The sequence below is a fragment of the Bifidobacterium sp. SO1 genome, assembly GCF_018555335.1.
Lineage (GTDB): Bacteria > Actinomycetota > Actinomycetes > Actinomycetales > Bifidobacteriaceae > Bifidobacterium > Bifidobacterium simiiventris.
Genome location: NZ_JAFEJR010000012.1, coordinates 57,672 through 103,770 on the forward strand (window position 1 = coordinate 57,672; position 46,099 = coordinate 103,770).

The window sequence follows — 46,099 nt, forward strand, 5'->3', positions numbered from 1 at the left end:
CGCTGCACCAGTAGACGATCCAACCGGCTTTGGCGACCTTCATCCAGTCGCCCGGAGTGTTCGTGAACACGATCCCCTTGTTGCCGGTCGGCACGGGGTTTGATGCGAGGAACATGGTCTGCACGGTGAAATCGTCGGCTGTGGGCAGTGTCCACATGCGTGCGGGAACCTTTGCTTTGAGTACGTCGAGGAAGCCGCTGGAGCCTATAATGACCGTTTTCATGCTCCGGCTCGATTCCCGGCTGTCAAAACCACCCATTTTCCGATGATTTTCACCGAAACACCGCCTTTTCTTAAACAATCCACTCAGATAGTTGTTGAGTTGGTTTGGTTGTCTATGGTTCTTCGTCTTTTGTTGTCCTATCGGACTAGCTTACGTGAGTGTTTCGTGTTTTACATGAACGGGAATGAATTTTACATGTATGTCGGGAGTGTGTTCGAGTGGGCGTCGGCCTTGTATTAGGGTGGATCGGTTTTTGTTTTCTTCTTTTTTAGATGGCTGGTTGTCTTCTTCTTTCCGGTGTTTGTTGCTGTTGAAAATTGGTTTGGCTTTGTTCCATGTTCTCTTGTCGAAAAGAGCTGAGGAGGATTGCGATGACGCTTTTCTGTGACTGATGTTCTTTCTGGTTTTTTACTTGCGCTGATTGACTGGTCTTGCTTGATGTATTGGCGTTATTGACTTCGCCGGGGTTTCCTTTACCGATCGTCGCGAGGCGAAGGTGAGCGGGCAACCCATCAGTGGAACTGATGCAGCGGCGCTTGTATGCGAATGGTTTTGTCCGAGGACGCGCGTGCCGTCGGTTCGATCGCATACGAGGAAACGGGCGGCGGGCGTAGCGAAAACTTTGCGGACGTTTTTCCCATTCCGTTCGAGGCCATCATGGTTTCGCCCTTTACCATCGGTTACAGCATTTCGAAATGTACAGGAATGCCCGAGCAATGGAAGGAGCGCCCAATGTCGATTTGGGACAACAACGGATTCAACGGTGGAGCGTTCGGTACGCCGCAGCCGGAGACGAACAACGAGCCGATCCCGTTCACGCAGCCGGTCGAGGAGCCGCAGGTTCCGGAACCGTCCGAACCAGCCGAGCCGATCGAGCCGACCATCGAACCGGAGGACGCCGCGAACGAGGAACATGTAGAACCAGCTCCGGTCGAAGAAAAGAAGACGAAGCGCGGCGGCGGACGTGGCCGCAAGAGCAAGGACGGCTTCCCGCATTTGGATGCGACTGTCGTCGCCAAGGTTCAGGAGATGCTTGACGTGCTTGCCGACCATAACACGGCCGAAGCTGTCAAGGTTCTGGTCGGTGCGAAGAGCGATGAGCCGGCCAAGCTCGTTGACGAATTGACCGATGAGCGGAACCGGAAGAAGGTCGCCGACTTCGTGAAGATGGTTGACGAGTTCGCGTATGTCGACGCTTCGGATATGACCGCACAGCTGGTCATGGCGTTCATGACGGACAAGGATTTCGCGCAGGTGTTGTTCGCCGTGTTGAACGCGATGGCTCCGGATCGTGGGTTCGGTTCCCCGAGCAAGGATGTCATGAAGAACGCGAAGGCCATCAGCGGCAAGTGGGGTGACGGCGTCGACCTGTCGATGCTGGACAAGCTCAAGGTCTGACTAAAACCATGACCTGACGGATGGGGCGGGGAATGAGATTCTGTGATCGGAGTCCGTTTCCCGCCCCTACTGTTTGCGTCGGAGGATGACGGTGTGGTTGTCTTCCAACAGTACGTTCAACGGTTTGACGGTCAGATACTCGTTTTTGAGTGCGAACTTCCAAACGTCCTGTGCCCCGTTGATGATCGACAGTCCACGGGTGAGCAGTCCACGGCTCAAAGTCGATTTCGAGGATGCGGGCAGCAGGCTGCGCAGGTCGTCAAGAGTGATCGCGAGGATGCGGTTCTCCGGACAGTACAATGCCGCGATCATGAGTAGATCCAGTTGCACCGCGCCTCGGATTCTCGTGATCGCGGCGACCGGTATCTCACGCGGATGATCCAACAGTCGACGTTCGTATTCTTCCGTCAGGGTGAGATGCGTGCCGAAGAAACCTGATTCTATCGTTGCTTCCTCGAATGGTTGAACCGGTTCACCGTTCATGTCCGGGAATGGTTTGGCTGCGAACCGTTTCAATGATTCCGTGAACGATGCGACTCCTCTACCGCCGGTGCAGGTGTTCATTCGTTTGAGTATCTTGCGCGAGTCGTCGCCGATGATCAATTTTCTGGTGATGGGATAGTAATCACGCGAGCGGGTCGCTAATAATGTGGAGAACAGGATTTGTGTGATGCGAGCTCCGACCCCGTAGGGTTCCGATGGGTCCATGTTCTTGGAATACGGTGCGCTCATCGGATAGGTGGCGCTTGTCGCATAACAGACCGTCTGCCTCGGCAGTACGTAGAGTTCCATCTGCGGTATGGCTCTCATGACGGTGCTCTCCCTCAATCGTTCCGATCGTTTCCGGCCGTGGACGTGGCCGTTTTGCTCTCATTTTATGAGGGAATTTTCGAATCGCCAAATGTCTTTTTCGTTGCCGGTTCTACCGTTCCGGTTCCGAATCCGCCGACGATCCTTTGTCGGCGTCCGGCTTGTTGGAGAACTCTTTGATCTGACTCTGCCGCATCAGTCGAAGACGGTAGGTGAACTGATGGTACACCTTCTTCGGTATCTGCTCGTACGGTCGGGCAGCTTCGAGATAGGCGATGCAACGAGGATCGGAAAAAATGATCTCCGACAAGGATGGCATGTTTTCGTCCCGCATTTTCTCCGGTTTCCCGTCGCTCATCTGCTTTGTCCTCTTTCCTCATTGGTCTTCGGCCGGAGGATAATCTGTTGACTGCCGGTCGAACCATCCGTCTAATGTTGTTGCGTTTCCGATTCGATCAGCTCGGTCAGCGCGGCTCGCGTCCGATTCTGATCCTGTTCCATTAACCCGAGCCAGAACTTGCATGCTCCGGCCCAGTTCAATTGAGTCAACTGGTCAAGCATGTCGAACGTGGCGCGATTACCCAACGGAGTCACCGCATCCATGCCGCCGATCGGCGCGAACCGGTCGCCTCTTTTGATGGCACGGTCTACGTACCAGAGCGCCTTGTTCAGATCCTCGACGGGGTTCCATTTCATTCGATGACGGAACACGTAGCGGATCGCGTTGCTCAGACAACACTGGTAGCGTTCCGTCAATTCGATGCATTCGAACGGACCCTGTTCGTAGTGACGTGGATTGTTCACCATATCCACGTCATCGGATGCATGGTCAACCGCAAGAAGTATCCGTCTCGCTCGTTGAATGTCCTCATGTGACGCGGAGATCATGAGTTGTTCTGCAAGGTCACCACGATCCCATCCGAACCGTCTCGCCTTCCGCAACATTTCAATGTCACTGTCGGACAATCCTTGCGGATCGGCCATCGCGTTTGCGAGCATCAACTGGAACAGACGACGCTCCTGAACCGCCAGACCTGAAACGCTCATGATCGTTTCTGCTTTCTCAACTCCTGCTCCAATTGGGTCAGATCCGGATACCAGATCGGCAGATAGTCGGACGCCTCCATGATCCATCCATTCGAACAGATCCGCTCCAAGCGTTGCAACGGCCCGCTCGAGTTGAAGGTTTGCTTAGTGCCGCTACACGACCGGACGGCTTTCACCGCCCGGTCGATCGCCGTCTTTGAAGAAAGCTTCCCAGCTTGTTTCGCCTTGGCGATCTTCTGCAATTGCGCGTGCAGAACCGCAATGTTCTTCAACTGCTCCTTGTTCGGACGGAAGACCATCCAATCCTGCTGACGTTCCTTTTTCTCAGTCAATGCTCACCCGTCTCGTATTCAAAAAGAAGATCATCTCTCGTCTACGGTCTCCCGATCAGGGAAGCGGTACAAGAACCGGCATCGGCTTGTTCCATGCGGCGCGACGCTCGCGCTCGGCGATGCACTTCTCCCTCAGCTTCGGGTCTGGGAACACGTCGTTTCTGGCCTGCGGTGGTTCGCCGTCGATGTCGCCGTGGTTCCATCGCAGGATCGCACGTTCGGAGATGATTCCGTTGATCAGATTATCGAAGCCTTGCATCCACCGGTATACATAGTCGGCGTTCGGTAGTTCTCCCGTGCCGATCGCCAGACTGAGACGGTTCTTCGATTCCAACGCTTCGTTCCACGCCCAATCCAGATGCTTGAGTCTTTTCTCCAGTCTGGCAACGTCCGGGTCGGTTTTCGGATATGCACTGTTGAGTTTGATTGGTTCGAGACGAAGACTGCCGTCGCCCCATTTGGATGCCTGCATGACGGGATTCTGAATATTGTCCATTAGTTGTTCTGCTCGTCCTTTGCGTCTGTGGTTTCGGAGACGAAGTGCATGAGCAAAAGGCTGGAGCTGGCGGCGAACGCGATGCTGGTCAATGCGATCAGAAGAGGCGATGTCGCGCCCCACATGGTCGCCCCGGTGAACAACGCCGTCATGGCTAGTATCAGGTTGATGGTTTGCTCCGTTGTCTTGTTCATGGTTCTCTCCGATTTATTTTATGTGGACATTTCCAGTATAACTACTTTATGGACAGACATGCAAACGTCATTTCGACAATTATCCGACCGTGAGTTGGTTCGACTTATACATGCAATCGTTATGTTATACTGATGCAGTCCACAGAAAAACGAGGATGGGAAGCAGCCGAATGCCGCTCGATCATCAGAGAACGCGCCCCGCCGAAACAGTCAGGGCGAAGTTCTCAATCGCCGACTAAGGAGAAAAGAAAGATGACCGTCATATACATCTTCCTAGGCATCCTGCTGCTCTCAGTCCTCTTCATCCTCGTCTGGAGCCTGTGCCGGATCTCGGCCATAAGGGATGAACGTGAGGCACGCGAATTCCCTGAATACGTGGATCCGTCATACGTGCCGGACAAGGATTCGACCATGGAAACAGGAGAACAACAACAATGAGTCGTCGGTACGATGACATTCCCGATCCGGACAAGATCACAAGAGGGCCCTTCACATTCCAACTGGAGGACGGTTACATCTATGTCTCGTTCAATCCCATGCCCGACAATCCGGACTGTACGGATAGAAGCCTGACCAAAGAGAACATCAGGAAGCTGAAGCAGTTCTGTACTATCGCACTTGCTGAGAGGAAGGATCAGGAGACTGTCTCATGCTGTGATCAGCGGCTCGTTTTCCCGGATGCTTCCGATAACTTCCCTATCCCCGACCTGAATCTGACCGAGGTTCCGGCACCGGCAACGCGCGTGGACAAGCCCACGGGTGAGACTAAGCCGCCGGTTCGGGACGGGCTTCATGAGATCGCGGAACAGATGAGAATCAGCAACCTGCTGCAGTTGCTTGTCTCAAGACCCTCCGTCTTCGATTTTGACCGGCTGACCGACGCGTTGGATAATAAGCGGACCCGAACCGCGTTGGGTTTGGAAGAATACAAGGAGGAGACCCGATGAAGTTAAGCGACCAAGCGGTCAAACAATTGGAAGCGTCCAAGGCGATCGTCAGCGTCAACGATGATCGAACCCGGATCGTCTACACCGACGAGTTCAAGAAGGACTTCGTGGAACGGTATCGGCGGGGCGAAAAGCCTGTCGCGATCTTCCGCTCCTACGGGTTGGAACCGCATCTCATTGGCTACAAGAGAATCGAACGTTGCACCGCACGATGGGTGGAACAAGTAACCGGAATGAAGGCGTCCGCAATTGGAAAATGACAAGGAACTGTTGAACCGTCCGCATGACGAGTTCGCCGAACGAGCCGTGCTCGGCAGTATGATCACCAGTCCGACAGCGTTGGATGATGCGATGCGTCATCTGGACGTGGAGGACTTCTACAAGCCGGAGCATCAGATCATCTACGAGGAGATCGTCAAACTCGCCGCCGACAACCAGCCGGTGAGCAGCACGATCCTCGCGACCAGACTCCAACAGCAGAACAAGCTCGGCAATCTCGGCGGCGTCGACTATCTTCTCAAACTCGTGGAGGCGGCACCCACTTCAAGCAACGTCTCCTACTTCACCGATATCGTCAAGCAGCGTGCCACGCAGCGGCATATCATCAACGTCGGCATGAAGATCACCCAAATGGGGTACAGCAGCGACGTTGACATCGACAGCATCATCACCGCCGCATTGGATGAGGCGTTCACGATCGGCGAGGACGACACGCACAATGATTACCGTCTCGCATACGATGTCGCCGCAGACATGCTCAAGCACATCGATGACGTGCAGCACGGCAACGTGGAGAAGGGCGTGCCTACCGGATTCCGGGAGATCGATGACGTGACCAACGGTTTGCAACCCGGCCAGATGATCGTCGTCGCCGCCCGCCCGGCGATGGGCAAGTCCACGCTCGGCATGGACTTCGCACGATCCGCAGCATTGCACAACAACATGACCACCATCATCTTCAGTCTTGAGATGAGCGGCGACGAACTGATGCAGCGCGTGTTCAGCGCGGAGACGAACATTCCGTTGACGGCATTCCGCAACCCGGATGCGATCACGCCGGAACGGTGGGACACGTTGAACGCCCAGTGGGAGAAGCTGAAGAACGCTCCACTATATATTGACGACAGCCCGAACATGAAGATGGCGGACATCCGGTTCAAATGCAAGCAGTTGAAGAAGGCGCATGATCTCAAGCTCGTCGTCATCGACTATTTGCAATTGATGAGTTCCGGCAAGAGCGTGGAGAACCGTCAGCAGGAGGTCAGCACGTTCAGCCGTAGCATCAAGATGCTCGCCAAGGAGTTGCAGGTGCCGGTCGTCGTGTTGAGCCAGTTGAACCGTGGAGTGGAGATGCGCGCGGACAAGGTGCCGCAGATCAGCGATCTGCGTGAATCCGGTTCGATCGAACAGGACGCCGACGTGATCATGCTGATCCACCGTCCCGACGCCTACGATAAGGAGGATCGTCCCGGCGAGGCCGACATCATTCTCGGCAAGCATCGCAACGGTCCGACCGGCACGTATACGCTCGCTTTCCTCGGCCAGACATCGCAGTTCAAGGACATGCCCAAGGATTATGCGGCCAACATGATCTGACAACCGAAACATTTCTTGTTATACTGAACTAGTCCACATAAACAGTTGGGGAGGCTTGCCTGTTGACCAGCATTCGACAGTACGCGCACGAATACAAGCTCAGCGACCAAACCGTCGAACAGGTGATCAGACACGTGAAAGCCGAAACGACCGGAACATACGATTGTTCCGTCACGGTCGGCCATCGCACGTATCGGACAAGACTCCGCCACCGGACCGCAGACACGACCATTCGTGAAATCCTATACCGGATCAGAGAGGATCAGCCATGCTCGCAGCTTACATCATCTCGCTCATTCTGCTGACCATAGGCGTCCTGCTTCTTCTCTACATCGTGTCCCAGTCCGGACCAAAGCAAAGGAACAACACATGCCACGACGCAAACCGGAACGATATACTCCCCGTCCATTGAAGGCCGACGCGACGTTCAACCGCAAGTGCGGGCGCACCACGTTCAAGTCTCCGATCGACGCGCAGATCGCCTTGGGCAAGATGCCCGAAGGCAAGGTTGCACGCAAATGCCCGAACTGCGGCGGCTATCACATCGTCAACGTCGGTGAACATCTGGAAAGCCGTAAGGCGAATGGCGGCGGGAAGAACCGTCACAGGAACCGTAAGGAAGGGAAGTGAGCTTCATGCCGTTCATGGGCTACCCGCGATACCACGCGGGCGAACAGGATTCCGGCAACACCCTCGATCTGACGGCGGTCGCCAAACTGGACGGCGAGGATGATCTGAAACGATTGGGCTTCACGTTGATCCAATCATGCCGGCATTTCTACGGTGACATGCTCGACCGTCATTACGGTCGGACGAAACTGTCCTCATGGCAGCGCGAGGATGGCCCCGTCACCGTTCATGCGGATGTCTGGCAGGTGTATGAGCCGTTCGATGTTCGCGAGAAGCGCGTCATGTTTTATACGCAGGAACAGGCCGTGTTCTTGGCTCAGCTTTCTGTGCCAATGGATCAGATGCCGAACATCACCAAGGTGATCGCGAACGGACATCGTGATGAGTATGAGCCGATAGAACCGAACACGGTCGATCTACGCCAGTTGCGGCATAATCCGATCTCGGAGAAGATGCATGGGTTCGGGTTGATGGAGCGTGATTCGGACAAGTCGCATCGGCTCCCGTTGCTCTGGCAGATTCCGTACGACGACACCGGTGATGACCCGTGGCTTCCTGATAAGCCGAGGCTTATCGCCCGTGTCGATCCGGAGCAGGAGACCATCGAGTTCGAGAGCAAGGTCACCGGCGTGAAGAAGACGGTGACGTTCGACGAGTTTCTGGCGCTTGACCGCATCGATTATGGGTGGAAGTGATTCCGGGTCTTCGCTGATTCTTAGGGTTTGACTGGTGGTGCTGGTCAAGCCCTTTCTTGTTTGTTAGGGTGATTTCAAAATAGGAGGAAATGATGGAAGAGGATCTGGATCGGCTCCTCGAGTGGAAGCTGGATGAGCTGGAGAAGGTCATGCCCAGTCGGGACGATCGGCATTTTCCTCGTGAGGAGCGTCGGTATGCGTTGGAACAGGCCGCCGCTCTGGAGGCTACCGTTGAGGGGAAGATGGATACGATTCGCGACATCACTCCGTTGGAGTTGTACCAGTTGAGCATGTTCTAGTTCCCGGCACCGCTGGTTGTCGATGACCGTGCCCACAACTCCATTATTTTATGTTATACTGTTCGTGTCCGCATAAAACGATTGGGAAGACCAACACATGACCACAAGCCTCTACGTCGGCGACCTCCACGCAAAACCAGACCTACTCCCGTTGATCAGCGCGGCCGCCGACCGACACCACGCCGACCGGATCATCCTCCTCGGCGACATATGCGACGACTGGAACCTATCCAACAACATGCAAACCGCATGGGTCGAATGGTTCACCGACTGGTATCGACACGAAACACTCGAACGGGAAATCATTCCCCTGCTCGGCAACCACGACATCCCCTACTGGCTGGGCGTCGGCTCCACGTTCGACATGCTCAACAGCAGTGTCGGATTCCCCGGTTACAAGCCCGGTGCGAAACGCCGCGTCCACGAGCTGATCCACATGCTCCCGTTCAGACTCGTATGGTCGGACGGGTATTCGATCGCCACGCATGCTGGTCTCACTTGGGATTGGCTCATCGCCAACATTCCCAACGCCGGCAAGCTCACGCCCGTCCAAATCGCCGAACAGTTGAACGGTCATATGAACGCGCACCGGCTCGCCAGCCTCTACTACGACATCGGGCCGGCGCGAGGCGGCGACAGTCGCACCCCGAGCCTCTTGTGGGCGGATCGCAGCGAACTCGTGGCCGACAACGATTACTGTCTCACGCAGATCGTCGGCCATACTCCCGTCCCGTCCGTCACCCGTGAACTCGGCAACCTGTGGTTCTGCGACACGTTCAGCACCGACTCCAACGGCAAGCCGATCGGAGACCAGACGATGCTGCTCGTCACCGACGCCAAGCCGACGCCCAGTTTCGACATCATTCCCCTCTATCAGAACGACGATAAGGAATAAACCATCTTATGAACGACCATCAGACCGAAACGGTCAACCTGATCAACGACGTCATTTTCGACACGAACCGTCGCGACTCCTATCAGATCGAAGCCGTCGACAACCTGCTTGACCGTATCAGCGACAACATCAGACACCACAACACGTTCGACCCGGACGTGATCCGAAACGTACCCATCCCCACAGCAGGTTTCGGCCGCGAAGGCTACGACCGTGATCAGGTTGATGAGTTTCTTGACCGGCTTGCCATGCGATTGGAGGAGTCGCGTTGATGGGTGATTCAATCAGACTGTATCTGATCGCCCGTGACGTGATGCATGACATTCCTCCATTGCCGGGCACCGTCGCCTATGCGGAACCCAAGCGGCGGAACGGCCGGCTCGACATCGCCGTCAACGCCAATGATCGGGGTCTCGAATTGACGGGACTGCTCCGCAAGGCGGATTTGCAGGATGTCCACAGCGGGAGTGTTCCGGTGTTCATGCCCCGCTATGAGCTGATCGAATCGGAGACGCCTCCGGATCACGAGTGTGCGTTCTTCACGTTGACGGTTACGCCGTTCAGCGACGGTTCGGACCCGGATGATTATTACATGTTGGAGAAGAGTTTCCCGGAGTGGTTGAGCGTCGGTTCGGTCAGGGCGGTGTATCAGGTGCTTCGCGCCTTGGCGAGGGTGGAAGATGAGTGACGGACTGGCGATCACGCGACGCGCGGGTTGGACGACGATACCGGATGAATCCGCGTTCGGTTCGATTGGTTTTCGGTTTTCCCGGCGTGATCTGATCGTCCTGCGCCGTCCGGTCGGCCCCTTGTCGTGGGATATCCTGCTGATCATCGAGGTGAATGTCGTCACCGGCGCTTGGGGATACGTTGTCTTGGATGAGAATACTGGCGAACCGTATGACTACGAGCTGGCGATTCCGGCGATCTGCTCCCGGTTTACCGGCGAGGTGGATGAGGCGTTCGCCGAGCTACGTGAATATGGGTTCATCGGCGTCGGTCTGGTTTGAGTTTTGTTTCCCGCCCTTCATTTTTATGTTATACTGTCAACGTCCACATAAAATAGTTGAAGGAACATCATGAACCGACCCGACGCACTCTCCCGCGCATACGCAGCAATCCTTCCCCAGCTCAAAACCCTCGGATACCGGCCAGACCTCAGATCCTGCAACGAATACGAGTCCGCCCGGTTCATGATCACCGTCAGCCGCCAACCCACCACCTACGTCAGCCCCAACGGCGACTGGGAGCGAGAAGACGGGCACATCGGCAACACCCCGTTGGAACTCGAAAGCCTGTTCATGGCCGAACACTACCGTGACATGCTCAAACACCGCGACACCAACGATCTCAAAGGCATCGCCGCCGACATCCTCCTCGACCAAGGCGTGATCCTCGGCTCCATCCTCTCCGCCAGCATGTACCGCAACGGGTTGAACGTGGAATACCGTCCCCGCACCGGTTGCCCGGAAACCGTTCGCATCACCGGTTTGGTGAAGAAGCATGAGAAGGCGATCAATAATATCGGCAAGCAGTTGGAGTTGAACATGGACAACGGGGACATGTCCGCCTATCAGAAGCAGACGATCCGCCGCATCATGCGCATCAACTAGAGGAAGAAAAGACTGAAAATGAATTGGCTTGATTTCGTGATCGACCTGCTGGGGCTGATCGTCGCCGGGACCGGGTTCGTCATCGCACGCAGACCATCGGTCAGATGGCTCATGCTGTCGCTCGGCATCCTATGGATGGTATTGACGTTGGTGGAAACCGGTGCGGCTCTGATGACCGGGGTCGGCTCCCCGATCCGGCCGCTCCAATACGCCACCGTCGCCGGACTGGCGGTCACGCTGCTGATCCAAAGTGTGCTGATCCGTTTGGATCACGGGCGACGTTCCTACCGTGATGATCTCGCCTGTGACATCGCCAACCTCGCATTAACCCATATCGCCACCGAACACTATCGGAGGATGATCAGGGGAAGCATTCGCTTGGGCATGTCGACCGCACTGGATGACGAGGCGTATGGGATCGTCAGCCGTCATATGGGCGAATCGAAGAAAACTGAATCGTCGGAGGAACGGCCATGACTCGTAGATATTTGACCTTACGTGATGAACCGCATACCGTACTGGTGTTCGACGACAAGAAGACCCGCGACCGGTACTGGGCCAGTCACGATAAAACAGCGTGGTGGGTCGCCCCGATCGTTGCCCGTGAGACGATGATCCGGGCGACCGGACTGCCATTGCATGCTCCGATAGGCGAGGTCGTCGAACGGTATCTGACATTGCATCCCGACCATGATCGGCGCGAACACAAGCCGGAGGACAATGAAAGGATGCCAGCATGACGTTACCGAAACCCGGTCCGAACATGACATTGACCCGGGATCACGACTCCTTCAATCTGGGCGATGCCAACGTGCACGTGACCGCCGAGACGCTGATCGAGGATGGGACGATTTTCATCCACCTGCTCACCGTCAACGACAGGGGGATGCGCCGCGAATGGAAGATCAAGGTGAATGGCGATTTTATTTCGGTCGGCTCCGACAGGGACAACGGACGACCGGAACAACCAGATGGCTTCCATCCCGAATGTGACAATCTCGACCTCATCTAAAGAAAGGAATCATATGGGCACCCCGATTTACGTGGAAACCGGCCAACTGGTCGACGCCTCCTTCGCCCCGCATACGACCGTCACCTACCAGTTGAACGAGAACGCAGCCGTCGGCACTCGCACCATCATCATCCCCGACGGGTTCACCCCCGAAGAGACGAAACGAATCACGAGAGCGATCGGCCGTGAGTTCGCTGACTCAGAACCAGTCGTGGAACCGAACGAAGCGGTCATGCGGAAAACGGCACAGGCATTGTACGAGCACATGTCAGATTCGGATACGCCGTGGAGCAAACTCCCCTCGTATGATCAACAGTTCTGGATGGAATCAGTGCGCACCGTATGGGAAACGATGCGATGATGGTCGACTATTCGCCGTGGGTGCAGTCTCACCCCTCCCCGATCCTGCCGATCTTCTGCATTGTCATAGGATTCGCGGCCGGCATAGCAGGGGCGGTGATTGCCGCCATCGGCAATGATCCGTCCGTGGACGACTCGGAGCCGGTCGTGAACGTCGTCAAATCCAGCATTATCATCGTCGTTCTCACCGTGCTCGGTTTTGGCCTGATCGGATACGGCATATGGACGCTCAAAAAGAATGCGGATTATCCGAAGACGTTCACCTCGGAAACCGAGAAAAGGTTCGGCATCGAACATTTGCGCTGCGACGGCCGGGAATGCGACGCCCACGGTCTGCCAATGGACGGCGAGCGCGCGTCATGGTTGAAGAGCAATCGGTATGAGACGGGAACGTTTATCGTGGACGGCAACAAGGTCGGTTTGGCAGGATCGAACGGAGAACTTCTCTCTCCGAACGGCAATCGTTAGGAGGCATCATGGAACATTCGCTGGGATTCCGGGACCGACTGGCATGGTCCCTTCTCCGGTTCATCACCCGTCATATCGCATCCACTGAGATGCGAACCTATATGAGGCCGGCACTAACCAAAGCGTTCAACCAGTTTTTGGATCATCCCATATTCGTATACTCTTCCGATCATGGCAATGAGGACACTCGAGTTGTCTTCGAAGCCGGCGGATTCGATCTAACCGCCAGAATCAAACCATTTGGACTGGAAGAAATGACCAGACTCGGCTTCGCCCATGAAACGACCGAAACCTTGGAATTAGGAAGAGCTGTTTCCGTCTATCATTGCAGGCGTCGCCCATCGGTTAAATGCAAGGTTTTCGCTCAATGCTTCGACTTCGCATGGTGCGTCACGGAATTCTACTTCTCCCCAACCGAAGAAAACAGCAGAGGGGGCATCTCGATCAACAGGATTGAGATCAAAACCATCAAATGCGTACTCACCGACGGCGAGCGCCTGTACGGTTGCGAGTCGCCAGATAATGTGGTTGATTTGCGTCCGTTCCGGTATGATGTTTGTGCCAAGTTTTTGGAATTGGGGTTTTTCCATTACACGGACTACATGTTCTGGCTTTACGACCGCCGGGACGAGCTGTCTGGTAGGTCCATGCGGGATGCAAAGCCCCGCATTATTGGTAACGCATGGCCTGATGGGACGGTTCGACTGTTGACCGCGAACGGTAGGGAACGGGTTCTTTCTCAAAAAGATTTCATGGCCTTGGGACGGAAATGGGATGATCGGCTCATTGCCGACGATGATCCGGGAAAGGAAGATTGATGGATTCCAGTGAACTGAAGCAGCTGCTCAAAGATATGAGCTTGTTCGACAGTGTGAGCGCCGGCGACAACGATCGGAGTGCGATCGGAACCATTCGCGTTGACGGGACCGTACTGCTTCGCGTTCGCGTGGAGGCGGGGATTATTCTCGACGTGCGTGGTGAGCATTCCACGTTCCGTGATTGGGAGGAATGGGATCGTAGACGTATCCTCGCCCATTCCGCTGCGATCGATGACATGGAATGGTTGTGTCATGTGATTTTGGACATGGTGATCAACATGGAGCGACTGCTTGCCTTCCGACGGATCACCGATCAGACGATCCGATTCGTGGAGAACATGACTGATTGGACGTGGGATGCGACCGACACCGGATTGACGCTCTCCAATCAAGATCAGGTGATCCTGCTGGACGTACTGGACAACATGCTGATCATCCACCGTCCGGAACCAACACCCGTCTCGTTTGACCAGCCGCATCATCAGCCCGACATGAGAATGGTGCTTCAACTGCTCAAGGAAACCATGACAGAGGAGCCTGTCAGATGACGACCCAGGCGGAAACATTGGCGCTCGCGAACGCGTGGATGCGCGGCGACAATCAGACGATGCGCAGCGTGTTCCTCCGGATAGCGTCGAATGCGAGGGAGAAGAACAACGGGAAGGATAACGCGTATTCGGTGAAGCTCTCCCAAGCGAGCCGTATAAGCAACGAGGAATTAGCGAAGGCCAACACGTTCATCTCGCAGTACACGGATGATCGGGAAGGCGAACACGGTCACGAACTGACCCTCCCGCCCGATATCCAGACCGGTATTGATCGTTTTCTCGCAGAACGGGAGCATATGGATGCGCTCGCCGCACACGGACTGTCACCGGCATCAAAGATACTGTTGACCGGTCGGCCGGGTACGGGCAAGACCAGTCTTGCCGCGTTGGTCGCCCGTCGTTCTGGGTTGCCGTTGCGTACCGTCCGCTTGGATCGACTGTTGAACGGTTTGCTGGGTAAAACCCTTGAAAACATTGGTGTCCTGTTCGATCAGATGCAACGCACCCCCATGCGTCCTGTTCTTGGACGAGGCCGATTCGCTCCTGTGTTCTCGACGCGGCCGGGATGACGTAAGCGAGATGCGTCGCTCCACGAATCTCCTGTTGCAGCGGATCGACGATTGGAATCCGATGGGTATTCTCATTGCCGCGTCGAACATGCCGGAACTGTTGGACCCGGCCATGTTCCGTCGTTTCGACCTGCGGATCAGCATGCCCGACCGGACGGGTGAACTCGCCGAGAAAATCATCATGCGCCGACTGTCGGAGATCGACATGCAACTCGACGGCAAGTATTCGAGAACACGTACGAATGGGAAGGCCGCCTCACACCCGCACCGATCGTCCAAACCGTCGATAACCGCGCAAGGGAAACGATCATCAACGGAAGCAGTGTGATCGAGTGGACGAACTCGGCAAACGGTTGAAGCGACTGGCTGTTTGATCATGGGAACATTAGGGTGGGGGCAATACAGGATGCCTCTGCCCCACTTAATGCACTCACGCCGGTCAACTGAGTAGGTGCTCCTGATGTTGCGTCATCAAGAGCACCCATTGGTTTGAAAGGCGAAGCCAAGGCTTCTCAACCTTCCATCATGAGTCCAACGAAACGACCGTCAGACGGTCGTCTCGAAGTTAGACAAACCCACAATGGACAGACACCAGTCTAACAATCGATCAGCCGAGGACACTCCAATCCGATCAGACCGTTCCCGTCTGACATTCCAGCCCCTCATCCACTACCTAAACAACAGAAAACGCATCAACCTTCGAAAGGCAAACACATGACCCGACCATTCCCCGCCACTCTTCCCGACCTGACCACATTCCGCACCATCACCGGCTACTTCTACGCGTACGACGCGGACATCCACATCAGCGACGAGCAGGAAACCGCACAACTCACCGCCAGCCAATCAACCGACCCAACGACCCCCGGCCTCCAGATCGGCATCCACGTATCCGACGAAACCAAACAACACAAGACCAAACGAGACCAGTTGCGCTCGCAGATTCGACTGTTGAAGGACATGCTGCCAACATGCGACGATCAGGATTATCACTCGTTCGACCGGTACGGGTTCACGGACTCCGACACGCTGCCGGACGGCGCACTGTATATCGCCCAGTTCTGCATGGACATGGTTTTCACGGCGGCTCGCGGGCCGATCATCATGCGGCGCATCATCTTCAATGAACAGCTTCCGGAGATCGTTTTCGCCAGCATCAACAAGTATCTCAATACGTTCGGCCCATACGTGAATCACATGTTCGACCTGCTTGATTCGATGGAACCGGACAATGAAACCGTTTCACCGTCGGTTGCGCTCGCCACGTTCAACACGTTCGAATCAAAGGAAGAACTCGACATGGCGCTGTCCGACGAACAGGCTGATCCGATGTTTGAACTGCGGATGGCGCATAAAACCGATGGGACGATTGCGGTCACCTACGATTGGCATCGCTACGAAGACGAAAAGGACGATACCTTCCACATGCGAATAGGCTACGACTTCTGCCGCATGTACTGCAACGCGCTACCGGAAGAACCGGTTGGCTCCAAAACGAATCCGCCGTCGTTCGCCAGTTTCGCCACGGATGAGATTCCCGACAAGGCGACGCCGATCGCCTTGCTGATCTGCGATAATTCCGGCAATCCGCCGATGCTGCGTTGCTTCATGCGGATGCCGGACGATCAAGTGGACGAGGATACGTTGACGTTGTTGGGCAACGCGTTGCACCAGTATCTTGATTATGTCGAGGAAATAAACGCCAAATAGTCGGTTCGGCGGGAGTCGGCGGAGCTTCGGATTCTCCTTCGTACAGGAGGAAACCGAAGCTCTTTCCTTTCCTCCACGGCTTTCCCAACGTCTGACCGCACGTTCTACTTACTTGTTATACTGGGATAGTCCACATATTCAAGTTCAAGGAAAGCAGACACAACTTGACCGACACCAACGATTTCACGTTCAACGACACCATCACCACCGATCAGACCAGTGAAGCCAATCCTCCGGAAATCGACCCGAACAAGGTGGACTTCGCCGACATCGACGATGTTTGCTCCGCCGCCTCATACTTCTCGGTTCCCTTCGAACATGCGCTCTCCGACACCGTGGAAGATATAGTCCGAAAGCATGAAGGCGGCTACGATTTTGCGCTCCTCACCGTCACCGCACTCACCTATGCCGCGAACCGACTCCAGCAGACGCTCGCACCCGTGTTCGTCGCGGAACTCAGCAAGCATGATCAGCCGGAATGGATTCCCGAACTGCTCGGCATGGACGACTGGCAGGAGTTGGAGAACGAAATGCCCGACGTTGTGCGCGTCCGCAACGCCTATATGGAAACCCATGCGACCGGTGAACCGGTCGACGTGGTGTTGGAGGATGCCGGCCGATCATTGACCGTTTATGAGAAGGACGGGCAGACCGTCAACGAAATCCACATGGGCGACGACATCGAGGATGAAGACTAACCCTTCGAAGCTGTCAAAAGGTTGAAAACATTGATTGAGCTGAGATCGGAAACTTGCCGCCGATCTCGGCTCTTCTCTTAAACGAACGGAATCAGAGTAGGGAAAACCATGTCGAACAATGCAGATCATTCGTCAAAACTCGATAAACGAGATGTCGAGTTCATCGTGCAAGGCATCCTTGGAGCCACAGTCACGCAGCGTGTCAAAGCGACCAAGCAGCCGTACGGAGGGTTCCTTAAACCATCGTCTTTCGAGCGTGTCCAGTTGCAGGATGAGAACAGTTTATTCCCGGTCGAGAACGTGTCTCCGAGTCTCGTCGGTCTCACAGTCGACTATCTGACCCGTTATATGACGGATGATCCCCGATCGGCGATCGACGCCTTTGACATTTCTCTCAGAGGCGCATATCTCGCTGATGAGGAAGTGCAAGCCAAAGAGATGATCAATGGCATTTCAGGGTTGGGTGACCGGTCGATCACCCTCGCCGTAAAACTCACCGCATACGATGTTTGCTATCGTGCCGGACTCGAAGGATTCGTACCTCCACAGCAGATTAACCCCGATGCTCAGACGTGCGAGAACATCCGGATCATGGTCAACCGGTCGATCCGATTCTTGGAAAAATATGGGCCGAAAACCAAGGACGAATTCACCTTCGAAGGCGGCTACACGAAGACGATCGTCAACGGTGACGGCGACTTCCTCACTCGGGATACGCTCTGGGATTTCAAAGTGTCGAAGAAACCGCCAACGAAAGACCATACACTCCAGATCCTCATCTATTGGCTGATGGGCTTGCACTCCATCCACCCCGAATTCCAAACCATCGAATACTTGGGCATCTATAACCCGCGTCTGAACACGGTCTGGCGGTTGGATGTGACCCAGATTCCGAAGGAAACCATTGATTTTGTCTCGACGGAAGTAATCGGCTACTGGGATCAGCCAGAAAACAACTAAAACACCCGCCAACCCAGATCAAGGAGTATCCATGCCATACCTTTTAGTTTTCCTACTCGCGATCATCCTGATCACCATCTGCTCCGGCCTATATGTGGTTCCGCAACAGTCCGCATACGTGATCGAACGGTTGGGTAAGTTCCATCACGTCGCTTACGCCGGGTTGAACTTGAAAATCCCCTACATTGATCGGATCGCCACCAAAACGAATCTGCGCGTCAACCAGTTGAACGTGCAGTTGGAGACGAAAACGTTGGATAACGTGTTCGTGACCGTGGTCGCCTCCACCCAGTTCCGTGTAGACCCGCAGAACGTGGCGACCGCTTATTATGAGTTGCATGATCCGGCCGGACAGTTGCGCTCCTACATGGAGGATGCGTTGCGTTCCGCTGTACCAGCCTTATCGTTGGATGATGCGTTCGCCCGTAAGGATGATGTTGCCGCCGACGTGCAGCGGACGGTTGGTGCGGAAATGAGCCGGTTTGGGTTCACGGTCGTGAAAACGTTGGTGACTGCGATCGACCCGAGTGAACAGGTGAAGCAGGCGATGGATTCGATCAACGCCGCCCAGCGTGAGAAGGAGGCGATGCGTCAACGGGCTGAAGGTCAGCGTATTCAGATCGAAACGCAGGCGGCCGCCGAAGCGGAGAAAACCCGGTTGCAAGGTGAAGGTCAGGCGAACTATCGGCGTGAGATCGCGAACGGTATCGTCGATCAGATCAAAAGCTTGCAAGCGGCTGGCATGAGCATTCAGGATGTGAACAATGTGGTCCTGTTCAACCAGTATCTCGATGTGATGCGCGACCTGTCCGAATCTGCGAACACGAAAACCGTGATCCTGCCCGCCAGTACGCCGGCCGGCTATTCGGATATGCTCACGCAGATCACCAGCGCGTTGGAAACCGGTCGGAACGCATAATGGTCGCCTCATCCAAAAACCAACGCCGACTGGCGGTCGCCAAATCAGGGCGGAACGACGAGTTTTATACGACGCGGGAAACCGTAGAAGCGGAACTCGCCCACTATCGGAATGATTTCATTGGGGCGCACCGTCGTCTGCAATTGCAACGATCATCCAGCTCGAAGTGAGTTCACCCGATTCTTCCTGCGCCACATGACGGATTGGCAACTCCCCCGGTTGATCGCCACCAGCTACCAGCCGGACAACGGTCTACTGGACTTTGGAGTCGCACGGCTACCGGTATGAGCTGATCAACGACGGACGAACCACTCCATATACGGTCGAAGACTTCCAAATCACCGAACTCGCCGGTACAGGAGGCTTCGAAACCCCGGAATGCCAACCATTACTGGACATCCCCGATGTGATCGTCTGCACGAATCCTCCATTCAGCCGGGTCAAAGACCTTCTGCCCATGCTCGACCAGCACGGCACGTCGTTTCTGATCCTCGCTCACATGAACGCCGTCACCTACAACAGTGTGTTTCCCATCGTGTTGGAAGGCCGCTGCTGGTTCGGGTTAAGCATCCACTCCGGTGATCGACCGTTCCTCATCCCCGACGATTATCCGCATGTCAGCAACAATCTCATCCTCGACCAGCAAGGTCGAACGTATGCGAAAGTCACAGGCGTCCGTTGGTTGACAAACCTGCCGGCCGGGTTGGCGGATAAGACCGACCGGATCGCCGACTATCGCATCTACACGCCGGAAGAGTATCCGACTTACGATTCGTATGATGCGATCGAAGTCTCGAAAGTCCGCGACATTCCAACGGATTATACGGGGTTGATGGGCGTGCCGGTCACGTTCCTCGACCATTGGTCGCTGCATTCTCGATCCCGACTGGTAGGTCAACTCAACCACGGCACCGACCCCCGGTATGATCCGGCGAAACCGGTGATCGACGGTCACGTCAAGTACAAACGTCTACTTATCCAATCGAAAGGACAAACATCATGAACAGGAAACCACTCTCCAAACTCGCCACCATCATCTTCACGCTCGCAGCCGGCTCATTGACCACGGTCGGAGGCGCGATGATCGCCCGATACGTGTTCCATATGCGGATCATGTGGGATACGACGCTCGCCTCCGTGTGTATGGCGCTCGTCTGGCTGTTGATCGCGCTTCTGCTGCTGTTCGCGCAGAAGATCATGGATCGGCTCCAGCAGCGGAATGCCGGCAAGTCGGAACCGTCTGAAGTTTCCCATCGTCGTCACTGACGCTCAACCCACATGTTATAGTGGTTGCGTCCACATAACATAAGGTTGGGAACAACAAACCATGACGGCCGACATTCAAATCGGACAACTGATCCGCCTCTACCTGCGGGCGGATCAGAACCAATGGGCAGAATTCTTCGTCCAAGAAATCAACGAACACCACGAACCCATCGACCCCGACGGAGACTCATACCCCGCCGGAAGTTGGGCGCAATACCGTTCCACCGGGTTCAAGGAAACCCCGGACGAGTATGTGACCCTCCACAACAAACGGTTCAAACACTGGCGGTGCCGCATCAACTCGAACCGACTTCACGAAATCCGATTGGACGAATGGGAGCCAGAACAGTGACCGGCCACTACATTGAAGACGAGCTGCCGCCAAGCATTCTTCCCGATGAGCGTGTACCACCGGCTTGGGGCGGCATCCAACTGACTTGGATCGGCTGGATGCCGCCGATCACCCGATTCCTATGCGCGAACAATGATCTACGGAAAACGGAGCTCTGCCAAAACTGCCGTCACGCATGGCTCCCCTACTCAAACCAAGGACACACAAGCAACTGGCGGCTGACGATCAGCTTGGAACGCTGCGGCTTCTGCGGGTATACGACAGCGGAAACCCAAGTGAACGGAGAACCTGCACAGGACTGGATTTTGGACGAAACAGACTATGAGGAGGACGACGGTTGGTGGCAGTGACCAACGAGCAGGAGTATTCGATTCTCAACGCGGACACCTACAGTGTCCAACCGCCAGACGAGCCGGCTCTCGTATTGACCGACCCTCCATACGGTACGACGAATCTCGACTGGGACAGCAACGAATCCACCACCCGCCTATGGGCTTTACTCGACTCATACCAGACACCGATCGTCACCTTCGGCGACTTCCGACTCATCAGCCGATTCGCCGCCCTCTCCGACTCGTTCCGATACGAGCTGATCTGGGAAAAACGCCGACCGGTCGGCTTCCTCGACGCGAACCGTCGCCCCTTGCGCACGCATGAACTGATCGGCATCTTCGGCAAACCCGAGTTCACACCACAACGTCGCCCCCGGCATGAGGATGATTACCAGCCCGGACGGGCGCGACGCTTCAACCGAGAAAACCGGGTTTACGGCAAGGACTCCACGGAATGCATCTGGGATGACGACGGCACTCGACTGCACGGTAGCGTCCTGCACTCCACTTACGGACAGTATGATGTAAGCCGAGTCAAAGGCATGCATCCGACAGCGAAACCGATCAACCTGCTACGACTTCTGATCCGCATGTATTCGAATCCGGATGATCTGATCTGCGACCCGTTCATGGGTTCCGGTAGCACCGGTGTCGCCGCTTTGTTGGAGGGCGACGTTTCTTCGGTGTCGAGCAGGACGGGCACTGGTTTAAGGTCGCCAACCAACGCATCAGCGCGGTCGCCAGCCAACCAACGTTGGATGGTCAGCCGGCTGGAGTGGATGATGTGCTTGATCTGAGCCGTTTCTGACCTGATTATCTTGTTATACTGGGTATGTCCACATAATCAAGGGGAAGCAGCAAGCCATGCAGTATACGATCCGCAACAACGCCACCAACGAAACCATTACCGTCAACAGTCTCACCGCCCTACGCCGCACCGCCGTCAAATGGGAAGACAAGCACATCAGCAACATCTACCGGCTGGCCGATTGGGAGACCGTGGACGCGGAATGCAAAACCGTCCGCCACCGGATCAGTCTGTTGATCGCCTATCTCGCCGATCATGCTGCGGATTGGATGAACGATCCGAACGACCCCCAGTATCTCGACATCATCAACGGGTATCTCGTCACCCGCATCACCGCAATCACCAAATAAAAGGAACACTATGGAAGAACCTATTCCAGTCGACACCGAACCGATCGAAACCAACCCCACGGAAGCAGAACCAACCTCCAAGCAGGATACGCTCAACGAACCGGGAATCTACGCATTCACATTCTCCGTACTCTGCTCCATCCTCGCCACCGGCAGCCTCCTCACCATCGGCGGCGCACTACTCGTCCGCATCCTCTTCCACATTCGCATCTTCCACAACGTGCTCACCGCCGTGGAAGCAACCGCACTCCCCCTGTTCCTTCTGGCTGGAATTCTCTGGCTGATCGGCATGTTCGTCAAATGGAACGCCAACCGTAAAACCCGTAAACTCGAACGACAGAAGAACCGTCGCCGTGAAACAGGTCGCCACGGCGCGAAGTGATTACTAAAAATCGGTGTACGCGAATATCTATTTTTTTGGACATTCGCGTACACCGATTTTTCGTCAATGACCAATATCAGCGAAAACCGAGAAGAGTTCAATCAACTGATTGTGTGTTCCTTCAAGCCATAACGGGCGGTCAATGGTTCTCTCAACTCGCTCCTTCGGTAGAAATCGAAGCATCTCCTTCGCAAAACCTTCGGAGTTGAAGGCGTCATCCAGCTTCGCTTGCACCATAGAGAATCGTTCAGGATACTTCTCGATCTCCTTATAGTCTTGAGCTTTAAGCAGACGCAGTTCTTTAGCCTTCGCCAAATCAAGATCGGAACGTTTTCCCAGCCATGCCAAATCCCAAAGATCACGGAACCGTAAATGGTCGGAGCAGACAAACGATTCAATCTTGTCCGCTAAAATCTCTTCACGGCTTTCGACTGGAACCATGACATCAGCATAAGAGTCGGCAAGATTCTCATAGTTGACGGTCAACGGACGGACTGTCACATCATGGGCGTCAATGGAAGCGATCTCGATTTTGATCCGCTGGCGTGCGATATCACTTCTTGTCGGTGTCGTATCCACAACAACAGTCCAAGTGCTGACCAAACCGCCGGAACGTTTAGGCGGTTTGACCAGTGTCTCCACCGAATACCGGTCGGTTACCGCTTGTTCAACACACTCCTTGATCTCCGTAAAACGAGAAGCATCGAAGTCTTGCCCACCTGAAAAATCCAAATCCTCACTGTATCGTTCGGCTCCATAGCAGAGACGTAGACTCGTTCCTCCTTGAAAAACCAATTGTTCCAGCAAGCCGGCACGATCCAACGAGTCCAGAATCTCGTAGTGGAGTAGTTCCTTCTCAATGGTCATCACCATCGTCTCGTTGTGATTGCGTTTCGATAAGGCGACCGCATAATCATGCAGGTTTTCGATTTCATTCATCGTCCTCTAATTCCTCCATATCTACCAGATCGGTGTTCCTATGGGCGTCTTTCAGGTTCTCCCACGCCAACCGCTTGGAGGCCACCGGCAGCCGCCTTCCTCTGACCTGTTTCAGTTCCGGAATGATCTGCCGTGGGTTTGCTTTCGTGTGGGTGAATTCGATCACCCCATAGGGCGTCCGATATTCACCCGATCTTCCTGTGGTCATGTAGGTTCGGCGGTCTATGGGGATCTGACTAATGACCCCATATGCACTGAGGGCGCTTTCCAGACTTTCATAAGTGATCTCACCGCGTCTTAGATTGCGGGCGATAAGGTCCAGCGTCTCTTCCCCAATGTTGTGGCTGAACGAGTAGAGGTAGACTCCGTGGGCGACCCGCTTGAGGATACCAGCTTTGGTCAACCGTCGTAGAGAGAGGTTGAAGGTGTCGGCGGTATCGTTGAACAGCTTTTTCAGATCGCGTTTGAGATACACATACCGTCCGAGCTGCTCGTCGTATTGTTTCAGTGTTGCGACCGCTTCGTTCTGCTTCATGCATACAAGTATACGCAAATGGTAAGAAAAGATACCATTTGCGTATACTTATACACTGCGATCACTTGGTTTTCTCGCATTTGGACCTATACGCCGGCTCCGAACTCGCGATGTTGATCGAAACGCTTTGTTCGGATTTGTCGCAGAATACAGTTTGCATGACATTGCCGACGATTGCGACGGTGCTGAAACATCCGGTGATCACTATGATTGCGACCCATTTCATTGAGCTGTTTGATTTTCTGTTGTTTCTTGATGATCTGGTCATCTTACTTTTTCCTCCTTGTTTAATTTCTGACCTACAAGCCCTCTAATATCGCGTGTGTTTTTTTGGGGCTTGGGATTGGAATATCTGAGATGTGATTTCCGCTCCCATATTCTTAATATCGTGTGTGATTGCTGTTTTTGTGTTTTCTTCTCCAATCTTTGTGTTATATTGATTTTGTCCACATAAAAAAGAGTTCCAAGGAGAACACAACATGAGCATCAACACCACCATCGCCAACACCATCACCAACCAGCACTACACGCTCATCGACACCACCGCCACCCACGGCATCGACTTCATCTACCTCGACGACGAGCTGACCCTCCACTTCCTGTTCGCCAACAAAACCATTTGGAGCCAGCAGGACAAGACCACCGCCCGTCGCAACGCGCTCGAATGGCTGCTCGACCCGGCCAATTCGACCACGCATAAGCGCGTCCAGTTCGATACGGCCATCGTCCGCGACGATCAGCCGATCACGATCAGCAAGGCGTTCTAACCGTCAACTTTCACTCAACAATGGGTTGCCTGACCTATTCAAGAACGATCAGGCACCCCTTATAAACCCACTATTTTTCAAAGGAGAACATCATGGCCACTCACAACTATCTCAACGACGGTGAAATCACCCGCGAAGACATCATCCACGAAATCGCCCACCTCGTCGCACTCCGCGACTACCCCATCACCGGCTGGAAATACACGCTCGACCCCGAACCGGATACCACTCTTCGTGACCTCGCCCAAATGTGGGCCGATCAGGAAGACGAATGCGAGCCGACCGACCGGATGAGCTTCGAAGCATGGCTTGACGCGCATATCAACGACGGTATCGTCGAACCGCCCGCCGAGGAAATGGTCTACTACACGCTATTCGAGAAGACCATTATGACCGAACAGCGCACCATTCGCGCCCCCAAGGGCATGAACCTCACCGAAGCGAAGGAATGGGTTGAACAGAACGGTGACGGTGATCTTAACGACATCGTTGACGAAGAAAGCAAGATTCTGGAAATCGTGGACGATAACGGCACCCAGCTCAAGGAAGCCGACAATGACTGATGTCGTGACCATCACCATTCCCGCAAACTGGCGGGAGTATTCCGAGTTCAACGCTCGATGCCCCAAATGCGGGCGCGTCAACAGTCTCAAAATCCAGACCATCCTCAACACAATGCGACTCGGCGGATTGACCGATCCGCATAAATGCTGGGGTTCCGATTGCCGTCACAAGTTCTATGTGACGGCGCAAGTGCGAAAAGACGCCTGATGGTGGAAATAACAACGCAGATCGTGGCGGACAGTGGAGGCAAATTCATAGGGTTTGGATTCCATTGTCCTCACTGCGGTCAAACCAAACTTCTTAGCAAGCAGGACATGCTCGCTTTGCTTAGCCTTGGCGCTCTTACCGGCCGGTACAAGTGCCGGAACTACGACTGCCAGCACATGATTACAGCAACCATCACATTGAAAGCAGAAGGATGAGCAACAACATTCGAGTGATCGTCGTCCAGCCGGGACGATATCCGATCATCAAAACCATCGAGAACTCGCTGGCATCGTTCCAACGCGAAGTCAACGGGTATATCGAAATGATTCGCATCGCACCCGGCATCGACATCATTTGCAACGAGGAAGGCAAACTCGACGGCGGTATTCCGAACCGTGGCCTCACTGTGGACGGTGAGCTTGTTGATGTCGTTTGCGGCACGTTCCTTATCGTCGCCAAGGATACCGACGCCGGCGTATACCGGTCGTTCGCGGACGGTCAGGCAAACCGTTGGCTACAGGAATTCTGGCAGCCGGAAATGTTCGTCAAGGTTGAAGGTCATCTCACGGCCGTGCCGATCGTAGGAGAGAACCGATGAGCGAAAACGTTGAAACCATGCGCGTAAACGGGTTGATCGGTGCCGACTGGGTGACGGTCGATCAGCTCCGTCATAGGGGAGTTGACCTGTCGATCGTCGCTCACTCGAATCCGAATATCAGTGGCTTCGACCGGTATGTGCTCCGAAATGGTATTCCGGTGAGCGAACCCGGTACTTGTCGGCTCACGTTCGACCGGGAACCAGATTGGATGATCGACACGTATGCGACTCGTAATCCGATCATCGACTCATACCGCAAGTGCATGGTCGACCGTCATTGGTTCGGTTCGCTCGACCCGGACTGGACGGAAGATGGTTCCCAGTTGATCTATCTGATCGACACGGTGCCGGAGATTATGGAACCCGACGAGCGGATATTCGACCTCGCCGTGCACGATCTTGAGGAAACCGTCAACGTGAACGAACCGTCCGACGATCCGGAAAAGATACGACAGCATCGACTACTTTGGCTGCTCGCAGTACGCTTGGAACAAACCGGTTTACCGGATACCGTCACCATCGAATGCATGGCTGCCGATCGGCCGATGTTGGAACCTGTTACCCGAGCTTCGCGTTTCCACCATATTCGTTTCGACTGGCTGACCCGCCAGCCCATCTAACCAGAAAGCAACAAACTTATGACCACTTGGTTTACCAGCGACCCGCACTTCGGACACCCGTTCGTCGCCAAACTACGCGGCTACGATGATCCCCATCTGCCGGAAGAAGAACTCGTCGCCCGACACGACATGAAAATCGTGAACATGATCAACGCTCACGTCGGCTGCAACGACACCCTGTACATTCTCGGCGACGTATCCTCCGGCTCGCACCGTTCCGTCACCGAAGCCGCACGCTGTCTCAAGGAATTGAACGTTCCCGCGAAACGCCGTCATCTGATTCTCGGTAACCACGACACCCGCAGTTGCAAAGACGTGTACACGGAACTGTGGCCCTTGTTCTGCGAGATCGCAAACCGTGGATGGCTCGACGTGGAAGACGACAACGGTCGCGCATGGCAGCTGATCCTCAGCCACTATCCGTACCGGCATCTGATGGACGGTGAACCGGCCGACGATAAGAGCACGAACGCCACGGCTACAAGTCTCGCCCATCATGCGCCCGAATGGTACGGGCACAAGAGCGAACGACTCCTGCACGGGCATACGCATTCGCCGCGAGTGTTCGACTTCGCGGACCGTGCGGGCGGTTTCGATCAGATTCACATCGGCTGGGATGCATGGCGTCGCCCGGTCTCATTGGATGAGCTGATCCCACTGTTCGACCATACGAACGCGCGACTGTTCGCGGATAAGGAGGCAACCCACAAGTGATGGCAAACACTATCACACCCGCATCCCGATTGAAGGCCGATGAATCGGTGAGCATGATACCCGGCCTCGTACTGGGTACGATCATCGCGATCATCGCATTCTGCCTCTCGTTCGACGCGCTCCGACTCCTCTATCTGGCGTGCGGCGTCAACCCATACCTGAGCTGGGGCGGTCCGATCTGCATCGACGGCACGATCCTATTGACCACTTGGGCCGCTTGGGGCTTCCGTAAGGGTGCCGTGCCGCACCGCTGGTATCCGTGGACCGGTTTCGTCGTCTTCTCCCTGTTTTCGATCATCGGCAACGCGTTGCACGCCTACCTGAACGACGGCGGTCTACTCCCCCAGTGGGTGCCGGTCGCCGTCATGAGCATTCCGCCGATCGCCCTCATGTACACGACTCATCTGATTGTCATCATCGCCGGTGACCGGTATGACAAGAAGCGGCTGATCGCTGAGCGGATTGAGCAGGAGACGCTTTCTGCGCTTGACGTGGTGCAGCGTGAGATGCAGGAAGATACGCCGGCCACGGTCAACGTTCCGGCGATGGCCGAGAAGCCGACTCCCGTCGAACCGGAGTCTGACGAATCTATGGCTCCTGTCGAGGATTCCTCACGGCAGACGGTGGAGGGCGATTCGGCTGATTTGCGTGAAGAGTTCATGTCGTTTTTGTCCGGCAATGACGCTTTGGGGGATGCGGCTGTTTCCGAACCGGCTGAGGCTTCTGTTTCCGTTGCTGATGCGGCACCGGCTGATCCTGTTGAATCGGCTGCTGTTGATCCGGTGGTTGTCGAGCAGTTGCCGGTGCGTAAGCGTGTTGCGCGTCGTGTTGTGAAGGATGATGTGGAGGTGGATTCGGCTCAAGGTTCGTTGTTTTAGCTTGTCCAAACTTACGTGTTATACTGTGATAGTCCGCATAAAAGAGTTCGGTCAAACAAGGAGAACAACATGATCCCCGACTACGATACAGTTGCCGAAATGCGTCGCGTGCGAATCCAATTCGACGGCAACCTGCCGACCACCGGCACGATCGGCATCACCGGCGACGACAGTATCTATGTCCTGTATGACGATCAGATTTTCCCGAACCTCGAAAAACTGTTCGACTCCGATCACACGCTGTATGCTGATGATCTGACTCTGTTGGAAGAAATCGAGGACTGACATCATGCGTTTCGTAACGAAAACCCTTGCCGGACTGCTCGCCGGCCTCCTGTCCATGAGTTTGGCCGGCTGTTCGCAGTCGGATATTGATACTGCTCAGAACCTGTTGGATCGGGCGACGAACAGCATCCAGACTCCAGACGGCAGCAACAGTGAAGAGAACGGCGGGAGCGGGAATGCGACCGTCGCCACTATTCCGGAATGGAACCTGTCCGACTATCCCGACTACTACAAGGTGCTTGGCAAAGCCGACTTCGCCAACACGACGCTTCCCGCAGCCGGCACCATCGATTATGCGACACCGGACTCGCTCGGCCGATCCGGCAAAACGGTCGGCGTAATCACCAAACGAATGCGCGACGCCGGCTCCGATCGCGACCGGCATATGCCCGATACGGTCACCGGCTGGCCGGCCACGAATCCGAAAGTGCAGATCGACCTGACCGACGAGAATGCTTGCGCCCTGCCGAAGTCGGCGCGACCGAAGAACTCCTGCTATTCCGGCTACCTGTACAACAAGTCGCATCTGATCGCCAAATCACTGGGTGGAGAGGATTCGGCCGAAAACATGGTGACCGGCACCCGTATGCAGAACGTCGGCCGCAACGACAGCAAGCATCCGGGTGGCATGGCTTATACGGAGACCGAGGCGCGTGATTGGTTGGACGATAACCCATCCGGCACGATCGCGTATATGGCGACGCCGGTGTATGAGGGCAATGAATTGCTGCCGCGTTATGTTCTGGTTGATATCAAGTCGTCCGATAGTTCGATCGATCAGCATGTGGTGGTTTGGAATACGGCGAATGGTTGGAATATCGACTATGTGACGGGTGCTGCCGAGCAGGTGGGCTGACGTTTCTTGTTGTTTGGCTTGTGAGCACGCTGGACTGTTGGTTTGGCGTGCTTTCTTTTGTTGTTTTGTCTTTTCCTCATAATGTGTTATATTGTAATTGTCCACATAAAAGAGGTTGGGGAAACACCCCACCACCAAACGGGGAGAATCAAAATGACCAGCATCCTCAACAAGAACGAAAAGACCACCCTCGTCAACCGAATCTACAACGGCTACTACCACACCAGCCTCGACATGCTCGCCCACCACATCAAGACCTGCGACTACGTGCAGCTTGGCGAACACGAGTACGTCGAACTCGCCAAGACCAACATCGACACGACCATCTGGTACCCCGACCACATCGACGACCCCGCGTCGAAGCGCCCCCTCGAGGAAGTGTTCTACCAGTACAACCTGAACAAGTTCATGAGCTTCGGCGTGCGCAACCACGAAAACGACAAATACCGCCACTACGACGCCTACCTGTGCCGCAACCACAACGATCCCGTTGACCTGTACAGCGTCGTATATGCTCCGACTGGCATGAACCTCGCGGGATACGATTACAAGTATGAGGAAACCCGCAAGCTCACCAATGAGGAACTGGCTCAGCTTGGCGAAGCCGAAGACACGTTGCGCGACAAGTTCATGAAGCGTCTCCTCTCCTACTGGAAGCGCTACGCTCACAAGATCAGCACCGACTCCTACTGGGCCGATCGCTGATATTCCTCAAACGGGGAACACTCTACCTTGGGCGTTCCCCGTTTTCTACTTCCCGGCCTACGGCATCGAAGCCAACAGCCAATCCCGACAACAAGACAGTAGGGCGAACACGAGGTCGCCCAAGATGAAGGAGACATCCAATGGGGTGGAACCCAAAAACGCATTACACGAGAGAACCGAACACTTACCGAGTCGGCCACTCCCGGCCTGACGATCTCAACCAACTGATTCTTCGCGGATTCCTCACGCAATGGGAGAACGGTGATATCACCGTCGCCATCAGACATCAGACCGAACACAGTGAAACGGAATGGAAGCCCGTAACCATTCTGGACATTCCTTCGCTCGATAACGCCGTTCTGCGCGAAGCGGAAGATATCCCGAATCCTGTCGATGATCGGCATCTTCCATCAGCTAAACTGCGCGTAGAAATTCAAGCCGATGACCATAAGGCAAGCCTCGGCATCGACTCCTACGGCGTCTACCTGTTGGCGACGGATCGCAGTGTCTTTTCGCTGCTCAGTGCAGGGCGTGGACTGGAGGGGCAACACGTTGTCGGATGAACAATTGACCGTATCCCCGATTCCGCCGATTCCTCCTGTGGAGCTTGGTGTGCGTGAGCGTAAGCCGGTGTCGGCTCCGACTTCTCATTTGTCGATGACGGTGGATCAGTCGTTGTCGGTGGATGATCTGATCGGCATGTTGTTGGAGTTTCGTGCACGGTATGGTAATCAGCCGGTGGTTATGGAGGATTGGCGTTTGACGGATGATAATCGGTTGTTGTCGTTTAGGAATGCGATGGTTGGCGTGGATTATTGTGATGGGCCGCGTCATGATGGGGATGCTTGTCCGCATGGCCCGTGGTGTTTGATTTCTGGGGCTGAGTTGCAGGGGTGATTTGGGGTTTGTTTCTTCCGATCTTTATGTTATACTGTTATTGTCCACATAAAAGAGAGCGAGGAACCCCCAATGACCGCCAACATCACCGCCTCATACCGCAAAGCCCAACTCCCCCGAGACTGCGGACTCGACCACTGGAGACGCAAGGAAATCGAAAACCTCCTTGTTAAATATCATGAGACCCGCGCCGAACTGGCCGAACTCGTGGACTATGACTGCGAAGGCGACAATTCTTCCTACTACGACGAGATTGACGAACTTCGGTCAAAGATTAACGAGCTACTCCGCAAGTACAACCTTCCCGAACTTGACTACTAAAACAGAAAGCAGAACAAGCGATGAACGACTACGAACTCGGTCGCAACGACGGCATCCAAGACCGACTCGACGGGTATCTGCCGATCAACTGGCAGAATCACGTTGACGACTATCTCTATTGCGGCCGGTTAAACGTCAACGCATACAAGAGTGGATACCGTGACGGCTGGGATTGGATTGGAGAACCTGCCGTCAACGATAACGACGGGCTGATTCTCTCTGACGATGACTTGCGTGATGAGTTGCGCGAGGCTGATTTGGCTGAGATCGGTATCTGAGTGTATCGGCTTGTTTGCTTGGTTTCATTGCGATTTTTGCACTTCACGCCTTTTGTGTTATACTGCAATCGTCCACATAAAAGAGGTTTGAAAACAACCAACACAAGGAGAACCAACATGACCCCCGAAAACTGGAACGCCAACGTCGCAACCCTCACCAAAGCCATCAACGAAGAGCTCGGCAACAACGCCCACGGGTTCATGGACATCGACATTCACAACAGGTCGGCAGTCGGCGCATACACCAACAACACCACCGTCATCATCATCGAATGCGGCATCAGCGGAAACCCGATACTGGACGAGCCGACCAACTGGGTCACACTCTCCCGCACCGCATACGATACCAACCGACCGGACCTGAAAGACTACGCCTACGGGATGCCGCGTGAACTGGTCGAGGAAATCTGCGATGTCGAAGACACGGAAGAATCCGACGCCTTCACGCAGGCAATGGTAGCTATCGAACGCTAAAACCATCCAAACCACATCAAAACCACTCAGATTAAATCAGGAGCAAACAATGGCATTCGACATTCGCACCGTTCACAAGGCATTTGAGGCGACGGGCTTCGACTGGAATTATCTCGGCGGCGACCTCTCCTATCGGGTCACCACGGCGACTCACATCATCGACTTCGACTTTGTGCGCCCCGCCTACCAGTGGCATTGCGTCACGCTTGGCCGCACGATCGATGGCGAGCGCTACGGGAAGGCGCGACTTGAGTATGTGGATGATATGACGCCCGCCGATCTGTCGGACATGATTCGCCGCACGGTCGCGGAGATCGTCCGATGAGCGATGCGGTCGATGTGACCAATCCCGTCGAACCATCGATTTCAGCAGACGATTGTCTTGATGTGAAGCTGGGCGTTTTCACCAAAAACAGGCATTCCTATCGTTTGCGGAAAAATGGTGAACAGTGGCTTGTACATCCGGTCGACCGTGAGGCGCCGTGCGGCGGCGTCCTGCGTGACTGGGATGGTTTCTGGCGAGGTTTCCTTCTGTTTGAAGATGACGAGGCAATCGGCTTAAAAGGATGGTGGGAAACCCGGAAAGCCGCCGCCGATGCCATATGGGGAACATTTTCCGGTATCTGCATGTGGACTCGCGACGATTGGCGGCGTTTGAAGAAGATCGCGAACGGGTTGCCGATTCCGTCTGACTGTCTTCCTCCTATTTTTGACGAAGCCATTCAAGACCGGTGGAACGAAGGCGTGAGCACGGGCATATTTTGGTGTCGGCTGGCCGAAGCGATTGGCTATGTTAAACCTTGGCGAACCGTGTACGCATTCGAAGCATCAATCCCCTACACATTTCGTCGCATGGATGCGTACATCCCCAACCGGCTCATCATCGAACAGAAAGCATTCCACGTCGATCTGGATCACACCGGAAGAGCGGATTATCCGACCGCGATCAGCCAAATACGACAGTACTTGCAAGACCTGAAGGATTTAGGCAGGAACGCTCCGTGGGCTTGCGCGTGCAACTACCGGCAATGCCGCATATACGAATCCGACTCAACGGATTATGCTCAAACATATGAATTCGACCTGTATCAGACCATCGACCGAATCATGCTGCTGATCTGGCTCCGACACATCATCGCCTACGAGCCGATCGACAAAGCCGCGCAACATGTGTATTCAAACCTGATTCAGCGAAAAAGAACGAGCGACAGAGAACGTCTGAAACAGTCAGATTCACACTCTTTGTGCGCCTAACCAAATCCCATGCTTTCGAGTCAGAAAGGTCACACATGAAAATCAATCCAGCTAACGGTTTCGATCAGTTGTCTTGCATGATCCGTCTGCAACTGCTCATGCAAGCGACACGACCATTGTGGCCCAACATGCCCAATCCCATACCCGAGTCCGTTCAGGTCGCCGCAAGCAAGAAACTCGACTCCATCAGCGAGGAAGAATGGGCGGAACTACTGGACCTCTCCATACCGGCAACCTATTCAAGCTGGAGGCGATAGTTGAACGGTTTCTGGCTTGGATATGCCTGTGGTCTGGCGACGCCGTTCGTATTGCTGACTGTTTTCATGCTGTTGACGTTGACACCGTTGCTTGACTTGCATTGTTCACTGGAATGCTCGTACTGCAATCGTGTGCTGCTGCCGGAACGGGAAGGGCGCAACTACTACGGTTTCCATGTGCTGCTGCGATGGTGGCTGCACGAGCTGACGCGCACTCATCGGCGGAACAGGAAGCAAGCCAAGCAGCGGCTTGCCGGATAGGCCGAAGGCGGTCAGGTACTCGCGTTCCGTTTCTTCGGGATAAAGTGTCGGCATCGAATATCAAGATACGGAATGGATTGAAAAATGAGCGTTCGCATTGACGATTGGACTGTGCAGGAACTGTACGCCGAAATCGACAGGGTCTCCCCCTATCGGGTTGCATACTATAGAAGCGATATTCATCGTTTCTGCATTGACGCGATTCCCGGACAAGGGTACGACCGTCTCGACTGTCGGCTCTATCAAGAGGACGGCGACAGCTACGTGTACGCCGTGCTCAGGGACGGCGTAACCATGCACACCATCAAAAAACTGTACGTCTGGTTGAGCAACGATGCGTATACCATGCACGATCTGGCCGTCCGATTCAACGAGGATCTGACCAATCAGCTCAAGAACATCGGATATTTGGATGACGAAGGCAATGGAGGGCAAAGCGAGTAATGCAGGGCTTCGATGATTGGGGATGCGCCGCGAAAACATCCTCAACGAGATCGCCGGCGAAACAAGGAGACGAAGGAAGAGAGGCAATGGCAAAGCTCAAATGTCTAGTGACCGGCGTCGGCCACGGCGGGAAGGTCACTCGCGGCATCGTTCTGGTCGAGGCGACCGACTGGGATCCGTTCTTCAACCAGCAGAGACCCTGCTGGCGGGTGTCCTTCCGTCGGTCTCCCTATGAGGCGCATTCGTATCCGCGTCACAACTGTTCGGCGGAATTGGCGGCGAGCATGTTCGTACAGGAGTATGTCGGTCTGCATCCGATACTCGGATCGGCCGTCATCGGAGAAGAGGAATGGTGATGACCGTGGATGATCTGGATCAGTGGATCAACCGTCGCATCGAACGGCTGAGGTCGCGTATCGAAGGCGATCGAAGTGAGATCGAACTATGCGACCTTCATCTCAAACAACTGTCCGGCCTGCTGTCGGAGGCCGTGGCATCCAAGGATTACAACGAGGAGACTGTTGATCTTGCCGACGAGTTCTCCGGCTATCTGAGAGACCGGTTGACGGCGAGCGCGGATTCGGAGGAGTTTTCCAAACTGCTCGCCCGCCTTGAATCCGACCCGTCGCAGGTGAAAGACCGGAATCGTGATGTGGACGGCGCATGCCGGTATGGGGTGGATCGGCTCCATTTCGGCGAAACATACCCCGACTTGTGCGGTCAACCCACTGTATACGGCACCCGCTGGTGTGCGATGCATGAGGCCAAATGGTGTGACCGGTGCGGTCGTCATCTGACCGGTTCAACGGCGAAAGCGTCGAAGAAGCATCGTGAGTAAGCCCCGGAGGTTCTTCCGGCCGATGATTCTGACGGTGGCGGCGATCGTAATCGGTTCGACCGTCGCCTATGCGGCAATTCCTGACGGGCAAGCCGCCATGTCTTTGAATCGTATGGAAAGCATATTGACCGTGTTCCGTGAGCGGCCGGATCAAACGTGGTACTGGTTGAACCGTTGCCGGAAGCATGATTTCTCACAGGTGCCGATCATGGAACGGCGTGGTCGGTTCGTCAACGGCCGATTCACCGGCAGTGGTTTTCCTGTCGAAGAGTTGGAGCGCAACGGTGTGAACATGACATGGAATCCGCTCCAGTTCCGTTGGGAAGCCGTCACAAACAAGGAGAAGGTGACCGTCAGTCTGGTTGCCGACTGTACAACCTTGGGTGAAGTCACCCGACCGCCAATCGAAACGTCAACATGGAAGGAACCATCATGAACCAGCAGCATCCGTATGAGCCGATCCGGAATTTTTCGCCGGTCAGCTGGGAACGATGCGCACAACTCGCGGAAACGAAACGAGCGAAACAACCAGTCGACAAGCCGATCGTCGTCAGACGACTGTCCATCCCGTTGGGCGAGTATGGTTCTGCCGGTGAACTGTCGTTCGATGTGATCGCTGACCCGGCTGGTTCGGGAAACCTGCTGACGGTCACCGTGCCCGTCGCTGATTCGTTCGTGCTTTCTCCATCGAGCCGGCGGAAGCTGCGCGACCTGCTGGACAATCTCGACTAGTTCGGGCATTTCTCCATTCAGCCGATCATCCGGCAAACACGGCCGCTTAAACTAAGAAAAAACACCATTCCTCGAGCGAAGGAAGTCACCATGGTCGATGCCCGCAAATCAGCGCAAGCCCGCCGTCAACGTCGCGACCCATATACGAAACAGTTCGCCAACGAAGGCAAACGAACCATGACGCCGACCGGCGAACAACTGCAACGAGCCGTCGCAGGCAATAGTCCGACCGGCGAACCCGATTTTGATCAGCTCATGGCCGCAACCGACGCATTCGATAACCCATCCGATGCTCGCAAAATCACATTCGACCTATCCAACGGTCAAACGATCAACGGCTACGCTTTGGATGATGGGCGAATCGACCGCACCAATATACCGGACGGCTGGCATGCCTACTCCGTGATGGAAACCGAATTTGACGACTCCGAGGACTATGACGATGACGGCGCAGCCTGGAACGATCCCGGCTATGACGCCGCGTACGATCCCGCCCCGCCATCATCCACCCTCAGCATTCTCAAGAACTGCCACGTGAACCATCGTCTTGACTTCATCACCACACAAAACCTCGACCAGCAGCTAGACTCCGACGAACTATCCAACATTAACGACGAACATTGGGGATTCGGTGACAATACGCTTGCCGACGATCTTGCGGAACAGTCCGGTGACGACGATTTCGATCTGGATATCGCACGCGAAGAACATCGAAAGAACATGGTCGACGGCATGTATATGCAAGCCGAAGTCAGCGAACCAACGCCGGAACGTATCCAAGCGTTGCGAGACGCCATGTTCCAGACCATCGACCACGACGAGGAGAACAAGGGTGAATCTACGCTCGGCGCGATCAACTATGCGCCATCCGGCGATACGACACGGTTGCACTTGGACGATCTAAGCGCGGAACGGTTGGCCGAAGCGAAGGAATACGGCGGGTGGAACCCCGACAAGGACCCGTATGTCCGTTTCAACGATGATGGCGATCTCGAAGGCATGACACAAGAGCAGGCCGACGCTTTGATCTGGAACAACCGTCTGAGCATCATCCAAGCCATGCGCGACGACGAAAGCGCGAAAATGAACACGGTGAACCGTCTGAGCGAGGCTTTCTGACCGGCTCGCCGTTGGACGGGCTGGCGAGTGGTGACTGCCGTCAGCCCGTCTGCTGTTCCATGTGGTCCAAGGACGGGTCATAGGCGTTGCCGGTGGGCTGATTGTCGGGGAGGAGCCACGGTTCGCCGAAGTTGTTGTAGTGTCTCATTTTTTCCTCCTGTTTTGTTTGCGTTGTTGTTGATTGTGGCAGGGCTGGTTTGTGGTTTTCCTTGGTTTTGGCTGTGTATTGCACCTTGTCACCTATTGTGTTATACTGTAATCGTCCACATAAAAGAGGTCGGGGAAACACCCCGACACACCAAACAAGGAGATCGACATGACCCACTACATCACCGAAACCTGCGACCAGTGCGGCAAAACCGAATGCCACGTCCGCCCGCTCATGCTCCACTGCGAGGACTGCGACCTCACGCTCTGCCCCGACTGCAACATCATCAAGGACGAGTGCAACACCGAGATCGAAGAACGCATCGGGCCATGCGGCAACTGCGACAAGATGATCTGCGACGACGACGCCTTCTATTGCAACGATTGCGGCCAGCGCAACTGTTCCGACTGCGCTCGTCACTGCGAGGAATGCGGCGAGAACTACTGCGCACTGCACTGGAGTTTCTCGACCGACACCTGCCTCGCCTGCGCCGACTTCTACCGCGAGTCGATGGGCGACTTCGACTGAGCCCGATCGGGGCTGAGCTTGTCCCCGCGATCTTCTCGCTCGTGACGAGCGGATCGCGCACTTCGCAAGTACAACCGTTTTAGTCCACATAAAAAGATGTCGAGGAAACGCCCCCCGGCATCAAACAAGGAGGCCATTATGACCACTCTCACCCAAGAAATCAGCCAGATCGCCATCGACCCCGAGCCGGCGCACGACAGCACCGACACCATGCCCGTCCAGATTCAGAAGCCAGTCCCGTCGTTCGCCCCGTTGAAGAAGCGCAGGCAGGCGCACGTCGCCCACCATCTGCCGCCGGCCCCGCCGACGATCCCCGTCCAGTCGAAGCCGTTCGACCAGTTTGCGCCCGCCACCTATTCGTTCCCGGCTGCGGCGAAGCTCACCCCGAAATGGCTGCTGGCCGTCTTCGCCGCGTCCGCACTCGCTATGCTGGCGATGCGGGTGTCCGGCGACGAGGTGATGCCCGTGTTCCGCGTGTACGGTCTGCTGTTCCTGGCGACATGCGTGGCCTTGTTCGTCGCGCTGACGTTCGAGGCCGAGACGGCGCTGGACGCGGTGTGCAAGGCGTATGGCGTGACCGTGCTTGACGCGCAACCGATCGTCCACGTGTTCGATCATCGCGTCCCGGTCACGTATGTGCGTGGGAACGATCGGAACGTGTATCGTGCCGTGGTTTCGTATTCCAGGGGCAGGGCGTTTCTGCTTGAGGCCGATGGGTCGAAGGTGATCGGCCGGGTGGATGCCGTGCCGATGCAGGTCGCTGCCTGATCGTTTCGGTTGGTTTTGCTGCGTGCAGGGTTTGCTCTCATACACACTCTGTGTTATACTGTAATTGTCCACATAAAAGAGGTTGGAAAAACACCCCGACACAACAAGGAGAACACCATGCACACCCTCACGCTCGTCATCGCACCCAGCCAAGGCGCTGCCGAAAACCAGCTCGAACCCTACGCAGCCGACCTCGACGTCGAACCCTACATCGACATGGAAAAGGAAGACTGGATCAACGAGGAACGCGACTGGCGTAAACACGCGCTGACCTCCGTCAACGCCACCGACAGCGAGAAAACCGAATACGCCCGGCTCCTCGCAATGGACGACGACACGTTCGCCCAGCACATCATCGACCTCGGTGAATACGAATACGACGAGGACGGCAACAGGCTCAGCACCTACAACCCAGACGCGGAATGGGACTGGTATGAGACCGGCGGGCGCTGGGAGAAGGAAACTCGGGAATTGCAGGGCATCACCGTCGAGGAATACATCGCCAATCTGGATGATCCGAACACCACCCGCCCCTGCGACGTCGTGACCGAATACGAATGGTACAACGATTTGTACAACGACAAGGATCAGCTGATCGAAGTCATGCGCGACGCGATGGAATACTCGGACGACGAATTGCGCGTCTGGTTTTACGACTGCCATATGTGACCGCCAGCCGGGAGAAGGCCGGCCGTCTTCTCCCCTCGTTTCTTCTATTATCCCCAAAAAACATCGAACTCAGGAAAAATGACCAACAACAACCGCAACATCACCTTCAACAAGGACACCTACACTTCCAGCCGTTGCGCCACTGTCTACTTCAAGGACGGCACCATTTACCGCAACATCAACCTGTTCCCCTTCGACACAGACAATGGAGTGCTCGTCGCATGGGATGCGATGATCCCCTCCCGCAAATGCCGGGTGGTCGGTTTCCGAGCACCCCAGAAGAGTCAGGGGTTCCTGCTGAACCGAGATGTTCTCAAGGTTCAACTCGCCTAAAACAATATGTTATACTGGATGTGTTCACATAAACATTGTGGGCGCACCCAACCACGCGAAAAGACGGCACACCCGCCAACCCCAATGCACCCAAAAACCGAAAGGACAATCATGACCACACGTCAGAAACTCACCTGCCAACAGACAGACCAGCTGCTCAGCGAACCCGGCTGGAAGCAGATCAGCCGACAGGACACGCAGTCGCGCACCACCATCATCTACCGTCGAGACAACGAGACCATCAAAACCAGTCACGATCCGATCACCGGACTCAACTGCGACCACGAATACTGGAAGGATTAACAGCACCGTGAACAAGCCCACCACCCAGCTCAAAGCCCGATACGAGGCAGTCGGCGCGATCTTCAAAGACACGACACGCGAACACGGTTGGAACGTGAGCACCATCCGATCCAGCCAGTATCGGCCGATCTTCGCCCACACGAACCCCAACGGCGGCGACCCCATTCACATCGGGTTGAAAACACTCGCGCACAGCGACCAGCCGACGTTGGCGGTGATCGACCGTGCGCAGAACCCGTTGAAGCAATGGCAGATCGACACGGATTCGATCACCGACATGATGCAGGGCGTCGCCTATATCCTCAACCAGTTGGAGGAGGAGGGAGCCTGAAATGGCGAGGCATAAGGCCGTCAAACCTGGCAAGCCGGACAGGCCGAAACGGGAGCCGAACATCGTCAAGGAGTCCATGCGTCGGCGACGCCGCGAACATCTGCACGTTCCTGTGATCATCGGCAGTGTGATCGCTGTCCTGTCGATCATGTTCGGCACCGCATGGTTCATTCCCGCCCAATACGTGCCGTTGTCGAAAACGATTCGCACGTGCACGGTCACCGGTGGGGGCACGTTGCGCGTGATCACCAGTGATTGCGGGACGCTTCTGTATCGGGGTCGAATCAGCCTGTTGCAGGGTGAGACGGCGTATGCGGTGACGACAGGGCAGATCGCATGGCAGATCGAACCAGCGGAAGAAGAGTAAATGGAAGAAGAAGAAAACGAGAACGGCAAGCCCGATCGGATCGTCCGGCTCATCAGACTCGCGTACGCAGCCAGCGACCGTGACGCCGCATCCACGTATCAGCGGGTATTGCCGGGCGTACTCAAAGCCGTCTTGGCGGATCGCATGATCCTCGTACAAATCGATGCAAGTCACGATGATGCGGTGACGGTCATATGGTCCGCCCAGTCAGGCAACGAGAATCTGGCCATCGGCCCGGCAACCGTCATCCCCGCGTATTCGCTGTCGGACGCCGGCGACCTGCTTGCCGTGATCTTGGACGGTTTGGACGAATGGCTGGTCACCGGCGATACGAAGTATTTGAGAAAGCTCGCCCGAGCATGATCAAACCCAGCAAATTCGACAAGGCGTTCGGCGCGATCCTCCGTGAGGAACGGCATCGGAAAGGCTGGGATTTGTGGCAGGTCGCCCAACAGGCCGGATTGTCGGTCGGCTATCTGAGCGAGATCGAACGCGGCAGGAAACATGCCGCATTCCACTATTGGGGTGAGATCGGTTCCGCACTCGGTTTGACTGAGGCCACACTGCTGCGGAAGGTGGCCGACCGTCTGGAACAATCAGAACAACCCCAAGCCAGTCGTGCGTTTGACCGGTTCCTTGAATCGATGCGATAATCCCCGACGATCCGGTTCGCGGTCAAACCACCTCTCAATTCACACACTCGTTAAACTACCCGAGTCCACATAAAACGTTAAGGAGAAACAACATGACCCACTTCGAAGACCAACTCATCGAACGCTACCCCGACACCGCCGACACGGCGCTCATCTCACGCGCCGACCACATTCAGGGACTCCGCTCTGCGTATACGGCCGGCGTGAGAAACCTGACCGGTGACCTGTTCGACCGAACCTGCCGCAACTATGCGAAAAAACAAGGTTACGGCGACTGGGATAATATGAAGGACGCCGACAAGGATATGGTGAAGAGTCTGATCCTCGCCGTGCATGAAGCGAAAATCGAAGCGATCCGACAGTGACCTGCATCGCTCCGGAAGTGAATGCACATTAAGCCGGGGGGAATTCTGCACTGTCTTGGTTTCAAAGCCATTCGGGGTTCATGGTTATGAGTTTTCGAGCCGTCTCAGGTATGGGTTGATTGAGGGCTTTTTCGAAGGTGTCGAACGCTTCCGGGGAAAGTCGGGTTACGGTTTTGCTGTCGTGTGCGGTGGATGGTTCGTTGGTTTGATGCCACTGGTGGGTCATGTCGGTTTTGTTCATGGTCCTTATTGTCCGTCGTTTTGTTATGTGGTTCAACATCCTATCTTTATGTTATACTGGTATCGTCCACATAAAAGAGTTGTTTCAAAAGGAACCCTCATGACCCGCATCACCACCCTCATGCCCGCAACCGACCCCATGCAACGCTCCAAGCAACTGCCCAAACTCAACCTCGACGACACACCTTGGACCATCTGCCGCAAGATCGGCAGCTACCTCCTCAGTTCCCTCAACAACGAGCAGATCGAACAAACCGCGTTGAACACGGCACGCTGGCTCATCGGCGACAAGGCGGAACCAATCACCCCGGAACCTGAATCACTCGCCTCCTACCAGATCGCCAAGATCACGTCCGAAGCCCGAACCTATCGCAACGACGACGGCACATGGGCTGTCATCGCATTCGGCTCCTGCCCGAAAACGCTTCTCGGCGACCACACGTGGCATTGGAACAATCGCCGCGAACGTGAGCGCACGCGGATCGTCGGCGTGCGACTGCCGGTGATCGTCGGAGCCATGCGGTTGATCACCCCGGAAATCTGCGAAATCGTCAACGGGAACATTCCCGAACAGTATCGCCATTATCCCACGGCCGACAGTATGATCATGCGGTTGATCAGTGAGGATTGCAAGTACCAGCGGGCGATCCACGTGGCGGTGAACGTTGCGGCGAAGCTCCAATGGCCGGTCGAGGAGCGGGTCGAACTGGCGATCAAATGGAAGAACCGGAGGATCGCCGGCGTGTTCGAGGATAAGAAGCATTGCGACGACAAGCATCGTCAAGCCGCCTTGTCGAGCATGTTCGGCCGCACGTTCCAGCATGTCGAGATCGATGATGGTGTCGACTTGGATTTGTACCGGGCGTTGGATGCCGAGTTCGCCGAGCTATGGGCTGCTTGCCGGCTGCCGATGATCGATACGGTGAACGCGTTCCGTTTTCGGCTGACCGGCCGTCATCGCGCCACCGGCGTCTATCATCCGGTTCGTCGCGCGATCGCGGTTGATCCACGTCACCCGGATTCGACATGGCATGAAATGAGTCACGCTTGGGATGCCGAGCATGGTTGGGTGAGCCTGTCGCCGCGTTTTCAGCCGACCATCGACGCCTACGTCGCCGCGCTTGATACGACCGGTATGACCGATTCTCAGCTCAACTATGCGTTGACGCCGTGCGAGATTTTCGCCCGCTGCTCAGAATACTGGGCGATGCGCAATCATATGGGCGGTTCGTTCGCCAAAACCACGTTGGAAGGCAACCTGTATGAGCCGTTCGCCACGATGGGCGATCAGGCGTACGAGTTCTTCAGCAATGTGAACCTGTTCGCCCCGGTCTTGGAACAGGCCGCTTGAGATCACAAGGGGAGACTCGACGGTTGCGTCTCCCCTTTTTGCATAGTTAAGGAGAATCAATGCTTACCGCACGTTACCATGATCGAATCATCACCTCGCTCACCATGACCGACGAACAATGGGCGACAATACGAGGCGAAGCCCATCATGCAGACACTACGCCACTATCGTCGCCGATCACCGGCAGTCCCATGCATTGCAAAACCCGACGGGACACCGGCCTTCGGTTCTTCTCATGCTTCGTCGGCGGACACGACGGGTTGACCGAGCCGGAGACCACGCATCACGTCACATTGAAACGGATCATCATGGAAACGGCGAGCGCAATGGGGTTCGACGCCTCCGTCGAACATGCGCACCGCGATGAGGCCGGTGATATCGACTGGATCGCCGACACGTATATTATTCGGCCGGATCGGCGTCCGTTGGTTTTCGAAGTGCAATGGTCGTATCAGACCGATGAGGAGTTCGACCGTCGCACCGACCGATACCATGACGCCGGTATTGACGTGATCTGGCTTGACCGGCATCTCAAACCGGAGGAAGCGCATGAATGGCGCTGCTACGGCAAGGTGTCGTTTACCGGCCGTTCGCTGCGACTCCCGTTGAAACAATCTGAAGACGGTTACATGTTGTATTGGGATGATGCGTGGCATTCCGTAGCGCACACGGTCAACTTGACGTTGCGAGACCGGTTGCACGCCTACTATACGGGCTTGTCGATCAGCGTGATCCCGGCCAACTGTTGGAAGTGCCACCGGCCCATCGCGACATGGAGCTGCGACCAGTCGGTGATGTTCCCCTACCGCCGGACGGAACCGGGTCGAGGAACAATATACGACGCAGGTCACCGCATGGCTGGCCGCACATCAGGATCTGACCGGAGCCGCATCACCCTGCCGTTTCGAGGATAGGTATACGAAGATGTCGGGAACCCGTTATCGTGCGTTCGTCTGCCCGCATTGCGGTGGCGTGCAGGGCGACTTCATGCGCATGGAGGAGATCGACGATGCGGTAACCATGTCGATAGGCGCGGAGCGGCATCTCGGCGTCCACGTGTTCGGCATACCGAAGATTGACGAACCCGCCGCCCCAGTCCAGCCGTCCTTTGAGAGGGAGAGCATGTCGGTCGAACAGGTGGCACGGATCATAAGCGGTTTGGACTCTATGGACTGTTAACCGTCTGGTGAGTTCGCTGTGCCATCATTGGGCCTATCAGCGCAAGGAAACGAGGGATATCGCCATGACCGAACAAGCTACCGAACGCCAATCCGTCGGAGACAATCCCCGGACGGCCGAGACCACGGAGCAGGCAACCCGAACAACACTCCATGATTCCGATTGCGACAAGTCCGATCTCAACGTCGAAGCGAGACGGCAGGCGACGGCACGGGAGGACCGCAGGTTCTCTTCGGTCAGCGAGTTAAGGGCTTTCTACGGCGAGTGACCGACATTCGATCGACTTGTATCATCTCACCAAAATTAAATGTTACACTGTACCCGTCCACATAAAAGAGTCGATACAAAACAGAGAACACCATGAGCACACGCAACATCACCCGCATCGCCCGCACCTCCGGCAAATGCAGCAGAACCGGCAAAATCCGCTACAACAACCTCTTCGAAGCCAAACTCGCGCTCGCGACCTGCAAGGGGTCGGCGTCCAGAAAACGGAGTGAACGCCGCACATATTTGTGCGAGTTCTGCCACAACTGGCATCTGACCAGCCAGAACGGGCACTACAAGAACATTCCCGACCGACAGTACGAGCGCTGCTACAAGCTCATGAACTCGGATAACGTGATCAAAAGCACCGCGCTCAGCAGTTTCCGCAAACTCCAAGCGAAAGAACGCAAAACCGAAGAATGGGAGCCGATCATCATCGCAGCAATCCACGCCTACACGTCGGCCGGACTGCCAGTGGAGGAGCTACGCAACCTGTGGCTTTGGAACGCGTTCCGAACCAGAATCGACGTCAACGATCTCACGATGAAACGTTGCCTCCGCGAGTTCACCGCATTATGCGAACGATTCGTCAAGGAGCGGGAAGCCGATCCGTTCAGTTGGACCGACGTGGATGCCGTTCGCCAGCTCGCCGCCTGCTATAGCGAAAAGAATCAAGCGGAGGATACAGCTGTTCGGGCGTGGATCATTCGAGCCGTTGAGATGGGCTGATTGGGATTTGTTGTTTGGTTCTGCTTTAACCCACCCTTATGTTACACTGTAGATGTCCACATAAAGGAGTGGCGGAAGACATCCACCAACGCCAAACAAGGAGACCCCAATGCGTATCAGCACCGAAACCAAAACTTGGAAAACCGGAGACAGGACAACATGCCTCACCATCAGTGGGCTAACCGGCGAAACAGCCGACGCAATTGCCGAACGGCTGGTCGACCTGATCGACAATATGGCCGACGAGACGTTCGCCAAAATCGAAGGATACGGCCGGTTACGCATCGAACCCGGCGGATTCGACCGTTGGATCGCCACCATATTCCCGGACTCCGGCTCCTGCCCGACGAAACATAGGCGCGACTGCGGCGTGATTCTCGAAAAAAAGCAGCCGCGAACCGAACTCGTGCGACTGGTGCGGATCGTAATGAATCGCGAGCGCCTATGCCGCAAGGCGCTTGGTGCATGACGGTCTTGTGATTAGTAGCTAAAATACTAGTTTTTTCTAGTTGTTTATGATATACTAGGATCATGAAGCTTTCCGAGTATGCGCGTGTTCACGGTATCCAGTACCGTGCGGCGTGGGAGCGTTTCCGTT

At 55.4% G+C, this 46,099-nt stretch carries 81 protein-coding genes and 1 pseudogene (1 of these 82 running past the window's edge); 72 read left to right on the forward strand and 10 right to left on the reverse strand.

What is annotated here, in order from left to right; translation table 11 throughout:
- Positions 1-223: the start of a cobalamin biosynthesis protein CobQ gene (locus JS541_RS09930; RefSeq protein WP_214374302.1), read on the reverse strand. 941 nt of this gene lie to the left of the window's left edge; the window shows 223 of its 1,164 coding nt (coding positions 1-223); the start codon lies at positions 221-223; its stop codon lies beyond the left edge, outside the window.
- Positions 224-955: 732 nt separating this feature from the next.
- On the opposite strand from JS541_RS09930, the gene JS541_RS09935 reads away from it, so the two are divergent.
- On the forward strand, positions 956-1,621 hold the full coding sequence (locus JS541_RS09935) for a hypothetical protein (RefSeq protein ID WP_214374304.1): 666 nt from the start codon (positions 956-958) through the stop codon (positions 1,619-1,621).
- A gap of 66 nt (positions 1,622-1,687) precedes the next feature.
- Here JS541_RS09935 and JS541_RS09940 read toward each other — a convergent pair whose 3' ends face one another.
- From JS541_RS09940 to JS541_RS09965, 6 genes are all read right to left on the reverse strand, one after another.
- Positions 1,688-2,431: a hypothetical protein gene (locus tag JS541_RS09940; protein WP_214374305.1), complete on the reverse strand. Its 744-nt coding sequence runs from the start codon at positions 2,429-2,431 to the stop codon at positions 1,688-1,690.
- A gap of 112 nt (positions 2,432-2,543) precedes the next feature.
- Positions 2,544-2,789: a hypothetical protein gene (locus tag JS541_RS09945; RefSeq protein WP_214374306.1), complete on the reverse strand. Its 246-nt coding sequence runs from the start codon at positions 2,787-2,789 to the stop codon at positions 2,544-2,546.
- A gap of 71 nt (positions 2,790-2,860) precedes the next feature.
- A complete protein-coding gene (locus tag JS541_RS09950) occupies positions 2,861-3,478 on the reverse strand; it encodes a DUF3310 domain-containing protein (RefSeq protein WP_214374307.1) in 618 nt (205 codons plus the stop codon).
- Positions 3,475-3,810: a hypothetical protein gene (locus JS541_RS09955; RefSeq protein ID WP_214374308.1), complete on the reverse strand. Its 336-nt coding sequence runs from the start codon at positions 3,808-3,810 to the stop codon at positions 3,475-3,477. The genes JS541_RS09950 and JS541_RS09955 overlap by 4 nt, the downstream gene beginning before the upstream one ends.
- A 55-nt stretch (positions 3,811-3,865) precedes the next feature.
- Positions 3,866-4,306: a hypothetical protein gene (locus JS541_RS09960; RefSeq protein WP_214374309.1), complete on the reverse strand. Its 441-nt coding sequence runs from the start codon at positions 4,304-4,306 to the stop codon at positions 3,866-3,868.
- Entirely contained in the window at positions 4,306-4,500 is a 195-nt protein-coding gene (locus tag JS541_RS09965; protein WP_214374310.1) for a hypothetical protein, read from the reverse strand. Before JS541_RS09965 ends, JS541_RS09960 begins: the two co-directional genes overlap by 1 nt.
- Before the next feature lie 252 nt (positions 4,501-4,752).
- Here JS541_RS09965 and JS541_RS09970 point away from each other — a divergent pair, with 252 nt between their 5' ends.
- The 31 genes and pseudogenes from JS541_RS09970 (at position 4,753) to JS541_RS10130 (ending at position 22,727) form a co-directional block, all read left to right on the forward strand.
- Positions 4,753-4,938: a hypothetical protein gene (locus tag JS541_RS09970; RefSeq protein WP_214374311.1), complete on the forward strand. Its 186-nt coding sequence runs from the start codon at positions 4,753-4,755 to the stop codon at positions 4,936-4,938.
- Positions 4,935-5,447 (forward strand): hypothetical protein, encoded by a 513-nt coding sequence (locus JS541_RS09975; protein ID WP_214374312.1) that lies wholly within the window; start codon positions 4,935-4,937, stop codon positions 5,445-5,447. Before JS541_RS09970 ends, JS541_RS09975 begins: the two co-directional genes overlap by 4 nt.
- The gene (locus JS541_RS09980) at positions 5,444-5,707 is read left to right on the forward strand and encodes an HTH domain-containing protein (protein ID WP_214374313.1); all 264 of its coding nucleotides are present in this window, start codon (positions 5,444-5,446) and stop codon (positions 5,705-5,707) included. The genes JS541_RS09975 and JS541_RS09980 overlap by 4 nt, the downstream gene beginning before the upstream one ends.
- Complete coding sequence (gene dnaB, locus JS541_RS09985; protein WP_240539323.1) at positions 5,697-7,043, forward strand: replicative DNA helicase; 1,347 nt, start codon at positions 5,697-5,699, stop codon at positions 7,041-7,043. Before JS541_RS09980 ends, dnaB begins: the two co-directional genes overlap by 11 nt.
- A 369-nt stretch (positions 7,044-7,412) precedes the next feature.
- The gene (locus JS541_RS09990) at positions 7,413-7,673 is read left to right on the forward strand and encodes a hypothetical protein (protein ID WP_240539324.1); all 261 of its coding nucleotides are present in this window, start codon (positions 7,413-7,415) and stop codon (positions 7,671-7,673) included.
- Positions 7,670-8,368, forward strand: a complete 699-nt coding sequence (locus JS541_RS09995) for a hypothetical protein (protein WP_214374314.1) — start codon at positions 7,670-7,672, stop codon at positions 8,366-8,368. The genes JS541_RS09990 and JS541_RS09995 overlap by 4 nt, the downstream gene beginning before the upstream one ends.
- Before the next feature lie 89 nt (positions 8,369-8,457).
- The gene (locus JS541_RS10000) at positions 8,458-8,667 is read left to right on the forward strand and encodes a hypothetical protein (RefSeq protein ID WP_214374315.1); all 210 of its coding nucleotides are present in this window, start codon (positions 8,458-8,460) and stop codon (positions 8,665-8,667) included.
- A 97-nt stretch (positions 8,668-8,764) separates the two neighbouring features.
- Positions 8,765-9,562 (forward strand): metallophosphoesterase, encoded by a 798-nt coding sequence (locus JS541_RS10005; protein WP_214374316.1) that lies wholly within the window; start codon positions 8,765-8,767, stop codon positions 9,560-9,562.
- Positions 9,563-9,570: 8 nt separating this feature from the next.
- Entirely contained in the window at positions 9,571-9,834 is a 264-nt protein-coding gene (locus JS541_RS10010) for a DivIVA domain-containing protein (RefSeq protein ID WP_214374317.1), read from the forward strand.
- Positions 9,834-10,250 (forward strand): hypothetical protein, encoded by a 417-nt coding sequence (locus JS541_RS10015; protein ID WP_214374318.1) that lies wholly within the window; start codon positions 9,834-9,836, stop codon positions 10,248-10,250. Before JS541_RS10010 ends, JS541_RS10015 begins: the two co-directional genes overlap by 1 nt.
- Complete coding sequence (locus tag JS541_RS10020) at positions 10,243-10,572, forward strand: hypothetical protein (protein WP_214374319.1); 330 nt, start codon at positions 10,243-10,245, stop codon at positions 10,570-10,572. The genes JS541_RS10015 and JS541_RS10020 overlap by 8 nt, the downstream gene beginning before the upstream one ends.
- 69 nt (positions 10,573-10,641) lie before the next feature.
- The gene (locus tag JS541_RS10025) at positions 10,642-11,175 is read left to right on the forward strand and encodes a hypothetical protein (RefSeq protein ID WP_214374320.1); all 534 of its coding nucleotides are present in this window, start codon (positions 10,642-10,644) and stop codon (positions 11,173-11,175) included.
- Between the two features lie 18 nt (positions 11,176-11,193).
- Positions 11,194-11,652: a hypothetical protein gene (locus JS541_RS10030; protein ID WP_214374321.1), complete on the forward strand. Its 459-nt coding sequence runs from the start codon at positions 11,194-11,196 to the stop codon at positions 11,650-11,652.
- Complete coding sequence (locus JS541_RS10035) at positions 11,649-11,915, forward strand: hypothetical protein (protein ID WP_214374322.1); 267 nt, start codon at positions 11,649-11,651, stop codon at positions 11,913-11,915. Before JS541_RS10030 ends, JS541_RS10035 begins: the two co-directional genes overlap by 4 nt.
- On the forward strand, positions 11,912-12,187 hold the full coding sequence (locus JS541_RS10040) for a hypothetical protein (protein WP_214374323.1): 276 nt from the start codon (positions 11,912-11,914) through the stop codon (positions 12,185-12,187). Before JS541_RS10035 ends, JS541_RS10040 begins: the two co-directional genes overlap by 4 nt.
- A 13-nt stretch (positions 12,188-12,200) precedes the next feature.
- Positions 12,201-12,548: a hypothetical protein gene (locus JS541_RS10045; protein WP_214374324.1), complete on the forward strand. Its 348-nt coding sequence runs from the start codon at positions 12,201-12,203 to the stop codon at positions 12,546-12,548.
- Positions 12,530-13,015: a hypothetical protein gene (locus JS541_RS14860; RefSeq protein ID WP_240539325.1), complete on the forward strand. Its 486-nt coding sequence runs from the start codon at positions 12,530-12,532 to the stop codon at positions 13,013-13,015. The genes JS541_RS10045 and JS541_RS14860 overlap by 19 nt, the downstream gene beginning before the upstream one ends.
- 8 nt (positions 13,016-13,023) lie before the next feature.
- Positions 13,024-13,833 carry a hypothetical protein gene (locus JS541_RS10055; RefSeq protein WP_214374325.1) on the forward strand — a complete coding sequence of 270 codons (810 nt, stop codon included), beginning with the start codon at positions 13,024-13,026 and terminating at the stop codon, positions 13,831-13,833.
- Positions 13,833-14,381, forward strand: coding sequence for a hypothetical protein (locus JS541_RS10060; RefSeq protein ID WP_214374326.1), 549 nt, complete (start codon positions 13,833-13,835; stop codon positions 14,379-14,381). The genes JS541_RS10055 and JS541_RS10060 overlap by 1 nt, the downstream gene beginning before the upstream one ends.
- Before the next feature lie 296 nt (positions 14,382-14,677).
- Positions 14,678-15,278, forward strand: a pseudogene (locus tag JS541_RS14865) (ATP-binding protein).
- Positions 15,279-15,664: 386 nt separating this feature from the next.
- Positions 15,665-16,660 carry a hypothetical protein gene (locus JS541_RS10075; protein WP_214374329.1) on the forward strand — a complete coding sequence of 332 codons (996 nt, stop codon included), beginning with the start codon at positions 15,665-15,667 and terminating at the stop codon, positions 16,658-16,660.
- Between the two features lie 164 nt (positions 16,661-16,824).
- Positions 16,825-17,358 carry a hypothetical protein gene (locus JS541_RS10080; RefSeq protein WP_214374330.1) on the forward strand — a complete coding sequence of 178 codons (534 nt, stop codon included), beginning with the start codon at positions 16,825-16,827 and terminating at the stop codon, positions 17,356-17,358.
- A gap of 108 nt (positions 17,359-17,466) precedes the next feature.
- Positions 17,467-18,318, forward strand: a complete 852-nt coding sequence (locus JS541_RS10085; RefSeq protein WP_217625373.1) for a hypothetical protein — start codon at positions 17,467-17,469, stop codon at positions 18,316-18,318.
- 31 nt (positions 18,319-18,349) lie between these two features.
- Positions 18,350-19,237: an SPFH domain-containing protein gene (locus tag JS541_RS10090; RefSeq protein WP_214374331.1), complete on the forward strand. Its 888-nt coding sequence runs from the start codon at positions 18,350-18,352 to the stop codon at positions 19,235-19,237.
- Between the two features lie 262 nt (positions 19,238-19,499).
- Positions 19,500-20,240 (forward strand): adenine-specific methyltransferase EcoRI family protein, encoded by a 741-nt coding sequence (locus tag JS541_RS10100; RefSeq protein WP_214374333.1) that lies wholly within the window; start codon positions 19,500-19,502, stop codon positions 20,238-20,240.
- Positions 20,237-20,503, forward strand: coding sequence for a hypothetical protein (locus JS541_RS10105; protein WP_214374334.1), 267 nt, complete (start codon positions 20,237-20,239; stop codon positions 20,501-20,503). Before JS541_RS10100 ends, JS541_RS10105 begins: the two co-directional genes overlap by 4 nt.
- 61 nt (positions 20,504-20,564) lie before the next feature.
- The gene (locus JS541_RS10110) at positions 20,565-20,855 is read left to right on the forward strand and encodes a hypothetical protein (RefSeq protein WP_214374335.1); all 291 of its coding nucleotides are present in this window, start codon (positions 20,565-20,567) and stop codon (positions 20,853-20,855) included.
- A complete protein-coding gene (locus JS541_RS10115) occupies positions 20,852-21,205 on the forward strand; it encodes a hypothetical protein (protein WP_214374336.1) in 354 nt (117 codons plus the stop codon). The genes JS541_RS10110 and JS541_RS10115 overlap by 4 nt, the downstream gene beginning before the upstream one ends.
- Positions 21,196-21,984, forward strand: a complete 789-nt coding sequence (locus JS541_RS10120) for a site-specific DNA-methyltransferase (protein ID WP_346428307.1) — start codon at positions 21,196-21,198, stop codon at positions 21,982-21,984. The genes JS541_RS10115 and JS541_RS10120 overlap by 10 nt, the downstream gene beginning before the upstream one ends.
- 67 nt (positions 21,985-22,051) lie before the next feature.
- A complete protein-coding gene (locus JS541_RS10125) occupies positions 22,052-22,345 on the forward strand; it encodes a hypothetical protein (protein ID WP_214374338.1) in 294 nt (97 codons plus the stop codon).
- Positions 22,346-22,355: 10 nt separating this feature from the next.
- Positions 22,356-22,727 carry a hypothetical protein gene (locus JS541_RS10130; protein WP_214374339.1) on the forward strand — a complete coding sequence of 124 codons (372 nt, stop codon included), beginning with the start codon at positions 22,356-22,358 and terminating at the stop codon, positions 22,725-22,727.
- Positions 22,728-22,790: 63 nt separating this feature from the next.
- Here JS541_RS10130 and JS541_RS10135 read toward each other — a convergent pair whose 3' ends face one another.
- Both JS541_RS10135 and JS541_RS10140 read right to left on the reverse strand, forming a co-directional pair.
- On the reverse strand, positions 22,791-23,666 hold the full coding sequence (locus JS541_RS10135) for a nucleotidyl transferase AbiEii/AbiGii toxin family protein (RefSeq protein ID WP_214374340.1): 876 nt from the start codon (positions 23,664-23,666) through the stop codon (positions 22,791-22,793).
- Entirely contained in the window at positions 23,659-24,201 is a 543-nt protein-coding gene (locus JS541_RS10140) for a hypothetical protein (RefSeq protein WP_214374341.1), read from the reverse strand. The genes JS541_RS10135 and JS541_RS10140 overlap by 8 nt, the downstream gene beginning before the upstream one ends.
- Before the next feature lie 479 nt (positions 24,202-24,680).
- Between JS541_RS10140 and JS541_RS10145 the strand changes: the two genes are divergently transcribed.
- From JS541_RS10145 to JS541_RS10310, 34 genes are all read left to right on the forward strand, one after another.
- The gene (locus JS541_RS10145) at positions 24,681-24,968 is read left to right on the forward strand and encodes a hypothetical protein (protein ID WP_214374342.1); all 288 of its coding nucleotides are present in this window, start codon (positions 24,681-24,683) and stop codon (positions 24,966-24,968) included.
- Between the two features lie 92 nt (positions 24,969-25,060).
- Positions 25,061-25,531 carry a hypothetical protein gene (locus tag JS541_RS10150; protein ID WP_214374343.1) on the forward strand — a complete coding sequence of 157 codons (471 nt, stop codon included), beginning with the start codon at positions 25,061-25,063 and terminating at the stop codon, positions 25,529-25,531.
- Positions 25,524-25,739 (forward strand): hypothetical protein, encoded by a 216-nt coding sequence (locus JS541_RS10155; protein WP_214374344.1) that lies wholly within the window; start codon positions 25,524-25,526, stop codon positions 25,737-25,739. The genes JS541_RS10150 and JS541_RS10155 overlap by 8 nt, the downstream gene beginning before the upstream one ends.
- A gap of 211 nt (positions 25,740-25,950) precedes the next feature.
- Positions 25,951-26,337 carry a DUF3846 domain-containing protein gene (locus JS541_RS10160; protein ID WP_214374345.1) on the forward strand — a complete coding sequence of 129 codons (387 nt, stop codon included), beginning with the start codon at positions 25,951-25,953 and terminating at the stop codon, positions 26,335-26,337.
- The gene (locus JS541_RS10165) at positions 26,334-26,957 is read left to right on the forward strand and encodes a hypothetical protein (protein ID WP_214374346.1); all 624 of its coding nucleotides are present in this window, start codon (positions 26,334-26,336) and stop codon (positions 26,955-26,957) included. Before JS541_RS10160 ends, JS541_RS10165 begins: the two co-directional genes overlap by 4 nt.
- A gap of 18 nt (positions 26,958-26,975) precedes the next feature.
- A complete protein-coding gene (locus JS541_RS10170; RefSeq protein ID WP_214374347.1) occupies positions 26,976-27,671 on the forward strand; it encodes a hypothetical protein in 696 nt (231 codons plus the stop codon).
- Positions 27,671-28,549 carry a DUF2637 domain-containing protein gene (locus tag JS541_RS10175; protein WP_214374348.1) on the forward strand — a complete coding sequence of 293 codons (879 nt, stop codon included), beginning with the start codon at positions 27,671-27,673 and terminating at the stop codon, positions 28,547-28,549. The genes JS541_RS10170 and JS541_RS10175 overlap by 1 nt, the downstream gene beginning before the upstream one ends.
- A gap of 69 nt (positions 28,550-28,618) precedes the next feature.
- Positions 28,619-28,834, forward strand: coding sequence for a hypothetical protein (locus JS541_RS10180; protein WP_214374349.1), 216 nt, complete (start codon positions 28,619-28,621; stop codon positions 28,832-28,834).
- A 4-nt stretch (positions 28,835-28,838) separates the two neighbouring features.
- Positions 28,839-29,690: a DNA/RNA non-specific endonuclease gene (locus JS541_RS10185; RefSeq protein ID WP_214374350.1), complete on the forward strand. Its 852-nt coding sequence runs from the start codon at positions 28,839-28,841 to the stop codon at positions 29,688-29,690.
- Between the two features lie 153 nt (positions 29,691-29,843).
- Complete coding sequence (locus JS541_RS10190) at positions 29,844-30,395, forward strand: hypothetical protein (protein ID WP_214374351.1); 552 nt, start codon at positions 29,844-29,846, stop codon at positions 30,393-30,395.
- A 140-nt stretch (positions 30,396-30,535) separates the two neighbouring features.
- Entirely contained in the window at positions 30,536-30,958 is a 423-nt protein-coding gene (locus tag JS541_RS10195) for a hypothetical protein (RefSeq protein ID WP_214374353.1), read from the forward strand.
- Complete coding sequence (locus tag JS541_RS10200; RefSeq protein WP_214374355.1) at positions 30,948-31,292, forward strand: hypothetical protein; 345 nt, start codon at positions 30,948-30,950, stop codon at positions 31,290-31,292. The genes JS541_RS10195 and JS541_RS10200 overlap by 11 nt, the downstream gene beginning before the upstream one ends.
- 72 nt (positions 31,293-31,364) lie before the next feature.
- The gene (locus JS541_RS10205) at positions 31,365-31,613 is read left to right on the forward strand and encodes a hypothetical protein (RefSeq protein WP_214374357.1); all 249 of its coding nucleotides are present in this window, start codon (positions 31,365-31,367) and stop codon (positions 31,611-31,613) included.
- A 20-nt stretch (positions 31,614-31,633) separates the two neighbouring features.
- The gene (locus JS541_RS10210; protein WP_214374359.1) at positions 31,634-31,891 is read left to right on the forward strand and encodes a hypothetical protein; all 258 of its coding nucleotides are present in this window, start codon (positions 31,634-31,636) and stop codon (positions 31,889-31,891) included.
- 117 nt (positions 31,892-32,008) lie between these two features.
- Positions 32,009-32,365, forward strand: a complete 357-nt coding sequence (locus JS541_RS10215; protein WP_214374361.1) for a hypothetical protein — start codon at positions 32,009-32,011, stop codon at positions 32,363-32,365.
- Positions 32,366-32,414: 49 nt separating this feature from the next.
- The gene (locus JS541_RS10220; RefSeq protein ID WP_214374369.1) at positions 32,415-32,690 is read left to right on the forward strand and encodes a hypothetical protein; all 276 of its coding nucleotides are present in this window, start codon (positions 32,415-32,417) and stop codon (positions 32,688-32,690) included.
- The gene (locus JS541_RS10225) at positions 32,687-33,619 is read left to right on the forward strand and encodes a type IIL restriction-modification enzyme MmeI (RefSeq protein ID WP_214374371.1); all 933 of its coding nucleotides are present in this window, start codon (positions 32,687-32,689) and stop codon (positions 33,617-33,619) included. Before JS541_RS10220 ends, JS541_RS10225 begins: the two co-directional genes overlap by 4 nt.
- Before the next feature lie 257 nt (positions 33,620-33,876).
- A complete protein-coding gene (locus JS541_RS10230; protein ID WP_214374373.1) occupies positions 33,877-34,137 on the forward strand; it encodes a hypothetical protein in 261 nt (86 codons plus the stop codon).
- An 84-nt stretch (positions 34,138-34,221) separates the two neighbouring features.
- Positions 34,222-34,581: a hypothetical protein gene (locus JS541_RS10235; RefSeq protein WP_214374375.1), complete on the forward strand. Its 360-nt coding sequence runs from the start codon at positions 34,222-34,224 to the stop codon at positions 34,579-34,581.
- A gap of 86 nt (positions 34,582-34,667) precedes the next feature.
- The gene (locus JS541_RS10240; protein ID WP_214374376.1) at positions 34,668-34,937 is read left to right on the forward strand and encodes a hypothetical protein; all 270 of its coding nucleotides are present in this window, start codon (positions 34,668-34,670) and stop codon (positions 34,935-34,937) included.
- Entirely contained in the window at positions 34,937-35,419 is a 483-nt protein-coding gene (locus tag JS541_RS10245) for a hypothetical protein (RefSeq protein ID WP_214374378.1), read from the forward strand. Before JS541_RS10240 ends, JS541_RS10245 begins: the two co-directional genes overlap by 1 nt.
- 22 nt (positions 35,420-35,441) lie before the next feature.
- Complete coding sequence (locus JS541_RS10250; protein WP_214374379.1) at positions 35,442-35,855, forward strand: hypothetical protein; 414 nt, start codon at positions 35,442-35,444, stop codon at positions 35,853-35,855.
- Positions 35,852-36,151 (forward strand): hypothetical protein, encoded by a 300-nt coding sequence (locus JS541_RS10255; protein ID WP_214374380.1) that lies wholly within the window; start codon positions 35,852-35,854, stop codon positions 36,149-36,151. Before JS541_RS10250 ends, JS541_RS10255 begins: the two co-directional genes overlap by 4 nt.
- 90 nt (positions 36,152-36,241) lie before the next feature.
- Entirely contained in the window at positions 36,242-37,270 is a 1,029-nt protein-coding gene (locus JS541_RS10260) for a hypothetical protein (RefSeq protein WP_214374385.1), read from the forward strand.
- 316 nt (positions 37,271-37,586) lie between these two features.
- Positions 37,587-37,946, forward strand: coding sequence for a hypothetical protein (locus JS541_RS10265; protein WP_214374386.1), 360 nt, complete (start codon positions 37,587-37,589; stop codon positions 37,944-37,946).
- Positions 37,947-38,084: 138 nt separating this feature from the next.
- A complete protein-coding gene (locus tag JS541_RS10270) occupies positions 38,085-38,714 on the forward strand; it encodes a hypothetical protein (protein ID WP_214374387.1) in 630 nt (209 codons plus the stop codon).
- Between the two features lie 117 nt (positions 38,715-38,831).
- The gene (locus JS541_RS10275; protein ID WP_214374389.1) at positions 38,832-39,383 is read left to right on the forward strand and encodes a hypothetical protein; all 552 of its coding nucleotides are present in this window, start codon (positions 38,832-38,834) and stop codon (positions 39,381-39,383) included.
- 78 nt (positions 39,384-39,461) lie between these two features.
- Positions 39,462-39,716, forward strand: coding sequence for a hypothetical protein (locus JS541_RS10280; protein ID WP_214374390.1), 255 nt, complete (start codon positions 39,462-39,464; stop codon positions 39,714-39,716).
- Positions 39,717-39,827: 111 nt separating this feature from the next.
- The gene (locus JS541_RS10285) at positions 39,828-40,019 is read left to right on the forward strand and encodes a hypothetical protein (RefSeq protein ID WP_214374391.1); all 192 of its coding nucleotides are present in this window, start codon (positions 39,828-39,830) and stop codon (positions 40,017-40,019) included.
- Between the two features lie 7 nt (positions 40,020-40,026).
- The gene (locus JS541_RS10290) at positions 40,027-40,350 is read left to right on the forward strand and encodes a hypothetical protein (protein ID WP_214374392.1); all 324 of its coding nucleotides are present in this window, start codon (positions 40,027-40,029) and stop codon (positions 40,348-40,350) included.
- Between the two features lies 1 nt (position 40,351).
- A complete protein-coding gene (locus tag JS541_RS10295; RefSeq protein ID WP_214374394.1) occupies positions 40,352-40,717 on the forward strand; it encodes a hypothetical protein in 366 nt (121 codons plus the stop codon).
- Entirely contained in the window at positions 40,718-41,080 is a 363-nt protein-coding gene (locus JS541_RS10300) for a hypothetical protein (RefSeq protein WP_214374396.1), read from the forward strand. It abuts the gene before it with no gap.
- Positions 41,077-41,370 (forward strand): helix-turn-helix transcriptional regulator, encoded by a 294-nt coding sequence (locus JS541_RS10305; RefSeq protein WP_214374397.1) that lies wholly within the window; start codon positions 41,077-41,079, stop codon positions 41,368-41,370. Before JS541_RS10300 ends, JS541_RS10305 begins: the two co-directional genes overlap by 4 nt.
- A gap of 92 nt (positions 41,371-41,462) precedes the next feature.
- A complete protein-coding gene (locus JS541_RS10310; RefSeq protein ID WP_214374399.1) occupies positions 41,463-41,735 on the forward strand; it encodes a hypothetical protein in 273 nt (90 codons plus the stop codon).
- A gap of 61 nt (positions 41,736-41,796) precedes the next feature.
- Here JS541_RS10310 and JS541_RS10315 read toward each other — a convergent pair whose 3' ends face one another.
- Complete coding sequence (locus JS541_RS10315; RefSeq protein WP_214374400.1) at positions 41,797-41,976, reverse strand: hypothetical protein; 180 nt, start codon at positions 41,974-41,976, stop codon at positions 41,797-41,799.
- Between the two features lie 99 nt (positions 41,977-42,075).
- On the opposite strand from JS541_RS10315, the gene JS541_RS10320 reads away from it, so the two are divergent.
- The 6 genes from JS541_RS10320 to JS541_RS10345 all read left to right on the forward strand — a co-directional run bounded on the left by JS541_RS10320 (position 42,076) and on the right by JS541_RS10345 (position 45,970).
- Positions 42,076-43,326 (forward strand): hypothetical protein, encoded by a 1,251-nt coding sequence (locus JS541_RS10320; RefSeq protein WP_214374402.1) that lies wholly within the window; start codon positions 42,076-42,078, stop codon positions 43,324-43,326.
- 59 nt (positions 43,327-43,385) lie between these two features.
- Positions 43,386-44,240 carry a hypothetical protein gene (locus JS541_RS10325; protein ID WP_214374405.1) on the forward strand — a complete coding sequence of 285 codons (855 nt, stop codon included), beginning with the start codon at positions 43,386-43,388 and terminating at the stop codon, positions 44,238-44,240.
- Positions 44,241-44,250: 10 nt separating this feature from the next.
- Positions 44,251-44,505, forward strand: a complete 255-nt coding sequence (locus JS541_RS10330; RefSeq protein WP_214374406.1) for a hypothetical protein — start codon at positions 44,251-44,253, stop codon at positions 44,503-44,505.
- A 64-nt stretch (positions 44,506-44,569) separates the two neighbouring features.
- A complete protein-coding gene (locus JS541_RS10335; RefSeq protein ID WP_214374407.1) occupies positions 44,570-44,773 on the forward strand; it encodes a hypothetical protein in 204 nt (67 codons plus the stop codon).
- Positions 44,774-44,865: 92 nt separating this feature from the next.
- Positions 44,866-45,501 (forward strand): hypothetical protein, encoded by a 636-nt coding sequence (locus JS541_RS10340; RefSeq protein WP_214374409.1) that lies wholly within the window; start codon positions 44,866-44,868, stop codon positions 45,499-45,501.
- A gap of 109 nt (positions 45,502-45,610) precedes the next feature.
- Complete coding sequence (locus JS541_RS10345; protein ID WP_214374410.1) at positions 45,611-45,970, forward strand: hypothetical protein; 360 nt, start codon at positions 45,611-45,613, stop codon at positions 45,968-45,970.
- Positions 45,971-46,099 lie beyond the last annotated feature (129 nt).

Excerpts from the sequence above, each read along its gene's own strand:
- JS541_RS09935 (WP_214374304.1), top strand. The coding sequence starts at position 956 with ATGTCGATTTGGGACAACAACGGATTCAACGGTGGAGCGTTCGGTACG.
- JS541_RS09940 (WP_214374305.1), bottom strand. The coding sequence starts at position 2,431 with ATGAGAGCCATACCGCAGATGGAACTCTACGTACTGCCGAGGCAGACG.
- JS541_RS09945 (WP_214374306.1), bottom strand. The coding sequence starts at position 2,789 with ATGAGCGACGGGAAACCGGAGAAAATGCGGGACGAAAACATGCCATCC.
- JS541_RS09950 (WP_214374307.1), bottom strand. The coding sequence starts at position 3,478 with ATGAGCGTTTCAGGTCTGGCGGTTCAGGAGCGTCGTCTGTTCCAGTTG.
- JS541_RS09960 (WP_214374309.1), bottom strand. The coding sequence starts at position 4,306 with ATGGACAATATTCAGAATCCCGTCATGCAGGCATCCAAATGGGGCGAC.
- JS541_RS09965 (WP_214374310.1), bottom strand. The coding sequence starts at position 4,500 with ATGAACAAGACAACGGAGCAAACCATCAACCTGATACTAGCCATGACG.
- JS541_RS09970 (WP_214374311.1), top strand. The coding sequence starts at position 4,753 with ATGACCGTCATATACATCTTCCTAGGCATCCTGCTGCTCTCAGTCCTC.
- JS541_RS09975 (WP_214374312.1), top strand. The coding sequence starts at position 4,935 with ATGAGTCGTCGGTACGATGACATTCCCGATCCGGACAAGATCACAAGA.
- JS541_RS09980 (WP_214374313.1), top strand. The coding sequence starts at position 5,444 with ATGAAGTTAAGCGACCAAGCGGTCAAACAATTGGAAGCGTCCAAGGCG.
- JS541_RS09990 (WP_240539324.1), top strand. The coding sequence starts at position 7,413 with ATGCCACGACGCAAACCGGAACGATATACTCCCCGTCCATTGAAGGCC.
- JS541_RS10000 (WP_214374315.1), top strand. The coding sequence starts at position 8,458 with ATGATGGAAGAGGATCTGGATCGGCTCCTCGAGTGGAAGCTGGATGAG.
- JS541_RS10005 (WP_214374316.1), top strand. The coding sequence starts at position 8,765 with ATGACCACAAGCCTCTACGTCGGCGACCTCCACGCAAAACCAGACCTA.
- JS541_RS10010 (WP_214374317.1), top strand. The coding sequence starts at position 9,571 with ATGAACGACCATCAGACCGAAACGGTCAACCTGATCAACGACGTCATT.
- JS541_RS10015 (WP_214374318.1), top strand. The coding sequence starts at position 9,834 with ATGGGTGATTCAATCAGACTGTATCTGATCGCCCGTGACGTGATGCAT.
- JS541_RS10020 (WP_214374319.1), top strand. The coding sequence starts at position 10,243 with ATGAGTGACGGACTGGCGATCACGCGACGCGCGGGTTGGACGACGATA.
- JS541_RS10025 (WP_214374320.1), top strand. The coding sequence starts at position 10,642 with ATGAACCGACCCGACGCACTCTCCCGCGCATACGCAGCAATCCTTCCC.
- JS541_RS10030 (WP_214374321.1), top strand. The coding sequence starts at position 11,194 with ATGAATTGGCTTGATTTCGTGATCGACCTGCTGGGGCTGATCGTCGCC.
- JS541_RS10035 (WP_214374322.1), top strand. The coding sequence starts at position 11,649 with ATGACTCGTAGATATTTGACCTTACGTGATGAACCGCATACCGTACTG.
- JS541_RS10040 (WP_214374323.1), top strand. The coding sequence starts at position 11,912 with ATGACGTTACCGAAACCCGGTCCGAACATGACATTGACCCGGGATCAC.
- JS541_RS10045 (WP_214374324.1), top strand. The coding sequence starts at position 12,201 with ATGGGCACCCCGATTTACGTGGAAACCGGCCAACTGGTCGACGCCTCC.
- JS541_RS14860 (WP_240539325.1), top strand. The coding sequence starts at position 12,530 with ATGGGAAACGATGCGATGATGGTCGACTATTCGCCGTGGGTGCAGTCT.
- JS541_RS10055 (WP_214374325.1), top strand. The coding sequence starts at position 13,024 with ATGGAACATTCGCTGGGATTCCGGGACCGACTGGCATGGTCCCTTCTC.
- JS541_RS10060 (WP_214374326.1), top strand. The coding sequence starts at position 13,833 with ATGGATTCCAGTGAACTGAAGCAGCTGCTCAAAGATATGAGCTTGTTC.
- JS541_RS10075 (WP_214374329.1), top strand. The coding sequence starts at position 15,665 with ATGACCCGACCATTCCCCGCCACTCTTCCCGACCTGACCACATTCCGC.
- JS541_RS10085 (WP_217625373.1), top strand. The coding sequence starts at position 17,467 with ATGTCGAACAATGCAGATCATTCGTCAAAACTCGATAAACGAGATGTC.
- JS541_RS10090 (WP_214374331.1), top strand. The coding sequence starts at position 18,350 with ATGCCATACCTTTTAGTTTTCCTACTCGCGATCATCCTGATCACCATC.
- JS541_RS10105 (WP_214374334.1), top strand. The coding sequence starts at position 20,237 with ATGAACAGGAAACCACTCTCCAAACTCGCCACCATCATCTTCACGCTC.
- JS541_RS10110 (WP_214374335.1), top strand. The coding sequence starts at position 20,565 with ATGACGGCCGACATTCAAATCGGACAACTGATCCGCCTCTACCTGCGG.
- JS541_RS10125 (WP_214374338.1), top strand. The coding sequence starts at position 22,052 with ATGCAGTATACGATCCGCAACAACGCCACCAACGAAACCATTACCGTC.
- JS541_RS10130 (WP_214374339.1), top strand. The coding sequence starts at position 22,356 with ATGGAAGAACCTATTCCAGTCGACACCGAACCGATCGAAACCAACCCC.
- JS541_RS10135 (WP_214374340.1), bottom strand. The coding sequence starts at position 23,666 with ATGAATGAAATCGAAAACCTGCATGATTATGCGGTCGCCTTATCGAAA.
- JS541_RS10140 (WP_214374341.1), bottom strand. The coding sequence starts at position 24,201 with ATGAAGCAGAACGAAGCGGTCGCAACACTGAAACAATACGACGAGCAG.
- JS541_RS10145 (WP_214374342.1), top strand. The coding sequence starts at position 24,681 with ATGAGCATCAACACCACCATCGCCAACACCATCACCAACCAGCACTAC.
- JS541_RS10150 (WP_214374343.1), top strand. The coding sequence starts at position 25,061 with ATGGCCACTCACAACTATCTCAACGACGGTGAAATCACCCGCGAAGAC.
- JS541_RS10155 (WP_214374344.1), top strand. The coding sequence starts at position 25,524 with ATGACTGATGTCGTGACCATCACCATTCCCGCAAACTGGCGGGAGTAT.
- JS541_RS10160 (WP_214374345.1), top strand. The coding sequence starts at position 25,951 with ATGAGCAACAACATTCGAGTGATCGTCGTCCAGCCGGGACGATATCCG.
- JS541_RS10165 (WP_214374346.1), top strand. The coding sequence starts at position 26,334 with ATGAGCGAAAACGTTGAAACCATGCGCGTAAACGGGTTGATCGGTGCC.
- JS541_RS10170 (WP_214374347.1), top strand. The coding sequence starts at position 26,976 with ATGACCACTTGGTTTACCAGCGACCCGCACTTCGGACACCCGTTCGTC.
- JS541_RS10175 (WP_214374348.1), top strand. The coding sequence starts at position 27,671 with ATGGCAAACACTATCACACCCGCATCCCGATTGAAGGCCGATGAATCG.
- JS541_RS10180 (WP_214374349.1), top strand. The coding sequence starts at position 28,619 with ATGATCCCCGACTACGATACAGTTGCCGAAATGCGTCGCGTGCGAATC.
- JS541_RS10185 (WP_214374350.1), top strand. The coding sequence starts at position 28,839 with ATGCGTTTCGTAACGAAAACCCTTGCCGGACTGCTCGCCGGCCTCCTG.
- JS541_RS10190 (WP_214374351.1), top strand. The coding sequence starts at position 29,844 with ATGACCAGCATCCTCAACAAGAACGAAAAGACCACCCTCGTCAACCGA.
- JS541_RS10195 (WP_214374353.1), top strand. The coding sequence starts at position 30,536 with ATGGGGTGGAACCCAAAAACGCATTACACGAGAGAACCGAACACTTAC.
- JS541_RS10205 (WP_214374357.1), top strand. The coding sequence starts at position 31,365 with ATGACCGCCAACATCACCGCCTCATACCGCAAAGCCCAACTCCCCCGA.
- JS541_RS10210 (WP_214374359.1), top strand. The coding sequence starts at position 31,634 with ATGAACGACTACGAACTCGGTCGCAACGACGGCATCCAAGACCGACTC.
- JS541_RS10215 (WP_214374361.1), top strand. The coding sequence starts at position 32,009 with ATGACCCCCGAAAACTGGAACGCCAACGTCGCAACCCTCACCAAAGCC.
- JS541_RS10220 (WP_214374369.1), top strand. The coding sequence starts at position 32,415 with ATGGCATTCGACATTCGCACCGTTCACAAGGCATTTGAGGCGACGGGC.
- JS541_RS10225 (WP_214374371.1), top strand. The coding sequence starts at position 32,687 with ATGAGCGATGCGGTCGATGTGACCAATCCCGTCGAACCATCGATTTCA.
- JS541_RS10235 (WP_214374375.1), top strand. The coding sequence starts at position 34,222 with ATGAGCGTTCGCATTGACGATTGGACTGTGCAGGAACTGTACGCCGAA.
- JS541_RS10240 (WP_214374376.1), top strand. The coding sequence starts at position 34,668 with ATGGCAAAGCTCAAATGTCTAGTGACCGGCGTCGGCCACGGCGGGAAG.
- JS541_RS10245 (WP_214374378.1), top strand. The coding sequence starts at position 34,937 with ATGACCGTGGATGATCTGGATCAGTGGATCAACCGTCGCATCGAACGG.
- JS541_RS10250 (WP_214374379.1), top strand. The coding sequence starts at position 35,442 with ATGATTCTGACGGTGGCGGCGATCGTAATCGGTTCGACCGTCGCCTAT.
- JS541_RS10255 (WP_214374380.1), top strand. The coding sequence starts at position 35,852 with ATGAACCAGCAGCATCCGTATGAGCCGATCCGGAATTTTTCGCCGGTC.
- JS541_RS10260 (WP_214374385.1), top strand. The coding sequence starts at position 36,242 with ATGGTCGATGCCCGCAAATCAGCGCAAGCCCGCCGTCAACGTCGCGAC.
- JS541_RS10265 (WP_214374386.1), top strand. The coding sequence starts at position 37,587 with ATGACCCACTACATCACCGAAACCTGCGACCAGTGCGGCAAAACCGAA.
- JS541_RS10270 (WP_214374387.1), top strand. The coding sequence starts at position 38,085 with ATGACCACTCTCACCCAAGAAATCAGCCAGATCGCCATCGACCCCGAG.
- JS541_RS10275 (WP_214374389.1), top strand. The coding sequence starts at position 38,832 with ATGCACACCCTCACGCTCGTCATCGCACCCAGCCAAGGCGCTGCCGAA.
- JS541_RS10280 (WP_214374390.1), top strand. The coding sequence starts at position 39,462 with ATGACCAACAACAACCGCAACATCACCTTCAACAAGGACACCTACACT.
- JS541_RS10285 (WP_214374391.1), top strand. The coding sequence starts at position 39,828 with ATGACCACACGTCAGAAACTCACCTGCCAACAGACAGACCAGCTGCTC.
- JS541_RS10295 (WP_214374394.1), top strand. The coding sequence starts at position 40,352 with ATGGCGAGGCATAAGGCCGTCAAACCTGGCAAGCCGGACAGGCCGAAA.
- JS541_RS10300 (WP_214374396.1), top strand. The coding sequence starts at position 40,718 with ATGGAAGAAGAAGAAAACGAGAACGGCAAGCCCGATCGGATCGTCCGG.
- JS541_RS10305 (WP_214374397.1), top strand. The coding sequence starts at position 41,077 with ATGATCAAACCCAGCAAATTCGACAAGGCGTTCGGCGCGATCCTCCGT.
- JS541_RS10310 (WP_214374399.1), top strand. The coding sequence starts at position 41,463 with ATGACCCACTTCGAAGACCAACTCATCGAACGCTACCCCGACACCGCC.
- JS541_RS10315 (WP_214374400.1), bottom strand. The coding sequence starts at position 41,976 with ATGAACAAAACCGACATGACCCACCAGTGGCATCAAACCAACGAACCA.
- JS541_RS10320 (WP_214374402.1), top strand. The coding sequence starts at position 42,076 with ATGACCCGCATCACCACCCTCATGCCCGCAACCGACCCCATGCAACGC.
- JS541_RS10325 (WP_214374405.1), top strand. The coding sequence starts at position 43,386 with ATGCTTACCGCACGTTACCATGATCGAATCATCACCTCGCTCACCATG.
- JS541_RS10330 (WP_214374406.1), top strand. The coding sequence starts at position 44,251 with ATGTCGGGAACCCGTTATCGTGCGTTCGTCTGCCCGCATTGCGGTGGC.
- JS541_RS10335 (WP_214374407.1), top strand. The coding sequence starts at position 44,570 with ATGACCGAACAAGCTACCGAACGCCAATCCGTCGGAGACAATCCCCGG.
- JS541_RS10340 (WP_214374409.1), top strand. The coding sequence starts at position 44,866 with ATGAGCACACGCAACATCACCCGCATCGCCCGCACCTCCGGCAAATGC.
- JS541_RS10345 (WP_214374410.1), top strand. The coding sequence starts at position 45,611 with ATGCGTATCAGCACCGAAACCAAAACTTGGAAAACCGGAGACAGGACA.